Below are 56,718 nucleotides of genomic sequence, written 5' to 3'. Positions count from 1 at the left end.
CGGGGACGGGCCAATCTCTTTTAACCATACATCGATTTGTGCCTTTTCCTTGGACACTCCTCTTGGCCAAAGACGATCCACCAAAATCCGAAAACCATCTTGTTTGCTTGGTAATTGATACACTCGCTTTCTTCGCATATACTTCCCCCTAAGCAAATTATTAGACCTTTCCACTCCTTCAGCGTATCATTTCCTACATATTAGATTACCTTAAGGAGTGATATACTTGTCAACCACATTTTCCAATGTAAACTTTTCTGTTTTAGATTTAGCACCGATTCTTTATCAACAAGACATCCGTACTTCTTTAAATAACAGTGCTGACTTAGCTCAACACACAGAACAGCTTGGTTATCACCGCTATTGGTTGGCCGAACACCATAACATGCCCGGTATTGCTAGTTCTGCCACTTCCTTGTTGATTAGCCATGTAGCCAGCCATACCCAATCTATTCGCGTTGGATCTGGGGGCATCATGTTGCCGAATCACGCACCACTCGTTATCGCCGAGCAGTTTGGTACGTTAGACGCCTTATACCCTGATCGAATCGACCTTGGCTTAGGACGAGCACCGGGAAGTGATCAAGCAACTGCCTTTGCCTTACGTCGGACACTAAACAGTAGTCCAGAAGACTTTCCTAATCAAGTAGAAGAATTAGAATCCTATTTTGCAGGAGATGCGCGTGTCAAGGCCGTTCCCGGCAAAGGAGCAAATGTACCAATCTGGCTACTAGGCTCTAGTGATTTCAGTGCCCGATTAGCGGCTGAAAAAGGACTGCCTTTTTCTTTTGCCAGTCACTTTTCTCCAGATTATACGGTACCTGCTTTAAGCCTATATCGTGATCGATTTCAACCTTCCGAGCACTTAAATCAGCCGTATGCCATGGTGGGTGTCAATATTATTGCAGCCGAGACAAATGAAAAGGCCAAATGGTTAGCCACCTCACAACAACAGCAATTTCTTTCGATGGTACGAGGCGCACCTTCTCAATTAATGCCGCCAATCGATGATATTGACCAAGAATGGAGCATATATGAAAAGGCTTCTGTTGAAAAAAATGTGAATAGTAAGTCTACCATTATTGGTGATAAGACAGCTGTCGCCGAGAAACTTGCCCAGTTCCTTGAAGAAACTGCGGCAGATGAAGTGATTATTAATTCACAAATTTATGATCATGAAGCAAGAAAACAATCCTACCAAATCGTCGCCGACGTAGTAAACGGTTAAGTTTATCCCCCTTCTTCTGCCATTTCTTTAGGCAGGAAAAGGGGGATTTTATCATAATCAAACCTTGCTCAATGCTTTTTGCGACTAGCTGGATTATTCTGGATTGGAAGCCATTCCAATACTTCCTGAATCACTGTATCCCAATAGCCCCATTCATGTTCTCCAGCACTAAATGATTCTGTAATCGGCACATCTAATTCCATAGCAAATTGATACATGCGCTTATTACTATCCCAGAGAAAATCCTCTGTTCCACAAGCTTGGAATAACTTTGGAATCCTTTGTTTATCTTCCTTCAACATTTGCAGCAGATAAAAAAGATCAACATCGGTATCTGTTAAATCCTCACCAGCAAAAATATGATAAAGAGCATTGGCGACTGGGTTACTTTCACCTTTCACTTGGCGGTAATGGGTCGCAATATCCATCACACCGGATAAACTAGCTGCGGCGGCAAAACGATCTGGATGACGCAATGCCCATAACCATGCACCATATCCACCCATCGATAATCCGGCTACAAAATTATCTTCTCGTTTATCAGATAGCGGAAAAAATGATCGGGCTTTTTGGGGTAATTCCTCTGCGATAAATGTCCAATATTTTTTTCCATAACTCATATCCAAATAAAAGCTATGATCCACTTGTGGCATGATCACCGCTATACCATATGATGCTGCATATCGTTCGATCGAGGTTCTCCTTGACCAGATCGTATGGTCATCACTAAAACCGTGTAATAAATACAAGACAGGAAGCTTACCATCCATGCGTCGATTTTTTTGACCGATTTGATTGGATGTTTCTTCCGGCAGAATAACCGTCATGGTTGTACTAAGATTTAATACATCAGAAAAGAAATTACAAGTAATTAATGCCATCATTCATCCCCCCTATGTCTCATTTCCTTTTTATTATTCTAGCACAGATACTTGCTGTTTGTAGATGAAAAGCACCGTTTTTTTTCACAGATCTTAAGCTAGAGTTTCCATTAAGTTAAATCAAAGTAAACAATATGAGTGGCAGCTTCCTCTATCCACTTATTTAAAGATCAAAACCGGTTCGAAACCAAAACGCTTTCTTATTTTATGTAGATTAACCATGCGCCATCAGAAAAAAGCTTATTTCTGACAAACCAAAAGAGAATCTGCTACAATAAAGGGAAGTTCCAACAATCATATATACTCGCTAATTTAGACGAGAAGATTACATACAAATAGTTGCAGCAAAGGACGAATAAATGATGGTAGATAAACAAACAAAACGACCGCTCGTATTAATCGCCTTGGTACTCTCCATGTTTATGGCAGCCATTGAGGGAACCATTATCGCTACAGCCATGCCAAATATCGTTTCCGACTTAGGTGGATTCTCATTATATAGCTGGGTTTTTTCTAGCTTTCTATTAATGCAAGCGGTAACTACGATGGTATATGGAAAACTAGCCGATTTATTTGGACGAAAACCGATTTTTGTTATTGGTGTAGGGATTTTTCTTATCGGTTCCTTATTATGTGGACTTGCTCATACGATGACTGCCCTGATTATTTTCCGTCTTATCCAAGGATTGGGGGCAGGTGCCATCCAACCTATCGTAACCACCATGGTAGGAGATATGTATAATGCCGAAGAACGAGCTAAGGTGCAAGGATACCTAGCTAGTGTCTGGGGAATTTCTTCCGTTGTCGGCCCACTTCTAGGTGGATTTATTGTTCAATTTATACATTGGGCTTGGATCTTCTGGATTAACATCCCGCTTGGTTTAATTGGCTTGGCAGGAGTGATGATATTCTTCCACGAAGATGTAAATAAGGAGAAGAAAAAGGTTGACTATCTTGGCACCAGCCTTTTCTTTATCGCCATTTCCTCGTTAGTTATTGTTTTTGTGCAAGCCGGAACTAATTGGGCATGGATGTCTCTAGAGACCCTAGGCTTGCTTGGATTATTTATTATTGGTATCGTTCTGTTCATATGGCAAGAACGTAAATCCACAGCACCAATGATGCCCTTGCACCTTTGGAAAAATAAACTCATGGTCATTGCCAACGTAGCTACTTTACTTTCCGGTATGATTGTTTTAGGATTATCCAGCTTTCTCCCCACCTTTGTACAAGGGGTGATGGGAGAATCAGCGATTGTTGCAGGATTTACGCTGAGTACTTTATCGGTAGGTTGGCCGATATCTGCCACCATTGCAGGGCACTTGGTATTACGAATTGGTTTTAAACAAACAGCATTTATAGGTGGTATCGCCTTGTTTATTGGTACATTGCTCTTTTTCTTACTGGATGCCGATAAAGGACCGATCTATGCAGGTGTTAGCTCATTAGTAGTAGGCGTCGGCATGGGGCTCACGTCAACAACATTTATCGTAGCCATCCAAAACAGTGTATCCTGGCAAGAGCGAGGAGCAGCCACCTCCTTAAATATGTTTATGCGGGTTATCGGTAGTGCGGTCGGCGCCTCTTTACTTGGCGGGCTCTTAAATCTCAGGCTACAGCATTTCTATCAACAACAGGCTGTAGATGTGGATATGCCCAATACGGATGCCTTATTAAATCAGGATCTCCAAGACACCATTTCGTCGGATACCTTGACATTAATGCAAGATGGGCTATCTTATGCACTACATACGGTATATCTAGGCTTGTTTTTAATTGGTACGCTTACGTTTATCATTCTATGGTTTTTCCCGAAAGTATCGATACCCAAGCAATAAGACTTTGAAGAAACGCGCATTTGTATGTTTTGACTTAAACGTACGTTATTCGACAACGCTACAAAGAAGATACCAATGGAAGATACAATTACCTAACATCTTCAATATCTCTTAGTAATGACAAAGCCAGATACCAAATAAACTTCTTAGTCTTTCTTCATTATGGTATGATAAGAATAGGGGGTGTACATCATGAAGCTAAGCAATTTTATTTTACACAATGATATTTTACTTGTTCATGCCGATATTAATGGAAATGATTACATCTTTACCGTTAAATGGCGAACTTTTACTAATAAAAAGGGTGGCGATTGGGAATTAAAATCCTATCTCAATAATTCCAACGGTAAAAGAGACCTAACCGAACAGCAGCTGCAGAAATTTATCGACCGAATTAATCCGCAATGGGACTGGGACAATGATCAGAAGCACATATCGGATGCATTAAAAAATGACTAGTGGCAAACTTAGACCACTAGTCATTTTTTCGATAAGAGGATGACCTCGAATCTTCTAACCTAATGACAGATACGATAACCTATCGTTAAACCTGGATTTCTGCTTGTTGAGTTTGCATACGCTCAAACCATTTCAATTGTTCACTCAATTGGACAACCTCTCCAATTACAACCATAGACGGATTACTTACCTCATTCAACCTCTCCGTTATAGAAGCCAAATCACCTTTGATCGTTTTTTGATGAGAGAAGGTTCCCCAATGGATAATAGCAACAGGAACAGCTGGATTTAGTCCTGCTTGCAGTAGCTTCTCGCATATCACTGGAAATGTCTTGATCCCCATATAAAAGCATAGCGTATCTGCACCATTAGCGAGATGCACCCATTCTTCATTCGATCTTTCATCAGGGTTAGCACCATTGATAAAACTAACGGAACCACTTACATGCCGATGAGTCAATGGGATCCCCGCATAGGCAGCAGCACTGATACCGGATGTGATCCCCGGTACTACCTCATAATCAACCTGGTTTTCCTCAAGTACAACGGCCTCTTCTCCACCTCTGCCAAAAATAAAAGGATCCCCACCTTTTAATCGAGTGACAACCTTACCCAGCTTAGCGTGGAATAGCAAATGTTCATTGATTCGATCTTGAATCAAGCCATGCTTATTAGGTTCTTTTCCGCAAAAAATGAGATCTGTCTCCACTTTGGCATGTTGTAAAAGATTAGGATTAATTAAGCGATCATATAAGATGACATCCGCCTCTTTAATAGCTCTCAATCCCTTTATGGTTATTAATTCCTCATCTCCTGGTCCTGCTCCCACTAAGTAGACTTTCCCCATGTTGTTCCCATCCTTTCTCTCTTATCACTTTTGTCGGTCTTTCTCTATATCTTACTAAAATATACGTTGCAAAAATGGCTAAGGTGAGGATAATAACCTGATTATAACTATATTGCACCAATATTTCCGTTAGAGCAAAGGCAATGACTAAAGATACAATCGGCGAGGTAATCCATACCTTTGCAATCTGATGAATGATCTTTTGCTTCCAAACCTTCTTCTTATCTTTACTTGCCTGAATACCTACAATCGCAGCAGTAGTTATTTGAGTCATTGGTATAGGAATACCTAAAAACGAAGCCCCCACCACAAGGCTTCCTGTAGCACCTGAGATGACAATTCCATTCCCCAAAGTCAACGAGGTAATCTTTTTGGCGTTGGTTTCTAAAACCTTCCCACCAAAAAAGATACTGCCTAAGGCCACTACAATCGCAATAAGCGGCAATCCAGCTTCCATCGACACAATATTTGATCCCACTAATGGCGCTAAAGCGTTGGCCACGTTATTCATCCCTGCTGCAATAGCCTCCACGATCCCGGTAATAAGTAATATGACGGCTAATAGTTTTACCGGTGGCCGGTAATTCATCTTTTTAGACAAGACGCGCTTGACCTTTTCTAGAAAGTAAGGAATAAGGAAAGCCGCTACTGGGACAATCACCCAGAAAGACACAATCATGGCAATCGTGTCCACATTTACCTGTCTAAAACTTAAGCCAACTCCGACAATGGCACCCACTGTTACTTCACTTGTTGATAAGGGAATTCCGATGTAATTGGTAACCAGCAAGGTGAAACCTGATACTAATAAAATGATACAAGCGACTTTCACTGTCATGATATCTTCAGGGATAATACCTTTACCGAGAGTACCTGTCACGTACTGTCCTCCGAATACACTACCAACTACTGCCCCTATCCCAGCTAACAGAAGGGCAAGTTGTCGTTTGGTAATTACTTTTGCCCCATAGACAATCCCCATGCTAGCAGCAGAACCACTTGCACCGATATTAAAAGCAAATAAACAAGCCGCTACAATTGCTATGATCGTTAACATCTTATCCCAACCTTCAGTCCATCAATTTCTTTAATTCATTTATACCGATAAGAAAACTTGGATTAATGATCAAAAAATGAAGTAGTAATCTCTTTACTACCATTTCTATTCATTACTCCCACACGTTTGCTTGTTTTACCTCATAATGAAAAAATCCTACTTGGCTTCAGTTAAGTAGGAAGTACACCTCTTATCTGCCAATTACTTGCTGGATTTAGCACAGTACATAAAGCCTGTTGCTGGGGATTCAATGGGCCAGTTCCCTTCTCCCCTCTGGATAAGAAAAACAATATAGGTTTTCATTTATTTCCTGTTATTAGTTGATCCTAAATATAAAGGATTCTACGTCTTCTGTCAATAGGATAACCAAAAAATTTTATAAAATAGGCTTGTAATCTTCCTCATTATAGGATATGATGCGTGTATGAAAATCCTATAAATAATAATCTTATCAAGAGAGGTAGAGGGACTGGCCCGATGACACCTCAGCAACCAGCATAAAGATGTATGGTGCTAATTCCAGGCGGCTAACTACCGACAGATGAGAGAATACTATCTTAGTACACAAGAAGTCTTCTGCTTATCGAAGACTTCTTTTTGATTTTTACAGCGAAAGGATGAAAACCAATGAACAGAATGAAAACATTGCTTGCTCAAATCGGCAATCGCAAGGACGTACGAACAGGAGCGGTAGAACCTCCAATATACCTATCGACAGCTTATCAACACCCAACCCTTGGTCAATCAACGGGATATGACTATACCCGAACTGCTAATCCTACCAGGGAAATCGTTGAAGAAGCGATTGCCACGCTGGAAGGTGGCGTAAGGGGATTTGCCTGTGCCTCTGGAATGGCAGCTATTCAATTGATTTTTTCGTTATTCAAACAGCAGGATGAAATTATCGTTACAGAAGACATCTATGGTGGCAGTTATCGTTTGTTTGAGCATTTACAAAAGGCATATGAGATAAAGCCAGTCTATACCGATCCCAATGATATAGAACAAAAAATCACCAGTCACACCAAGGCACTATTCATTGAAACACCTACCAATCCGTTATTGATGGAAATTGATATAGAAGAAGTGGCTGCTATTGCCCAAAAACATCATCTGCTTTTTATTGTAGATAATACCTTCTATACCCCTTACCTTCAACAGCCACTATTGTTGGGTGCCGATATTGTTATTCACTCTGCGTCTAAATATCTGGGTGGACACAATGATGTCTTAGCAGGACTCGTTGCTGTCAAAGAGGAGTCCTTAGCAGAGCGACTTACCTATTTACATAATGCCATTGGTGCTGTACTGTCACCTTTAGACTGTATGCTGTTGATCCGAGGCATGAAGACATTGCCGCTGCGCCTAGAGCAACAACAAGCTAACGCACAAGAACTGGTGACATTTTTAAACAAAGAACCACAAGTTGAAGAAGTCCTTTATCCAGGAAAAGGTGCTATGATTAGTTTTCGTGTAGTTGATAATAAGCTGGTTGCTTCATTTTTAGAAAAACTAAAGATTATCTCTTTTGCAGAAAGTTTGGGTGGTGTAGAAAGCTTTATTACTTATCCTACGACACAAACACATGCCGATATTCCGCAAGAAGAATTACAAAAACGTGGGATTTGTAACAAATTACTTCGTTTTTCCGTTGGTATTGAGCATGTGGAAGATTTGAAAGAAGATATTCAGCAGGCACTGAGAGAGAATTAAATAAACGCTTCTTCAGTGAAGTGCATAACCGAAGTATTTATGAAAGAAATGAAATCGGCAGAAGCAACATAAACCTGCCTCTGCCGATTTCTATCAAATACATTCGTTTTGCATATGAAAGTGCCTCATCCAAACAATAACCGAATCGCCCCAATAGCTGCAAACAACAACACCAATGTCTGAAATACCTTTTGAGGCATGATTTGAATTATTTTCACACCTATTAGCGCACCAATCAAGATAACGGGAATTAATAGAGCATTAAAGCTTAGTGATTCCGTTGTAATAATGCCAAGTGACATATAAAAAGGAAATTTTATAATATTAACCGATAAGAAAAACCATGCCCCGGTACCAACAAATTCTTTTTTTGGCAGACCTTTCACTAGTAAATAAATGGTCATTACTCCCCCAGCTGCATTGCCGATCATCGTGGTAAAACCAGCTAATATACCCATACTGTAAGTGAAGATTTTGGATTCCGGCAGCATTTCAACAAAACGCTCTCCCCATTTTTTCTGACCCATATGTAAAATAATTAATCCAAGCACTAGTATTCCAATCATCGGCTTTAACTGTTCACTTGTCACCACATTTAATACCAAATAACCAAGTAAAATACCGAGTAATACCCAAGGAAGCAAGGATAATAAGTAGCGCCAAACTACATTTCTTCGATAAAAGATTACAGCAAATAAATCTCCAACCATTAATAACGGAAGTAAAATACCGATTGATTCTCTCGCTGGAAAAAGCAACATAAAAATGGTGACTACTAAAATCCCCATGCTTGCTACTCCTGCCTTAGAAAAGCCAATAAGCAATCCTGCAAAAATAACCACGATCCATTCCCACATACTTAAGTCAAACACACTATCACTCCCTTTTTAAAACGCTTTTCCACATCATTAAGTACTCGTAAATTTCCCTGCCTTTATGGTGGAGATAGCTTAAACTGTTAACAGGTGTTTCACATAACCACATTAACGATGACCCAAATTAATACAAAGCTCACGATCATGGTTAAGTTTGAAGCAGTTCCCACCAGCCGCTGATTATAGCCGAACATAATGGAATACGGTAATACAGAAGCTGGAGTTGGCAAAATAAAACCAATTAGTAAAGTAAATTTAAACATTTCGTCCACTGGCAGCAGAAGGTAACATGCCGTTCCCATTATCAATCCTAATCCATACTTGGTGGCTAGGAAAGCAACTAACATTTTTCCATAACCTTTAGCAAAGGAGAAGTTCAAATACAACCCCAATAATAATAAGGAAAGCGGCATATTCGCTACAGAGATAACGTTTGTAATATCAATGAACGTCGATGGTAAGGATAAGCCAAATAAATTAATGAGGCATACAAGGAAATACGTCATTAATGGCACAGACTTCGATAATTTCACGGCAATCGAGCGCATTTCCAATGTACCTGATCCACTGGCAAAATACCCTGCAATAATATAAGTTAATCCAAAAACAATGAAAGCATTCCCAACATCTAGCATGCCAAAATATTTGAGGCCTTCCAATCCAAAGAGGCCTTCCACTAATGGATACGCAAACAGACCAATATTTAAGCCTGGTACCATCATTCCAAAGGTTCCTTTCACCTCCCGAGAATGTTTACGAAACACAAAAAGAGCTAATCCTGCGCATATCAAACCGTAAACAAAGGCAATAACAACTAAATAAAATAAAGAGGGTGCGAATGTCACATCGTTGAACGTTACGATAATCAAGCATGGTAACGTTAGATTGAAAATAACCCTAGCAATGCCTTCCCCATCCTTTTCCTTTACAAGCTGAACTCTTTTTAATACATAACCGATCATCACAATCGTAATCGAAATAAGAAATTGTTCGTTAAATCCACTCATTTATGTATGTCTCCTCAATTAGTCAGTAACACTTTCTACTATATCACAAGTTGCAAGCCTTTCCTTCACATTAATTCTTTGACATAATATAAGGCAAGCTGTACCATAAGTAGTAATATAAACAATTAGTACAGTTAAAGGAGGTTCGCTTCTCTTCAGTGGAGAAACGCATAATGTTATGAAAGAAACTTGGTTCTTTTTAGATAGTAGTAAACAAACACCAGCTTATAACATGGCAGTGGATGAATGCTTGCTCCAGTGGCACAGTGAGGGGAAAATCCCCCCAGTTCTTCGTTTTTATGAATGGTTACCTGCTGGACTTTCCATTGGTTATTTCCAAAAAACGAAAAATAAAATAGATTTAGATGCCGCCAAAAGAAATGGTATTCCGGTAGTTAGAAGGTTAACTGGTGGACGTGCAGTCCTGCACGATCAGGAACTAACCTATAGCGTGATTGTATCAGAGCAGCACCCCAAGATGCCAAAATCGGTTAAAGAAGCTTACTTGATCTTATCCAGAGGGCTGCTTGCTGGGTTTCAAAATTTGGGGATTCAAGCCGAGTTTGCTATACCTGATAATCAACGAAGCACTACGCAATCTGCTGTTTGTTTTGAAGAACCTTCTTGGTATGAGCTTGTAGTGGATCAAAAGAAAGCCGCCGGAAGTGCCCAAACCAGAAAACAAGGGGTCATCCTTCAACACGGTTCCATCCCTTTGTCTGTCGATAATGATCGATTGTATGATCTCTTCGTCTACCGGAATGAGCGAGTAAAACAACGAGCACGTAATGCCTTTAATGATAAGGCAATCTCTATCGACAAAGCTGCCGAAAGAGCAGTCAGTCTACAGGAAGCTAAACAAGCGTTTAAAGAAGGTTTTGAACAAGGATTGGACATTCAATTGGAAGCCTTTCACTTATCCACGGAACAAGAGCAAGAAATCCATGCGTTAATGAAAAACAAATATTTAAAAGATGAATGGAATCTTTCTAGATAGGAGTCGATGATCAGATGGCAAAACAAGAAGAACACCTACGTAAACCGGAATGGTTAAAAATCAAAATCAATACCAACAAATCCTATAATCGATTAAAACACCTTATGCGTGACAAACGACTAAATACGGTTTGTGAAGAGGCTAAATGCCCTAATATTCACGAATGCTGGAGTGAGCGACAGACCGCTACCTTTATGATTTTAGGAGACACCTGCACGAGAGGTTGTCGTTTTTGTGCCGTGAAGACAGGTCTTCCGAATGAGTTAGATTGGGGCGAGCCAAAACGTGTGGCGGAGTCCGTTGAAATTATGGGGCTAAAGCATGTGGTTGTAACCGCCGTTGCTCGTGATGACTTAAAAGATGGCGGAGCGGCTGTGTTTGCGGAAACAGTACGTCAAATCCATAAAAATGTGCCCAGCTGTACCATCGAAATCCTCCCTTCTGATATGAAAGGAGATTACGAAAGCTTACATACCTTAATGGACAGTGAGCCAGATATCTTCAATCATAATATTGAGACCGTCAGAAGATTAACCAAAAAAGTTCGGGCGATTGCCATGTATGACCGCTCTCTTGAACTATTGAGACGAGTCAAAGAGATTGCCCCTAATACGCCAACCAAATCCAGTATTATGGTTGGACTTGGAGAAACGAAGGAAGAAATCATCGAAGCAATGGATGACCTTAGGGCTAACAATGTTGATATTATGACCATCGGCCAATACTTGCAACCAACAAAAAAACATTTGAAAGTAGAACGTTATTATCATCCTGATGAGTTTCAAGAGCTCAAACAAATCGCCTTATCCAAAGGGTTTACACATTGTGAAGCTGGACCACTTGTACGTTCTTCTTATCATGCCGATGAGCAAGTGAATCAAACCGCTGCCCAACGCCGGATTAAATACATGAAAGGATATGAAGAAACAAGTGGAAAAGAATTAGATAACCTGACGTTTTAGGTGTGGAAAAGGAGACAAATCAACATGGAAAAGTATCAAACACTGTTTTTAGATATTGATGGTACCACACTACGCAGTGATCATACCATCCAGCCATCTACTAAAGAGGCTATAAAACAGGCACAAGCTAATGGGGTTGAGGTCTTTCTTGCAACGGGAAGACCGATTCATGAAATTCAGGATATCGCAAAGGAATTAAACGTTCATTCTTTTGTAGGCTATAATGGGGCACTGGCTATCTATGAGGGTTTTACAGTAGTAGATGAACCTATTTCACCTGAGGTTATTGATTTCTATCTACAAGTGGCCCAAGAAAACGATGATGAGTTAGTTTTCTACACCAGCCAGTTGAACCTGCTAACCAATGATACAAAACCCTATATGAAAGAGTTTATCGACTATTTCGGGCTCTATAATTATAAGAGCTATCACAAAAGCTTCCGAGAAGAAATTCTTGGTATAACCATTGTGAACCTAAGACCAGAAGAGCTTCATAAGTATCAGCTTGCAGGTCATGACATCTATTTTTCCAAAATTAATGTGGCAGCAATTCAAAACGGCTATGACGTTATCCGGGAAAGTGTCAATAAAGGAGAAGCCGTCAAAAAAGTGCTGGCCCATTTAAATTTACCGTCTGAAACAGCGATTGCCTTTGGGGATGGGATGAATGACAAGGATATGCTTGCTTTTGTTGGAGAAGGTTTTGCCATGGGGAATGCCGATAAGGAATTACAACCCTTTGCTAACCGACAAACAACCTCAGTTGAAGACTCAGGTATTTATAATGGTTTAAAACAACTCGGTATTACAAAGTAGGTAGCGAAAACGTTCCCTGTTCTCTTTATTTAGAATGTTCATGCTTTTTAAAGCTTTAAAAAGGCTTACCTGGTGTAAGTCTTTTTTCTAGGGCAAAAAAACAGATAATTCTTGATATTATAGGATTTAGATTGATTTTGAAAGAATCAACAATTCAGGATCTGTTTTTGGTGAGTAATGAAGGACCGGAGGATTTCAGCATGATTTGACTTGCTTTTGTCAAGTCGATATGTGATAAGAGAGTAAAATGAAGTAATACATTTCCTATGGCATTCGCCCATTTTATAAAAAAATGGTTATTTGCCTTAACCTTCAACCGGAACAAACATACATTATATAGTGATAAAACACAAGGAGGTTTGATCAGTATGAGTTATTACGGTGGCTGTTACAACCCATGTGGTGGCTATGGCAGTGGTTATGGCAATGAATGTCAGACTGGCGGTTACGGCGGTGGATTTGCTTTAATCGTTGTGCTTTTCATTTTGTTAATTATTGTAGGGGCTTCTTTCTATTGCTAACCCATTTCCACTTTCATGAATAACAAATGAAATACCTGTCGAAGGGGTCGAGGCAAAGTTGTTACGACCCTCTCCCCAACTACAGAGAACCCTATCTGTGCTTAAACAAATAATAAGTTAAAAATCCTCTCCCCTGCTGGACTGCATGTTCCATAATATGCAGTTCAGTTTTGTAGGGAGTTTTTTTATCCTGTCAAAAAGGATATAACTTCTTATTGTGAATTCCCCCAAACAAGATGTATACTTAAGGATGTGACATAAACATTATAAAGGTATTACCCATTGTAAATGGATAGCAGAAAAAGTTAATTATGTTGGAGGTATAGGTTATCATGAAGACAAAATTGCACCTATTATTTGGTGGTAAATCAGCGGAACATCAAGTATCCTTACAAACGGCAAAAGCAGTTATGAACGCCGTTGATAAGGATCGTTACAACATCCAGCCCCTTTTCATCGATGAAAAGGGTGGTTGGAATAAAGTTCCTGCTATAGATGGGAAGGTAACAGATATTCAACACCTTATTGAAACGACCGATCAAACGGCTGTTTCTCCACTTACTTTAAATAAACTAGAAGAAACCGAAACAAATCAAGTCGTTTTCCCATTATTACATGGTCCAAACGGTGAAGATGGTACCGTGCAAGGTCTGTTGGAACTGCTTGATCTACCTTATGTTGGAAATGGCGTGTTAGCTTCTTCTACTGGAATGGACAAAATCACGATGAAGGCCATTTTTGCTCAAGCAGGATTACCGCAAGTTCGATATATAGGGTTCCTCCACAAAGAATGGGAAGAAAATCAAGATACTCTTGTGCAACAAATAGAATCAGAGCTAAACTATCCTTGTTTTGTTAAACCTGCCAACCTGGGTTCAAGTGTAGGTATTAGTAAATGCAACAATCGTGAGACATTGGATGAAGCGGTACGTGAAGCCTTCCAATATGACCGGAAAATCATTGTTGAACAAGGGGTCGATGCACGCGAAATTGAAATGGGTGTTATTGGAAATGATGATCTAGCCTGTTCCGTAGCAGGAGAAATTGTTGCCAGTACAGAATTTTATGACTACCAATCCAAATATGAGGATGGTAATACTGGTTTGATTATTCCAGCAGATATCCCAGAAGAAACCTATGATCAAATGCAGCAAATGGCAAAGCATGCCTATCGTTCCTTAGATTGTTCTGGGTTAGCCAGAATGGATTTCTTTTTAACGAAAGATGGTGAAGTACTGGTTAATGAAGTCAATACCATGCCAGGGTTCACCCCATTCAGCATGTTCCCGTTATTATGGAAACATAGCGGTTTAGATTATCCTGCACTCATTAATAGATTAGTAGAATTGGCCTTGGAAAAACATCAAGAGAAAATGAATATTCGATATACTATGGATGAATAGGAGCGTACCAAATGATTAATAGAACCTTATCACAAATAGCTGTGATGGCAAACGCTGAGCTTTCCTCCAATCAGTACAGCAACAGAACAATGACCGGGGTATCGATTGATACTCGTTCGATTGAGGAGGGACAGCTTTTTATCCCTTTCACCGGGGCAAACGTCGATGGACATCAATTTGTTGAACAGGCCTATGAAAATGGTGCAGCTGCTGCTTTTTGGCAAAAGGATGTTCCTAATCCACCAAAAGATGTCCCTTTATTATTTGTGGATGACAGCTTACAAGCCATGCAGGACTTGGCAAAAAACTATCGCATAGAAACCGGCGTCAAGGTCATTGGAATCACAGGAAGCAATGGCAAGACCTCTACTAAAGACATGGTCGCTCAAGTATTAAGCGGACATTTTAAAGTACAGAAATCGCAAGGAAATTATAACAGCCAGCAAGGACTCCCACTCTCGCTATTTACTTTAGACGAGGATACGGAGATTATGGTGTTAGAAATGGGAATGAGTGATATTGGGCAAATTGCTAAATTAGTAGATATTGCTTGTCCGAATATATCGATTATTACCAATATTGGTGAGTCACATATGGAAATATTGGGATCACGAGAGCGAATAGCAGAGGCGAAATTTGAAATCACCTCGAACCTTAGTCAAGAAGGACTTTTTATCTATGACGGGGATGAACCTTTATTGCAACAAAAGTTGACAGAGGATCAAACCCCTTTTATTTGTAAATCCTTTGGTAAATCGAAGACATCCGACATCTACCCGCTCTCGATTGAACTAAAGGGTGATGGAACAGAGTTTATCGTTAATCAATTTCCAGATAGCACCCTTTACCTTCCTGTTCTTGGGATTCATAATGTAAAAAATGCGATGGCTGCTATCTTGGCTGCGATCCATCTTGGCGTTCATGAAAACGAGATAAAGCAGCAATTAACCAATTTACAGCTAACGGCTATGCGAATGGAGACAATTCAGGGTAAAAAACAGTCACTTATTGTCAACGATGCCTATAACGCCAGCCCCACCTCGATGCGGGCAGCTATCTCACTCATTGATTCCTTAAAAGGATATACCAGTAAGATTCTCATTCTTGGAGACATGTTGGAGTTAGGTGTAGCCGAGAAGGAGCTTCACCAAGAAATCGGACATTTCATTGCGGAACAAGGAATTCACTATGTATATACTTACGGGGAACTGGGTAAGGAGATTGCCAAAGGAATTAAAGAAACAAAATCCTCAATACAAGTCACATCATTTATGGATAAAGAAACACTAGTTGCGGCTGTTACCCCTCTCTTGCATCCACAAACGGTTGTACTCTTAAAGGCTTCGAGAGGAATGAAACTAGAAGAACTGCTTGATGAACTAGTATAATTTAAAGGAGCATTTTAATAAATGTACTCCCATCTTCCTTGGGGATGACGACCATTTTTTCAAGTTTTCCACTTGTTTTGGTCGTCATCAGATCTACCATTGCACAATAACACCAAATTGTAATGGCGACTTTATACACTCCTAAGAACAAAAGCACAAAATGCTCGTTCAGAAATGTATGAACTGGGCAGAGTAAGTGTAGGCGCCGATGTTGAGTTATCGTACAACGGAGGAAAGCCCGAGCTTGTTGCTGGACGACCCGCTTTGAAAATAATTATCCTCATAGATGAGTTTTATTCTTAACCCATAAAAAAAACAGACAACATCACCAAGTTGTCTGTTTTTTGTTTAGCTCGGCACAACGGTTTCACCATTCCAGGCAAGCATACCGCCATCAACATTGATAGCCTGATATCCTTTGGCCAATAAATATTGAGCCGCTCTCGAGCTTCTGCCGCCAGAACGGCAGATAATGTAATAGTCTGTCTGGTCATCCAGCTCCGTTAAATGCTCTGGAAGCTCACCCAGCTTAATGTGCTTGGCATTGGGAATCATGCCTCTTGCAACCTCGTCATCTTCTCTGACATCAATAACCGCCAACGTTTCATCATTAGATAATTTCTCGGCTAATTCTGTTGTATGTATTTCTTGCATTTTCATCTCTCCAATCAAGCTATATTCATCTACAGTATAGCAATGTTTTTGTTTATTTGTCATTTAATTTAATGACAATAAAGCATGAAATTTTTGTGAAAGTGACCAAACCTCTGATATTTATGAGTTCACACGCTATATTTCGTAAACATTTTAACATATTTGTCTTTCTATTTCTAAATCCTAGATGTTCATACAGTCATTGTTGCTGAGTTTCTCTTATAAAAAGAAAACGACAAAGTTCACACCGCCGTTTTCTTTATTCATTAAATAATCTTAAACTTACTGATTTCTTTTTCCAAATTCTCAGCTGATTTATCTAATTCTACTGCACTCTTGGACACTTCGTCCATCGATTGATTAGCTTGTTCGGCGGAGGCAGCCGTTTCTTGTACAGCCGCTGCCGATTCTTCACTTACTGCCGCGATTTCATCAACTGATTTTTTCATGTTTTGACTATTCTCTTGTACCAATTCCAGTTCATGTACCATCAATTCAACATGATTGACCATCCCTGAAATCGAGGTATTTATCTGTTGAAAGCTTTCTCCAGTAGTTCCTATTTGCTCTGTTCCTTTCTCCACTTCTTTAAACCCATTTTCTAAAGAGGAGGCCACTTCATTTGATTCCGTTTGAATATTACCGACTAGTCCTGTAATATCTGTTACCGAATCTGTCACCTGTTCCGCTAATTTCCTTACTTCATCCGCTACTACGGCAAAGCCATTACCAGCTTCCCCAGCGCGTGCTGCTTCAATCGCCGCATTTAATGCTAATAGATTAGTCTGCTCGGCAATCTCTTTAATCACGACCACAATCTTATCGATTTCTTCTGTCCGCCTGTCCAGCCCAGAAACTCGTTGATAGGAATCATGTACCGTTTGATAAATTATTTTCATTTGATCGATCGTCACTTGTAGTTCTTGTCTGCCTTGTTCACTTAATTCCTTCATCTCTTGAGCTTGGCTACTTACATTTGTGCCACTTTTCGCAGCAGTTTTCACCTTCAGATTATATTGATCCACAGATGTCGCCAAATCACTTGCATGACTAGCTTGAGACTCTGTACCAGACGCCAATTCTTCCATCGTTGCCGCAATCTGTTCACTGCCTTGTTTGACTTGATCAGAGGCTTGACTTAGTATAGTTCCCTGCTGCATCACTTGACCGGTGGCAATCATTACTTGGTTAATCATTACATATAGGTTATCCTTCATCTTATTCAAGGAATCAGCTAAATCAGCAAATTCATCTTTACCTTTCACCTTTACTTTTTCACCCGACAAATCCCCACTAGACAAACGATCTAATTCTTCTATCATTGCCTTAATATTATAATTCATGACACGGACAAACAAGATAATGATCGCCAGTCCAATCACTGTAGAGAGTATCAGAGTTATGACAGTCGTCTGTAAAATATCTTGACGCATTTGCATCGCTAATGCATGCATATCAAAATCAGAGGCAAGCACGCCAACCACTTGATTGTTTTCATCATAGATCGTTTTAGCAAAAGTAACAACCGGATTGCCTGTCAAGTTATCTATATATGGCTTTGACCATATGACCGTTTCCGGTGATTCTATTGCTTGTCGATACCAATCTGCTTCTGTTGCATTATAATCAGACATCCTCAATTCTTCGGTAATATTACTTAAATACAAAGCACCTTCCGTTGTACCAATATATAAATTAATCATATAATCATCCGAATGCATCTGGTCTGACAGTGTCTCCTCATAATAGCTTGTTAATAGCGGATCATTCACTTCTGGCATATTAGGATACGTATTTGTCGGTTGATCACTTAAGTCCACCTGTTGATAATCCATTTCCTCTAATTCGGATAATTCGGTTAACTTTTGTTCGTATGTATTAAATACATCCTGATATTTGGGTAATGTCTCTACAATATCATCCTTTTCTATAATGGCTTTTTCCAGCACTTCTGTTTGCTGGTACGAGAAATAACCTACAATTGTACTTGGGATAATGAGCAGCGCGAGCATAATAGCAGGTATTTTATACTTATTTTTAGACAGTTTCTTCATATTAAATGCTCCTTTTTATATGAAAAAAATAACAAAAATAATCATATCATATTTTTCAATAGTTAACTATCATTTTTTGATTCTTTTTTATTAGGTATAAAAAACTAATTAATGCACAAAATATAATTAACTTAGCGTAAATTTGGATGATAATTTCTATATAAGTTGAACTTATAAATGTAACAAAAATGTGTGACAAGCACGTCTGTGCTCGTTTTATTTCCCGATAGTATCTCTCGTTTGATCCATGAGGCATTATTTCATTCAACTTATTTAGTTTTAAAAAGATGATAGGAAGGGACTTAGCATCTTCCATTATTCTGTTTTCTGCTTTCCATAAATTTTACACTTTTTAGCTTTCTCCTTGTAAAAACAGTATAAAACCCTATCATATAAGCTTTTAAAAGGTTACAAAGTGTTTACAAAGGTATTTTGCCAATGATTTCGGTTTTATTTTTGGGACAAACTGTGCTACACTCGCCAAAGAAATAACAAGAGAAAGGAATGAATCTAGATGAATAAAAAAACCATATGGAGTATTGCGTTTCTATTCATGTTTACGATATTAGCTGCTTGTAGTAACGATGATGATGGCGCATCAGATGATAATAGTGAGGAAGCGGGCGATTCAAATACAGAGGAGCAAGCAGAAGGTGGCGCAGAAGGCGGTGGCGAAATGCCTGAAATGCCTGAGCCAGACTTAGAGGGTGTTCCAGATACTGTAGCGGAAGTCAATGGCGAGGAGATTTCCAAGGATGAGTTCGAAACAGCCTATACGTCTCAATTTCAACAAATGGCCATGCAAATGCAAATGACCGGTGAAGAACTGGATCAAGATCAACTAAAACAGCAAGTAGCGGAAAGCTTAATTGGACAAGAATTGTTGGTTCAAGAAGCGAACAATGAAGGTATAGAAGCCTCAGAAGATGAAGTAAACTCGACGATAGACGGTTTGATCGAACAAAATAACTTTGAATCAAGGGAAGATTTGATCGCTGCATTAGAAGAACAAGGAACAGGTGAAGAAGAATTTATGCAGCAGGTAGAATCACAAGTCCAATTAGACACTTTGATCAACAATGAATCTGGAGATTTAGAAGCAAGTGAAGAAGAAATGCAAGAACTATACGACCAATTGGTTGCCCAACAAGAGCAGCAAGGTCAACAGAGTGAATCGGGGGAGGAACAAAGTATTCCTTCTTTTGAAGAAGCACAACCGAACTTAGAACAACAAGTTATTAATCAAAAGAGAGCAGAAGTAGTTCAAGGACTTATCAGCGAACTACGCGAGAATGCAGAGGTATCAACCAATCTATAATGAATCATAGCTAGGTCTTCCTAAAGACCTAGCTTTTTTATGATTTCTATGACGATTTTAAAGAGCAGATTTACGATGATATGAAGGAAGAATTCTATGATGATTTCAAAAACAAGAGCTATGCAGAAATGACAGAAGAAATTATCGACAAAATATCTGATCAAGATCAAGATAACACAATAAACAATGATAAATAAAAACCAGTAAGGAAACTTCATTTAGTGGATTAGGATGTTTTCCTCAATTACAATTGGCTGTTCCATCTGCTCATAATACCCATTATCTCCCTCTTTTTTTGCAGTAGTCGTCTTGCAGGCAATTGCTATATGATAAAATGAGATGTATTCCCTATCATCTCCTTCAAACCCTTCCAATGATATAACCTTAGAGTGTGAGATATCAGGATTTACATTTTTATTAGATGACTTTTATCTCCATTAAGCAGATTCCTTTCTTGCCTGTTATATTTGTGGCAAAATAGGAATGAAACTTAAGTGAGGTGTTTTAGATGCAGATTGAAATATGGGGCGATTTTGCCTGTCCTTTCTGTTATATTGGTACGAAACGTTTACAGCAAGCAATCGAGCGTTTTCCTGAAGACTTAAATATTACTACCACACATAAAAGCTTTGAATTAGATCCTGATGCTCCGCCCTATAGTGGAAAGAACATGCATGATCTATTAGCTGAAAAATATAATATGACAGCCTCTCAAGCAAAGCAAGCCAACGAACAAATTGGTGAACAAGCCAAGGCAATCGGGCTTGATTTTGTTTTTGATACGATGAAACCAGGTAATACATTTCTTGCCCATCGCTTAAGCAAATACGCTGCTTCTGTTAATAAGGAAACGGCCTATGTAGAATCCGTCTTATATCACTATTTTACACTATCCAAGGATATTGGAAACGCAGATACATTAATGGCGATTACAAAGGAGTTAGGCTTTCATCAAGATGAGGTAGCGCAAATCATTAATAACGAGGAATATTACGCAGCAGACGTACGTAAAGATGAAGCAGAGGCAAGATCATTGGGCATTACCGGTGTACCCTTTTTTGTGATCAATCATAAATACGCTATTTCTGGGGCACAGCCGGTTGAAACATTTATGCAGGCTATCGAAAAGATTGCCGAAACCGAAAAAGAAACCAAAAAATCGTTTGAGATGGAACCAGGAAGTTTCTGTGAAGGAGACTCTTGTAAATAAAGCTATCCCTACAATCCCTATTTCGAATAGGGATTGTTTTTTATAAGCTAGGAAAGTTTATAATCCTTGATATAATAGGACTTGGAATGATTTTGACCTTGAATGAACGAGAGTACCGATAAGATGGATGATGTAAAGGAGTTTGCTTTCTTTAGTGGTGAGTTTGCCCGTTTTTTTGTGCTAGGCGAGCGCGGCGGGAATATGCTGCGCTTTCCGCGGGGCCGGCTTCAGCTAACTTGCAAAAGAAGAGCGCTTTTACAAGTGGATCTTCAGCTCGTCCTGGTCCCACAGGAGTCTCCGCACATCCCCTCCGCTAGGGTAAAAGTACTACATCGGTTATCACTGCAAAAATGAAGCGTTCTAGGTACCAAGACCGGGTTGTAGCAAAAGGAGAAAATCGTCAACTGATTCTTCGGCTGCGTAATGGATCATGGTATAAATATAAAAGCCATAACGTAGGATCGAATCGTTCTCAGAAAAAGGTTACGTGGTTTACTTATTGGCAGAAATATAGTGTCTGGAACGCTTCATTCTCGCAGCCATTCGATTGTAGTACTTTTACCCCAGCGGAGGAAATAGGTGAAGACTCCTGCGAGAAAAGCGCAGTGTGAAGACCCGCAGGAAGCGATCTTTGCTGACGAGGAGGCTAAAGCCTTGACATGAAGGTTCGCAGGCTAAGATCACGACCTCCTGTCGTAACGCCTGCACTTGCACGTCCTGTGCATCGAAGCGGAAGCTATTTCCGGAGCGTTTCCTAGCACTGACAAACAATCAACTTTATTTTATGGAATAAATGGTCTGGCTACTTTACATCATCCATCTTATCGGCAGTTCATTAACTACTTTGAGTGGTCGATAAAGAACCGGGCGGAAATTCCCCGGTTTTTCTTATGTAATAATATAGGTAGTAAAATCCCTGTCACCTGAGCTTTGTACTCATATTAAGATATGTAAAATCCCTTTCGTGCGCTAGCCATAGAATCTTCTTCTCCTTTAAATAATATATAGGTATTTTTATTTATTTGTCATTTTATGTAGTTAAATCAAACAGACCGTGATATAATTAATTAGAACTATATTTTCAGATTTATTAATCACAAATTCGCGTTTAAAGGAGGATAAAGGAAATAAAATGAAGAAAAAGTTTCAGCGTTGGGGAAATAAGGCGAAGCAAGGATGGAGCACCTTTTCTAGCAAACTGCGCCTGCCCAAAAAAACAAAAACCAAGAAAAAAAGAACATTCAAAAATTCAAACGTTTCCAAAAAAGACTCACTTAGTACAAAAATTCTCGTCAGTATTCTATCTACTGTGATGTTGAGTGTATTGGCAGTAGGTATTGCCTCTTACTTTATCTCTAATCAAATTATTGAAGATAAGGTGACAGAAGCACAAGAGCAAACGATTATTCAATCAGGTGACAAACTAGATTATTTAATGAAGCAATATAAAGACCGTGTCACAGAAATACTGATGGCAGATAATTTCAGCAATACCTTAAACCAAATGGATACATATGACGATACGAATAACTTTGAATACTATAATCTAAAATCAACCATCGATGATGCCTTAACACAAATAACAATGATAGATAGCAATGTAGATCTCTATTTACTTGATACTGATAAAGAATTTATGATCTCTTCAACAGAAACCATTGAAGAGTCTACTGTTTTTGAAACGGAATGGTATCAAGAAACCGCTGAGAATGATGCGGGTACCTATTGGATTGGTGGTTTAAAACAGGGAATTTCCACTAGAAAAGATGATCCGACGGTTGCCTTCGGACAAAATTTAAAGATTGGCGGAAAAGACTATCTGATGGTTGTAGAAATGCAAACCATCGTTTTTGAGGAAGCCTTTCAGGATGTTACCTTCGGAGAAAGCGGTTTAATTCGGATGATTGATGCCAATAATAATATTGTTTTCTCTTTTGATTCAGATGAAGTAGCGGAACCGTATAGTTATGATATTCCGAAAGAAGCAGATAGTAATAACTTAGTATCTGATAATCAATTAGTATTCTACACTCCTTCAGAAGCGACAGATTGGTATTTGGTAGGTGATGTTTCCAAACAGGAACTAACCAAGGATACCACCAATATCTTTTATATCACATTAGGAATTGTCCTGCTTGCTCTTATCATTTCGATCATCATTGCAGGAAGTATTGTGAAGAATATTGCAAAACCAATTGATCGAATTTCTCATTTAATGTCATCGGCGAAGCAGGGAGATTTAACCGTTCGTTCCGATGTATCCAAGCGCAAAGACGAGATTGGGGAATTATCGACGAGTTTCAATGCTATGCTAGGTAATATTTCAACCATGATGAAACAGACAAGGCTATCAGCCAATCAAGTATTAGATGCAGCTTCCGAACTAGCGACAGTCTCCAATACACAGTCACAGTCTGCCAAAGAGGTTGCACTCGCTTCAGAAGAAATTGCTAGCGGCGCAACGGGACTAACCGACGAAGCTGAAAAAGGAAACAACTTGGCTGCCAGTATCCATGACGAAACAGAAACGGTTTATCAAAATAATATTGAGATGGAACAACAGGCAGTTGCAGTCTTAGAACACAGTCATTCCGGATTAGAAAAACTAAATGAACTGGTTACACAAACTAGGGATAGTGAAGAGATGACTGAAGCCTTGGTTTCGAAAGTCGATATTTTACAACAGAGTACGGAACAAATCTATCAGGTAATGGAAATGCTAACCAGCATTGCACAACAAACGAATCTACTATCCCTGAACGCAGCCATAGAAGCCGCTCGTGCAGGAGAAGCTGGAAAAGGATTTGCTGTCGTGGCAGATGAGATCAGAAAACTCTCTACCCAATCCAAGGATTCGATTGATAAGGTAGAAGAGATCACTTCTGGGATTGTAAATGAGGTAAATGAGACACTACAATTATTAGAGCTGTCCACTCCTCGTTTCCGGGCGCAAGTCACCCAAGCTGAAGATACACAGTCGATATTAAATGATGTCGGGGAAAATATGGGAAGCTTTGCTGGGAAAATTCAACAAGTAACCGCTTCTGTACAGCAATTAAGAGATTCTCAAGAGATACTAACCTCGACTATTCACCAAGTCAGCGCAACAGCAGAAGAATCTTCCGCAATAAGCGAAGAAGTCTCTGCCACGACTGAAGAACAATTACGTGTGAGTGAATCACTAGTGATCACTTCTGATGAATTAAAACAGCTATCAGAAGAATTACAAGAGATGATGAAACAATTTAAGGTAGATTAAGACAAAGACCGCTGAAACTCTATCATGTTCAGCGGTCTTTGACATGGTTTTAATGGATGAATAGCTGCAGGTGTTGTAGCCAAAATACATTAAAGATGATATTGGTTTCACCATAATAAATCCTCGTGGTCATCTAAATACATTGGTGAAATATCCATAAACAAATAATAATCCGAATCTAGCGGATAAGAAAAAGTTCGAATACGTTCACCTGTTTCAATATCATTATATAAGTCTGACAGTATACCTGTTTTTTCCTCTTTCATTCGAATCACGTTCTCAATAAAATAAGGTCGCCAGCTCCAATTCTTCCCTTTTACCAAACTGTCCCATTCCCATTCCTCTTCATTATAGATAAGATTGACAGTTTTTTGAAAACCATCTTCATCCGTCACATATACTTTAAAAAAGATATCTTCTAATCCCCTAGCCAAGTAATCTACTTGTTCATCCAGTGACCTATGCTTCTTTACTTCCTTCCCTTTTCCAGAGATTAACTGGTTCAAGGTCCTTGCCAGCTGATATTTCGCCATTAATTTGGTTCGTTCGATTTCAATAAATTGCTGAATATCCAAACGAAATCGTTTTTTCAATACATCCACCGCTAAAAAATGAGGTTTAATCTCAGAAAGAAAATCTCCTTGGTAGTACCTCCCATTATTGCGCCAGGCATAATGAAACTGATAGTTAGAAGCAATACCATTAAAAAGCAATTCTGCCCCTAGTTTTCTTGCTAATAGGGATAAAGAATGGATGATTCCATGAAAGCTCGTTGACATCGATTCATTTTGCAATACCTCTAAGTCAACTTTTAGAATATCAGGTTCCATCAACATGATATCCTCTACATTACTCATTCCAGTACCTAATTCATCCACTACTACTTTAACGCCAAAGGTTTGCAAATACTTCAAGGTATGCGATAGGGAATCAATATCACTGGTCGCTTGATGTCCCATGATTTCAATCACTATTTTGGATAAATCCAATCCTTTTTCCTGATAGGCTAATAATTGATTAAGAAATTGATCATCCGTATCCGTAGCAAAATAATTAGCCCCAATATTTAAAAATAAATGTTGCTGAATATTTTGTTCCATATAATAATTCAATGCTAGCTGTTGCACCTTTAAATCCATTTCCATCTTAAAGTCATCTGGTACGTTGGCATCATGGAAAAAAGGCCCTAGGCTAATCGTACGCTCTTGCTGTCGCAACCTGCCTAATACTTCATAACCAATAATTTCATGACTGTCCGCACTAAAAATAGCTTGAAAGTGTGGCTCCACTTCATCAACTTGCAACACAACATCTAATGGATCCATCGTCATTCCCCTCTCTCTTACCTCTTATTCTACCGATATCGTAACGGATTTTCAATTTTGTTATCTGATCGATCATACTTCATATAAAACAAAACCCGGCCACTTTCGCCGGGTTTTGTTATGCCTTATTTAGTTGTTCTTTAAGTGCGTCCCATTCTTCCTCCGTAAGCGTTACTCCTTTGCCCATCTTCTCATGGTCCGGTGACCAATCACGAATATCATACTTGGGCGAACGATCGTTCCAGCTAATAAGATTTACTTCCTTGTGCCAACCGGAGGCAGACTCAGAAAGTACCGCTATTTGTTGGATGATTTCATATTTTATACCTGCCATTGTTCTCCTCCTTTGGTTTGTGTTGCTTAGCTTTACTAGAATGATAACGATGACCATTCTACTTATCGTGTTTCATCACATTTCCTTACCTTTATTTTAAGGAAAATCGATGTTAGTTGCAATGACTATCTACGGTTTATGCCCAGGAAATACCCCTGTATTCTAGCATGAATACAGGGGTTCGATTAATTGGATGTTTTCTTCTTCATATGGCTTTTAATATACGTTAAAAACTCGTTTGCCTTTTGTTCCGGTGCTTTCGTGCTCAAGCTCACCCCTACAAATAAAATACCGGAAACGACAATGCCCCAGATACCTGATTTTAAGCCTAGCAACAATCCCCCAGTTGCTTCAATATAAATCACTAGTAGACTACTGATCATAATACTTGTCATCACACCCGCTGCTGTTCCTCTTTTCCAAAAAAATGTTCCAATAATAGCGGGCACTACCACGATTAAACCAGCCGAAGAGGAAACGGACAGCACAGCAATCAGATCAAGCTGTAATTGGGCAAATAAATAAGCAAGAATAGCTATAACCGGGATGACGATCTTACCTACCAGCAATTGTTTCCGATCCTTGGTTCCTTGCTTCACATTAGCATAAATATCCCTAGAAAATAAGGATGACAGGGTTAGCAAGATCGAATCAATTGTGGAAATAGCTGCTGCCATAATCCCAATCATCACCAACACGCCTAAGATAGGCGGAATAGCTTCTGATGATAATAACATCGGAGTTGCCATATCCGGATTCTCTAAATCAGAGAACATGACCGAAGCGGAAAAGCCCCATACTACAGATACAATTGTATAAATAAGGCCAAATATCATAAAACCTAATAACATATACCTCATGCTTTTTAAGGAAGCTGGCATAAATAAGCGCTGGCTTACCTGTGGATTCGAAATGCTAAAGAAAAACCATGGAATCGTCAAACCAAGGAAGGTCCAAAACTGAAAAAAACCATTTCCTGGAACAGACCAGGCTTGTGGATTATTCGTTTTCACGGAATCTACAAATCCTTGAAAACCTCCTAAGTGGTTAATCAATAATAAAACGACAATCGTTGACGTAATAATCATCATAATCGACTGTAATGAGTCCGTCCAAGCAACGGAACGAATGCCTGCGATATAGGTGAAGATTAGGGCTAGTATCGTCGCAAGGACCACACCCGTTGTATAACTAATCGCATTATCTGTAACACCTTGAAGCAAATAGCCAATCCCTGTTAATTGTACAGCACTATAAGGAATCAAGAAAAGACAGCTGGCGATGGCAGATACAACCGACGCCCCTTTATGCTGATACCTGTCCCCTAACATCTCTGATGGGGTAACATAACCATATTTCTTACCAGCTAACCAAAACCTTGGTCCAAAAATGGCAACCAATGATACTCCCATAAGATAAATAATCTCAAAACCATAGGCACCCACACCACCGCTAAAGGTTAAGCCAGCTAATCCGACAAGCATAAACGCACTATATGTAGTAGCACTATAACTCATTGCGGAAACAAAGCCGTTTAATTTACGATCACCAATAAAATAACTGACCATACTCTGCTTTTTTCCACGACGGGAAATGATCGCAATCACAATCGCAATGACGACATATAAAATAATAGCTGACCAAATTAATGTTGCGCTCATTCTTCCTCACTCCAATCTTCTGTTAATTTGACATTAATGGCGATAACAACGACTGCCAAGATGGTCCATAACAGAAAGCTCCCATACCATGTTGTCACCTCTCGAAAGATTGTGTAAGGCATCACAAAACTGCACAAAACAAGAATCAAAATAACTAATCCCCAACGTTTCTCTTTTTTATTCAGCGCTCTCACCTTTTCTTTTTTTGTCATGTCCTTAATTATACACATTTATATACATGTGTAAAGACACTTGTTGTGTTTTTATTCAAAAAGTTGGACAGTTGGTGACATTCTAGTAACCAATCATTTTATTTGTTTACTAAAATGCCAAGTTTAACCCCGTCCGGTTCTTTCCGACCACTTAAGGTAGTTGCTGAGCTGCCGATTCGTTCAAGGTCAAAATCATTTCAATTTTTATTATATCAAGGTTTATGAGCTTTCCTAACTCATAAAAAAAGAACCAACACTTTGGTTAGCTCCTTGTTCTTGCTTATTTTTTCTTGTTTCGCTGTTGCGGTTTAGCACCTCGCTGCCTAATAGAAATATTATAAGCTAATAATCCGACAATAAGGAGAATAATCACAATAGCAGGCACACGAATAATACCCGACATATCTAAAACCATCATGGCTATCAATGCGATCAATAGTGGCATACGAAATTTGTTATTCATTTAATGCAACTCCTTCCAAAACTCAGTCCATGGATAGTCACGAGGTGGAAAAGAAGATATTCCCATTTCCTCTTTTCGCACAGGATGAACCAGACGCAACTGATGAGCCCATAAGGCGATTTGCTGACCATGCTGATTCACCTGTTGTCCATATTTTTGATCTCCATACAGCGGAAAACCTCTGGAAGCAAATTGCACACGAATTTGATGTGGTCTTCCGGTTTGTAGATGAATCTTTACTAAACTTAATCCCTTGTCACTTGTCAGTAATTGATAATCTAACAGCGCCTTTTTCGCTTCTTTATCTTTTTTAGTCGAAACAAAAACTTTATTTTGTTTACGATCTTTCTTCAGGAAATCCACCCATTCTCCTTTTGTTGGTGGAGTCCCTCGTACAATCGCCAAATAAGTCTTCTCCAACTCGTTTCGTCGGATCAAGTCAGAAAGACGGGACGCTGCCTTGGAGGTCTTGGCAAACAGCATCACGCCACCAACCGGACGATCCAAGCGATGCACCAAGCCTACATATACATTCCCCGGCTTCTGATAGCGCTCTTTAATGTCTTGTTTTACCATATTGAAAAGATCGGGATCATTACTGTTATCTTGTTGAACCGGAATATTAACCGGTTTTTCTACCATTAACAGATGATTATCTTCATATAGGATTCGAATTGGCATACAATACTCCTTTATCACTTTCATCATTGCCTCCATTGTATCATACTTCCATCAATACGTATGGAAATATCATAGTAATCCATTGAAGTGGACTGGTATCCTTACGTGACTTATCAGCGCTTCGTTGATCTCCTGATCTCTAAAAGTAAGAGGTTAGCTCGTGATCAATCGATCTTTCTGAAACTTTTCGTCCTTTTCAGTAGATCAAATTATGTTTTAAAAAATCTGACTTTACAATTCAAAGAAAATCATGTATACTTTATATATCATTTAGATATATATCATATTGATAGGAAGTGACCTAATGAAGGCATATAATGATACCACTTATGCGATACTTGGCATTTTAACAACCGAATACCGATCAGGCTATGAGATAAAGCAGTTTATTGATAACAGCCTCCATCATTTTTGGAAAATCAGCTATGGTCAAATTTATCCAACGTTAAAAAGACTGGAACAGGACGGGTTGGCAACGATAGACATAACTGCTCACTCAGGTAGACCAGACCGCAAGGCATACCACCTTACCCAAAAAGGGAAGGAGATATTGCGGGAATGGCTGGAAAAACCAATACAACAATTACCGGTAGAACGAAATGAAGTACTGTTAAAACTGTTTTTTGGCAACCATCAAACACCAGCACAAACGACTCATTTATTGAAGGATTATCATCAAAAATTAATTGAGTTGTATCAAACCTATGAAGGAATTGAAGAGATCATCTCAGCACATGACAGTAACCTAAAGGATGCAAGATATTGGCTATTCACATTAGAGTATGGAAAAAGAACGACAGAAGCTGCTATCGCTTGGTGTGAAGCAACCTTGAAAGAACTTTAATAATACTAATTACTAAAGGAGGAATCATATATGGGGAAGCAAGTATACACCGGCAGATACACCGTGGAAAATGATCAGGATATCATTGTTTTTATCATCGGCATGCGCATCAATAAGAGATATGCAATTCATAAATGGGGACCCGTTTTTTCCGCGATGCCTGGTATGATTAAAGAATTATATGAAAACCAAGAAAAATTAGGATTTCTTTCGGTGGAAACCTATTTTGGTCTGCGTACTACCTTGATGGTTCAATATTGGCGTTCCACGGAAGATTTGCTCTCCTATGCCAAAGGAGAAAAACATGTAACCGCCTGGAAAAATTTCAATAAAAAGATGGCCGATAATGATGCCGTAGGGTTCTATCACGAGACATATCAAATAAAAAGCGGTCATTATGAATCCATCTACCGAAATATGCCACAGTTTGGATTAGGAAAAGCGATCAGGCACATCCCTGCAGGCTCCCAACATCATTCTGCCCGTAAACGTCTACAAAGTGCACAATCAAAATAAATGCATGTATAATGTTTACCACAGCACTAATAGCAGTCTCCCCTTTTCCAATCCAAATACTTGACAAAAAAATTCATTTATGCTATAATTTACTAATAATAAAATAACGTGTATAATAGGGTTCTCCTGGCCGGGGAATCCTATTTTTTGTGGAAGGAGATCCATTGTGAATATATCTGACATATTGCGTACCGTTCCATTATCACCATCTTCTAAAACAGTGAAAGAACTAGTCCACTTAAATGAAACCACCAAAGAGCGAGGACTAGAACTCTCAACAAATGAGGTCAAAACATTACTGACTGCCAGAAATAAAGTGTTACACGATCACGCAAGGATTGAACTGAGCACCGATGTATTAAAAGAGTTGATTAGCGTTTTTTCTGCTTCCCCCTATATCGATCAAGCGCATTACGTTGCAACACTGAACGAATTGCAAGAAATTTTTTATTACCTTAAAAATGAAACGGAAGATAAGATGGCAGACAAAATGCTTATTCAGCAAATGAGTGACTACTATAATACAGACTGTGCTGGATCATTGGAGCTTTTACGAAGCAAGACGGAAAGATTTGCAGAGGATTTCAGAATGGATTTACTGCGTATTGACTCATGCTGGAAAGGTGATGAATAAATAATGAAATCACGTAACACATCCCACTCCGTTTCCCCCATAACTATGAATCGATCAAGATTAAAACGAAATCAATTTACGGTGTCGCTGCTGCAGGAAGGTCTGCGTACCGGTATCATTACTAGTGAACAGGCCAATCAGATTCAATTAGGAATATTACAGGTGCTACAACAATTAATACATCGGCATACGCAAGGTGAAAGTACCTCTGTTTCCACAGACACAGCAGAAGGGATGATGGCATCTTTATTATATGCCATGGATACTTATATTTTTGAATGCAAATATCCGGAAGAAGCAATCGTTCATTTAAAGAAGAAGCCAATAAGAGAGATACACGAAAAAGGAATTGTCTTACTACATCACTACTTTGAGGAAACGAAACAGCTTTACCAAAAAGTGAAAAAGAGCAAGCTTGATATCCCTGTCGATGCTTATCAGATGACGATTGATGAATCGTTACCCGTATTTTTGAAGCACTATAATATCATGTTCGAGGCTCAAAACACCATGGCTAGTATAGATTATCCGTTAGCCATGGATGATATGAAATTACAAGGTGTTTTTTACATCAAACAATATCTGGAACGGTTACATTTAGAGACAAAATTCTGCCAGCTTTTCTTGCACGAAGATTTAATCTATATATTAACAAATTTCGGTAAAATAAATCGATGCCATTACCAAATAGAATTGTTTAATCTGTTCGAATTAGTGGTGAACAATGCCGTGTTCTCTTTACTATCTGGAGGAAAAGCTAACTCTGTCAAGATAACAGAGGGGCAATTTAATCAATTGAACCAAATGTTAATGGAGTGCCGCCCAAGCCAACGACATGCACTCCTACACGAGGCAACCGATCAACTGCAAAAAACGTTACAAACCGATCAGGAGCTTACGCATTATCTCAATAAGTACCGAGATGAATTAGTACAGAGAGTAAATAATGCAGTCGAAATCGGCAGCTTCGATCGTTTAATTATCAGGGAGATCGATCAATCCGAAAAAAATATCAGCCTTATATTACATGCCAATGATCGCATGAGTGACCAGCAAATGCGCCAATTGGTAGATCAAGTGATGGAAATGGATCAGACAGAAGAAAAAGTACAACGTATCCGCGAACGGGTTTTTTCTTTGTACGATTACTTGGATATATTAGACGCACATTGTTTGTTTGACGAGGAATATGCTGTTTTTTTTGATGCACTTGAGAATATTGAGTTAGCCATTTTATCCAAAATTGTTTTTTATGAGCTATTACGTGAACGTACGGAGGATTTTTCAGTGATTTTGACAGAGGAAGTAGATACAGAAGACGAGTGGAAAATACATTTTATTGCTTTTTTGCAGCGATTGAATAAAACACGTATCCAAACTATCGGATCTCTTATCTACCAAATAAATGAGGAAGATTTATCGTTGTATGGCAGCAACCAATTTGAATAGCCATACAGGGCAGTCCATATGTATTGCTATGACTGCCCAAACCAATCTTTAGCTTGCCATGTGCTCGATTTGTCTAATCATATCATCTAGCAAGTCTTTGGCGGATTGCCCCTGACATGTGCGGGGATTTTGACCAGACCATAGTGACATCCATTCCGTTCGTTGCTGTTGTCCTGCTAAACGACGAATCGATTTGGTCAGGGTGTTCTGAATCGGATATGGTGGAAAATCTGGCTCGTATTTTTTCATTTTGATCATAAAATCATTTTGAATACCCCTGGCTGGTTTACCACTAAAGGAGGAGGTGAGCATGGACTGATCCTCCCTGCTATTCAAAACAGCTTGCTTGTGCAGATCATTTGCACCACTTTCCGCGCAAGTAAGAAAGGCGGTTCCTATTTGAGCTGCCTGTGCACCAAGTATAAGAGAGGCTAAGACACCTCGACCATCCGCGATCCCTCCTGCTGCAATCAACGGAATAGTTACCTGATCGGCCGCTTGTGGAATAAGCGCCATCGTCCCAATCATCGCCTCTTCAAATCTACCAAGAAATGTGCCACGATGACCGCCGGCCTCACTTCCTTGCATGACTACCATGTCCATCCCGCTATCTTCATTAGCTTTTGCTTCTGCTACCGTTGTTGCCGTTCCGATCACTAAGATATCCTCTACTTTTAATTGTTGCAGAAGGTCGGCATCAGGAATTCCAAATGTAAAACTGCAGACAGGAACCTCTTCTTCTATCAAAACTTGGATTTGCTGTTCAAAAATGATAGCGTGTTCTTCTTTTACTTCTGGAATTTCAGAAATATGTAAAGCTTCGCGAAAAGGACGAAGCCATTCATTGGCCTGTGCTACATCCTTTTCTACTACTTCCGGAGTTTCCGGAGTAAACAAATTAACCGCAAAAGGCTTATTTGTCAGCTGCTTTACCTTACGAATACTTGCACGAGTCTGTTCTAGATTCAAATAGCCAGCACCAATTGTGCCAAGTCCACCGGCATTAGAAACGGCTGCAACCAATTCCGGAGTAGTTACGCCTCCAGCCATACCTGCTTGAATAATGGGATAACGAATACCTAGCGCCTTCATCAATCTATTGCTATGCCACATATTCATTCCTCCTTTTAGTTAACATTATATCAAATCATTCATTTTAACAAATGGTTTAGCAGCAATATTTTACAGAGATACGTGTATCATTCTTCCTAATAAAACAAGCTTGAGCTTAAACTTACTTGATAGATGGTAAGTAGTTGCTAATTTTGACTTTTTTAATTCTAGCAAACCGTAACTGTAAACGACTGCATTTTTCCAGGATACAGGACGAGTGAACTAGCTATTTTATGAAAATATATTAACTGTTCATCTCACTTGATTGAAGCTATTCTGCCATCATACCAGTTGCAATAGAAAGCCGATTCCAACTATTAATTTGATTAATTAAGACAAGTAAATCTAGATATTCCGTCTCAGTAAACTGTTGACGCACATGATGATATAATTCATCTGATACATGATTTTCTGCTATGAGCGTTATCTGTTCCGTTAACGCTAATGCTGCTTTTTCTTGTTCTGAATAAAACGTACAATCCCTCCAAGCACTAATACAATATAGGCGTTGTTCTGTTTCACCTAGTTTCCTTGCTTCAACCGTGTGCATATTTAGACAAAAGGCACAGCCATTGATTTGTGAAGCTCGAATCTTCATTAATTCTTGCAGCTTTTTGCTAACTGTACTTTTTTTGGTATATTTTTCTATTTCCCTCATCATTTTCACGACCTCAGGCATCATTTTAAAATAATTGATTCGTTGTGTCATTCGTAGTTCCCCTTTCCATGTTTTTGTGAACGAAGTGCAAATGAATGGTCATCGACAGCTCTTGAGGTTGCCAGGATACCATCTAAATGATCATACTCATGTTGAAGTAATTCTGAAAGATCACCTGTAGCTTGTATCACCTTCTTCTCCCAATCGCGGTCACGATATTGCATCGTACAGGCCTTATAGCGCTCCACTTTCACTAACAGGTCTGGGAAACTCATGCAGTCATCCCATACCTCCATCTTTTCATGATTGCTTATCTCCCATTCGGGGTTAATACATACGACAGGTTTGTCGATATACATGTAAATGATTCTTTTCATTACCCCGATTTGTGGTGCGGCAATAGCACGACCTGCGCCATACTTCGATTTAAAATCCATTAGGGTATCAGGTATCATGAAGATCTTCGATAATTGGCATAAAATCAGCCAGTTCATGCTTTTCCACCACAGAGCTTGTTTCATGAAGTTTCGGATTTCCCAATAAGAGAATTTCTTTTACCGCCATTTCTCTTCCCCCTTTGTTTCTATTATAAACACGAACTAGTATAATAGACAAAACGAATCATTAAATAGTTACGATTGATTTTTTCGATGGGAGAATAGTCTAATGGATGATGAACAATTAAAAACCTTTCTAACAGTAGTAGAATTAAAAAACTTTACCAAAACAGCGGAAATACTTCATGTGACACAGTCCACGATAACTGCAAGAATTCAGCAAATCGAAGCATTTTACGGACAGCCATTACTCAAAAGAAATAAAGGGAATATTCAATTAACGGTCATGGGCGATAAACTACTGCCACTTCTGCAACGTCAGATGGATTTACGAGAACAAACCAAAAGAGTGGCCAGTGAAACAGCGGAAGAAGGTTTTCAAATAACGATTTCTGCTGCGTATTCACTATGGAGAAAGATGAATACACAGGTCATTAAGGAACTATATCTGATGCAACCGCATACACACATTCATTTAAAAACCGATCATTCTCCTTTGGTGATCCAACATTTGTTAGATGGTTCAATAGACTTTGGCATTGTGTATAATAAACCGATGAGTAAAGAGTTATCCTCTGTCCTTATTCAAAAGGATACATTTTCTTTATACCAACACCAAGATATAAACATTTGTAAACCGACAAGTGTTTCAGACTTAAAGAATTTGCCTTGGGTATATCTAAATTGGGGACATTCATTTCAAGCATGGTTGGAAAACGAAAACAAGCAAAGCATCAAACCCAGTTTGGAAGTGGGACATAGCGATTTAGCGTTCCAATTTATCATTGATTTAAAAGGAATTGGATTTCTTTCAGATAATGAAGTAAGGGAATCTGCTTATGGTGACTATCTGGAAGCTATCACATGCCAAAGCAGCGTCCCTATTCCATCACAATCCATCTATTTAATCTTTAAAAAAAGCAGGGAGATGGAACCGGCAATCAAGGCAGCTGTTGCTAGTTTTCAACAGAAAAAAACTCTCTGATCAATTGTGGTCATCGCTGTAATAAATAATCATATAGTAGCTGACCACTGTGTTCGTGTTATTCATATAACGATGTTCGATATTCGCGCGAAACTTCAAACTGTCATTACTCGTTAGTACAAACGTTTGATCCGGAAGTTGTAATGTCAGTTCACCGTTCTGAACCAATATATATTCTTCGCCTAAATGCTCTGTTGAGACATGTATATACCCGGGTTGGATCTGAATCATATAAATTTCAAAATTCCTGTCAGGATGGAAGGGGTAAAGGGAATAGACAAGGTACTGTTCCGTATCCCCTTGTACCGGTTTCAATTGATCTAATGTTATTTTTTCCACCTTTTGATTTTCAGGTTCTTTCATAAACGTCGAAAAAGACACTTGTAAACCATTTGCGATTTTCCATAAGGTAGATACGGTTGGATTGGTCCTTCCTTTCTCTATTTGAGCCAGCATAGCTTTACTGACACCTGTTAATTCTGCTGTCTTATCCAGACTTAATCCTCTTTTTTTCCGAATATGAAGAAGATTATGAGAGATGATTTCTTGAATAGAATCCATAAGTAGATCGCTTGACTCCTTTTTCTGTTTATTATACCATACAAATATTTAATATAACAAACAAGGAGGAAAACGATGAAAGCATCCCTTGACTCATCCACAAATGAAACAAACAAACTCACCTTTTTACAAGGGGTAAAAGATTGTGTCCCCACATTAATAGGCTACATAAGTATTGGGATCGCAGCTGGAATCGTCGGTGTTGCTTCTAACCTTAGTATCATGGAAGTTGGCCTGTTATCGATACTGGTCTATGCCGGTGCTGCTCAATTTATTATTTCGGCTCTGCTTGCTACGAGCACTCCTTTTTTGGTTGTTGTATTTACTACGTTTATTGTTAATTTACGGCATTTATTATTATGTATGACATTAGCACCTCACTTCAAATCTTATTCTTTATTAAAAAATGTGGGGATTGGCACCCTTGTTACCGATGAATCCTTTGGAGTGGCCGCTAATAAAATTTTTCGTGGCGAACCTATTAATGATAAATGGATGAACGGATTAAATCTTACAGCATATCTGTGCTGGATTCTATCCTGTCTTGTGGGGGCTGTTTTTGGGAAATGGATTGCCTCTCCAGAAGTATTCGGTTTAGATTTTGCCTTAACGGCTATGTTCTTGGCCTTGCTGGTATTACAGCTGGAAAATATTAAAAAACCAAAATTGAGGCTTTATTTATCCTTAATTGTATACGTCGTTATCGCGATGTTGGTATTATCCCTCTTTGTGCCTTCTTATATAGCGATTATTTTATCCACTGTCTTGGTGGCAACGATTGGAGTGTGGAAAGATAAATGAGTGTGGATCTATCCATTTTACTAATTATTTTAGGGTGTGCTGTGGTAACCTTTATTCCACGAATTATTCCGTTCATTGCTGTGCGAAAACTGGACATTCCGGATGTGGTTACTAAATGGTTGTCTTTTATACCTATCTGCATCTTTACGGCGCTTATCGTTGATAGTTTTATACAAGATGGCGAAGGATTGCTGACAATTAATTGGTATGTACTCCTCGCGATCATCCCAACACTTTTTATGGCATTATGGACGAAAAGCCTCTCATTTACTGTTTTATTCGGAATTATCTGCATGGCTTCTATCCGTTTTATTTTTTGAAGCGCCCTATATGCTGCCTTTCTTTCTTATCCATCGAAGGAGGGTAGTTTTTTTATGCTTCCATATCTATTTTGCATAGTTTTGAAACTGCTTGGCAAAATACAACATAGAGTTACTATGGAAAGGAGTTTCAAATTCATGTGTGATCATAAAAATAGCAACAAAAAAAGAACAGCTAAACCCTTTTATTAGAGATGGCTATAATCACGAGATGATTTCGAACTTAGGTAAAAAATTGTTGACGATCAAAACTCACTACAGCATCTAGTAATTATCAGCGTCCATCTTGGTGAGGTTAGTAGCGACGCCGGATATGCTTATCCAGTCGATCAAAACTTCCTCACTGATTCGCCTTTAAGCTATGATGGCGTATACCTCGTTGGTGGTACAGCAGCAAATGACTCTTTCTATCGTCAAGCTCGTAAATTTATCAGAACCACGTACACACACTTCAAGCCGATAAGCGCTAGAAAAGAAGTGGTTCATCTGCTTGAGGAAATGGCTATCAAAGATATGCCTGGTGTGATCATTGGTACAGAGCATCCGTTTGGATCCGCATTTACACAAGCGATGGCACAGCAACGCTTTTGGGACCAAACTAGTGACCTGTATCACGTCTAACATTATCAAAACCGTTATCAGACGTCCTGATAACGGTTTTTCTTTGAAAATGCGAGACTGTCCAAATGATTCTATACTACCTACCCCCCTATCGAGATTATGCATATCATCCAAAGAAGATGGGTATATCAAGTATAAGGAGTGTATACCATGGAACAAGCTATTGATTTCAAAATACTGCCTGTCTCCTTTTATCAGCAGCCTACTTTACAATTGGCACAAAGCTTGCTTGGCTGTATCTTGGTCAAACAAACCGATCAAGGAACTAGTTCAGGATTCATTGTCGAGACAGAAGCCTATCTAGGAAGTACAGACCGAGCTGCTCATGGCTTTGGCAAGCGCAGAACCAAAAGAACCGAAATTTTATATACAGAGGCTGGAAATGTTTACACTCATTTGATCCATAATCACTGTTTAATTAATGTGGTCAGCGGGGAAAAAGAATCCCCGGAAAGTGTCTTAATTCGCGCGGTAGAGCCTTACACTGGGATTGAGCACATGCTGGAACGCCGGCCTGTGCAGCAACTTCGGCAATTGACCAGCGGACCGGGTAAACTCACCCAAGCACTAGGTATTAACATAGACGATTATGGTCGTACTTTTACAGAGCTGCCGCTTTTTCTTGCGAAAGGAAAGCAGCCAACAAAAGTTGAAAGTGGACCACGGATCGGTGTAAACAATTCGGGAGAGGCAAAAGATTATCCCTATCGTTTCTGGATCACAGGTAATACATTTGTTTCGAAATAAACATAACCAAATTCCCTTTCACGATGGAAAATGAATGTTAGAAACAACCCGACTTAGGCTTGTCGGGCTGTTTCTTATGTTCACGCATGTTTGTTATTCAATACTAATGGAACCATTTGTCGTACGCGCCTTGATCAAATGCTCTCCATTGCCATACATCGAATCCCAATCTGTTGTACCAAAAACTTTGGTAGAACCGTTAACTGTACGCAAATCTAGTACCACATTGTTTGGTTTTTGATTAGAATGAATTGTTACTCCCCCATTGACCGTCTTTAAATCCATGGATTGATCCAAGGACTCTGTTGTAATATCAATCCTGCCATTCGTTGTTTGTGCCTCGATATCCCCACTAATTGAATCCAGCATAATCCTGCCATTAGTAGAGTGGACATTCAGAGCAGAAACGTCAATCCGTTCACCCTCCAAGCTACCGTTAATAGTAGAAGCCTCGATATTTTCCCACTCCTCTGCAGGGAGAAAAACATGTAAAGTAGACGTGGATTGGAAAAATAAATCCACTTTAAAGAAGTTAAATAATTTTCGCTTTATCTCGATGATTAGTGTTTCTCCATCCATGAAATGTTCAAATGTTTCCTGCTCCACATTACGTCCTGTGGCAGTATATTCTATTCTCGGTTCGGTCTCTCCTGCTGGTTGGAAATAAATATTGGTATTTCTTGCCTTTATTTGCAAGGCACTGATATCTTCTTCAGCTAATCTCTTTGTTTCGGATTCCTCTATATTACCAGCCTCGTAGTAAGGAGAAAAGGTAACCACCATACCAATAACGCCTACGATCAGTAACATACCAGCTATAATAAGAATTATTTTCACTTTATTCATGAGCGGTTCCTCCCTTTACTAAACGGATATTAAATGAAAGATATTTAATGAACAGCGCTCCAGCAACTCGTGTCAGCGGATAGACAGCTAATAACAGCAAGACACCAATACCGCTTACCGTAATGGAAAAGAATAGCTCAAACATGTAAAAGGAGTCAGGTCTGATCACCAAGGTAAGAAGCGGCATCGCAACTTGCAAGATTAAAGACAGCGTCATCACCCAAAGGCTCAAAATAAGTGTTGCAAAAAACAAAAATGGGCCTAGCACAATCAGTAAATTGAAAAAACTTAGGCCGATTACTGCCCAAACGGCTCGGGAGATACTACCGGCAGAACGGTCTATTTTGGCCTTTTCTACCAAATAAGTGGCCTGCAGATCCTTGGCTAGCTTTTGTGGTGATCCTAATGATTGAACAATATCTTCCTCATTTTTCCCGTCTGCTTTCCCTATGTCAAAATATTCTTCAAAGTCTTGTATGATCTCTGTTTTTTCTTCATCAGGTAAGCCTTTTAAGTAATATTTCAATTCATTCATGAACGTATGCTTATTCATTTTCATCCTCCTCCATTAACGTATTAACTCCCTGTGTAAAATGTTTATATTCCTTTTTCTGCTCTTGCAAATACAACTTTCCTTCTTCCGTTAAATGATAATATTTCCTGCTCGGTCCTTCTGATGATTCGGTAAGGTAAGTGGTACAGTAACCTTGTTTTAATATGCGTCGTAACACGGGATACACCGAGCCTTCAGAGATTTCAATATTTTCGGTAATCTGTTTAATCAATTCATATCCATAAAAATCTCGTTTATCCAGCAGCACTAATACACATAGTTCCAGCACTCCCTTTTTAAATTGTGCATTCATGGAAAGCACCCTCTTTCTGAATCAGTTGATTACATATACTATAACACAATGATTACTATTATTCAATGAATAATAGTGTTCAATATATATTAGTTCAACAATTTACTTCTTTCCAACATCAATATTGGTCAGATTTGATGTTTTTATGTTTTATTCTGAATGGATAAGTGGATAGTATTGGATGAGCTTTGTGAAATATATGAGAAAAAATGGTAAAACATACACGAGGGGTAGATATGAAGATATTTGTTGCAGGGTACGTTTCACATAATAAAGAGAGATTACTATATCTCCTTCCATAACAAATACTCTCGTATTTATATATCATCACAGTGCATACAGCTACCAGCTAATCAACCATGCTATAAACAAGATACTACTCACACAAGTTAGCCAATAACCAGCTTCTGCATTTTTGTGAGCTGATTTCTTTCCAGCTTTCCTGATCTTTTAAGACAATGATCGCAGCACCAGCTATCGTTTCTCCGATGTATGCGCTGACATAATCATCGACAAATTCTTTCAAATCTGTGATCGCAATCCCCGATGGTGTAGTACTTTCCGTCGCCGACAAAACATTAGGAAAACACAAACCAAATAAGAGCATATAAAATCCTATGATTATTCTTTTTATCAATTGCTTTCTCCTCCACCTGTCACTTTAGGAGTTATTTTGCACCTGTTTTATGTGCTATTTTGCACTATAAATTATTAAAAGCTATCTCCTTTTAAAAGATAGCTTTTTAATGCTTACTTGATTCCGATTACTAAACTGTCTCGTGCAGCTTCAACAACCTCTGTTGTTATGGTTTCAAGATTATTAATTTCAAGTATCCTTTCAATTTGAGTGAACAATCTTTGTATAAGCCTAAAATTTCCTCCAGTAATCTTTATGATGCTAGTTATTGCCTCATAATCGGAAAAGTCCTCAAGTTTTATAGAAAGTCCTAGTTCTTCCCATTTAAACTCCAAGATATGATGGGTTTCATCTTTACTGAGTTTATCAAATTCATGAGCAAATCCAATTCTAGAATAGAGTTGGGGATATCGAGCCAATCTCTTTTCAATTCCAGGCATTCCGATTAATATCATTGCTATATCATTTCGATCATATATATCCCTTAGTTGCTCTAAGTTTTGCACTTTTAGTCGATCTATCTCATCAACAATAATCAGGTCAATTTCTTCAAACGAACTAGTAGAATACTCTTCTTCTTCACCTCTGTTAAGTACTTTATACATAGTTCTAACCATACCCATTCTAGTTCCAATACTATGAATTTCATCTGTCATTTTAGTAGCCCGTACTGCTGGGGCTGTATAAAAAATCGTTCTAGCATCAAGAATCTTTTCATCTGCATTCGCACCGATTTCCTTTGCGTTTTTATAGGCTATTTGTTTTTGGATGGAGTCCCAATTTGAATAATACCTTGAGGATAATGTTTTTCCTACACCTGGCAGACCATAACAAATACCTATATATTTATATTTGATACACGCATCACAAAACTCTGCAAATCTTTTATATTCTTTTGTTTCAATAAACTTCTTTGATTTATTCATTGAAATACCTCTTGAGTTTTGACTTTTTAGAATCAGATTTATTCGACTGGTTCTCGAAATCTTTTTGCTTTGATAAAGCTATTTCTTCTGCAACAGTTCTTCCAGTATCAAGTTGGTTCTTGAGGTTTTTTCGTACTTTATTTCGTGCTGAAACAATATCTTTTAAATCTACTTGGTAATCAGAAATTTCAGGGGAAACAGCAGTGCATAAGTATTTATCTTGATAAAACACCCGAATCTCTGCGATATCCCTTGGATCATAACGAATAATGACTGTTTCACCAATATATGCAGCTAGGTTTGTATCTATATACCTTAAACCTTGGAAGTGAATACCATCCGAATGAACCTTCCTTGGTTTTGCTACATTTAATAATAATAAATCTAGACATTCCAAACTAGCTGGCATATTAGGGAGAAATCCAGAATTACTCCAGGCTTTAATGGGTTCTTTTTTTGTTGTACCATGAACCCTATGATGATAGTTATATATGATGAAATTTGATAATTTATCGTCAAGTTCTTTAAGAGTAAGAAGTGCAGTGCTATTCTGATTTCCGAAATAGCCAGGTAAATCTTGTAGAAACAATTGATTAATGGTTGAAAAGAATCTTTCTATTTTCCCGCGCCCTCTTGGAACCCCTACTGTAGAGAAAACTAGATTAATCTTTAAATCAATAGCTACTTGTTCCAAATGATTGGAAGTAAAGTCACTTCCGTGATCTGTATAAAACTTTTCGGGGATACCACATATTTGCCAATCGAGGTTTCTTTTTCTCCATATTGCTTGGTGTAAGACCAAAGATGTTTGTATAGCAGACGGGTCTTGAAAAGTTAAAAAGTATCCAGCAACTGCTCGACTATAATCATCTAAAATAATTGTTAGCCAAGGTCTTTCTGGTTTTCCTTTCTCATTTAAAACAATTATATCTAATGGGGTATGATCAGCTTGCCATATCTCATTAGGGTAATTAGCCTCTCGTCGGTGAATTAAATCATAAGTGTTTTGATATTCTTTTTTCCCTTCATAGGCTAGTTTTTTTAGTCCTGGTGATAAAGACTTTGAGATAGTATAAACCTGATAGTAACTGGGTTGCTTCCACTTATTCTTTTTGCATATCTCACAAATCTTCCTATGAATAGAAGTGACTGAATTTCTTTTGTGACTAAGTATTAAATTCTTAATTTCTTCTTGTACTTCTTTTTCCACTTTAAAGATTCCTGAATCTGTTCGATTCTTTCGAATCAAACCAATTAATCCAAATTGCTGGTACTTACTAATCCAATATTGAAGTGTTCGTTTTGAAACACCAGATTCCTGAGCAATAGTTTTCAAATTTTTCTCATGGTTAAGATATGGTGCAATTAAATTGTATTTATTCATAGCCTTTTGTCTTTGATCTTCTGAATAAGAAGTCAATGGTGGAAGTTCTTTTTTCATTAGAAACAGCTCCTTCCAATAAGTGAAGCTAGTACCATTAGGTTACTCTAATTTATCATTATCTAAATATCGATAAAGAGTGGCTCTACTAATACCAGTCATTTCAACAATTTCTTTTACACTGTATTCTTCAGTTTTATAAAGATTTATGGCTTTTGTAATATCCTTAGTTGCTACTCTTGGTCGTCCTCCTTTTCTTCCTCTTGCTCTAGCACTTTTTAGTCCTTCCTTTGTTCGTTCAACTATCAAATCTCTTTCAAACTGACTAAAAGCCTGAAAAACGGTCATCATTAACCTTCCTTGTGGAGTCGTAGTGTCAAAACTTTCTTTCACACTAATTAATTTCACATTATTTTCCTCAAAATAATTAACTAGATCAATTAAATCTTTCGTGCTTCTACCTAATCTTGAAAAACTTTCTACAACAACAATATCCCCTGGTCTCAACTTGTCTTTTAAACGATTTAACTCTGGCCGGTTTGATTTTGTTCCTGTCATTTTTTCCGTCAGAACTTCATTACAATTATATTTTTCTAATAAATCCAATTGACGTGCTAATTCTTGTTGACGAGTACTCACTCGTGCATATCCATAAATATACTGACTCATAAAAAAATACCACCTTTTCAGTAAAATTATATCACAAAAGGAGGTATATGATACATAGTTTTTGAGCAATCTTTAAAGACTAAGTTCACATTAATTATAAGCCATTTAATCGTGAAAGAAAAAAGTCTCAAAAACATTTGTTTTTGAGACTAGAATTTTATGCCCTACTTACTTCTTTTATTTTTATTCAAATATTTGCTTGAATGATGTGTCGAAAATGGTTATAATATATGCAAATAAATATTTGAATGAAGATGGGATGATAATATGAAAAAGAAAGATACTTGTGAAATTTTTTGTTATGACGAAGAAAAGGTTAATCGAATACAAGGGGATTTACAAACAGTTGATATTTCTGGTGTTAGCCAAATGTTAAAGGCTATTGCCGATGAAAATAGAGCAAAAATTACTTACGCTCTGTGTCAGGATGAAGAGTTGTGTGTTTGTGATATAGCAAATATCTTAGGTGTTACGATAGCAAATGCATCTCATCATTTACGTACGCTTTATAAGCAAGGGGTGGTCAACTTTAGAAAAGAAGGAAAACTAGCTTTCTATTCTTTAGATGATGAACATATCAGGCAGATAATGATGATCGCCCTAGCACATAAGAAAGAAGTGAAGGTCAATGTCTGAACAAAAGGTTAAACTAATGGAAGAAGAAATGAACGTCTATCGGGTCCAAGGATTTTCATGTGCAAATTGTGCAGGAAAGTTTGAGAAAAATGTTAAAAAGATTCCAGGCGTTCAGGACGCAAAAGTAAATTTTGGAGCTTCAAAAATTGATGTCTTCGGCAGTGCAACTGTTGAAGAACTAGAAAAGGCTGGTGCTTTTGAAAATCTTAAAGTGGCACCAGAGAAACCTAAAAGACGGGTAGAACCTGTGGTAATTAAAGATAAAAACGTTTACCGTGTGGAAGGATTTTCCTGCGCAAATTGTGCGGGGAAGTTTGAAAAAAATGTAAAACAAATAGCTGGAGTTGAGGATGCAAAAGTAAACTTTGGCGCTTCTAAAATTGATGTATATGGAAATGCATCGGTTGAAGAACTTGAAAAAGCAGGTGCTTTTGAGAATCTAAAAGTATCTCCTGAAAAACTAGCGAATCAAACGATACAAAGGGTTAAAGATGACACTAAGGCTCATAAAGAAGAGAAAACACCATTTTATAAAAAACATAGTACATTGCTGTTTGCCACACTACTAATTGCTTTTGGTTACCTTTCTCACTTTGTAAATGGAGAAGATAACCTCGTAACTTCCATGTTATTTGTAGGTTCTATTGTAATTGGCGGATATTCATTATTTAAAGTCGGTTTTCAAAATTTGATACGCTTTGATTTCGACATGAAAACCCTGATGACCGTTGCCGTTATTGGAGCTGCCATTATTGGTGAATGGGCAGAGGCATCTATTGTTGTTATTCTCTTTGCAATCAGTGAAGCACTTGAACGCTTCTCTATGGACAGAGCAAGACAATCCATACGTTCATTGATGGATATCGCCCCAAAAGAAGCACTAGTTAGACGAAATGGTCAGGAAATAATAATCCATGTGGACGATATCGCTGTGGGTGATATCATGATTGTCAAACCAGGGGAGAAAATTGCCATGGATGGAATCATTGTGAATGGCTTGTCGGCTGTCAATCAGGCAGCTATAACAGGAGAATCTGTTCCCGTCTCCAAAGCGGTAGATGACGAAGTATTTGCAGGTACGCTTAACGAAGAGGGACTACTTGAAGTAAAAATCACCAAATACGTAGAAGATACAACCATTGCCAAGATTATTCATCTTGTTGAAGAAGCACAAGGGGAGCGTGCTCCAGCCCAAGCATTCGTTGATAAATTTGCGAAATACTACACTCCGATCATTATGGTTATTGCAGCCTTGGTTGCAGTCGTTCCACCCCTATTCTTTGGTGGCAGTTGGGATACATGGGTTTATCAAGGATTAGCAGTTCTTGTAGTTGGATGTCCTTGTGCATTAGTTATTTCTACTCCAATCTCGATTGTCTCGGCAATTGGAAATGCAGCGAAAAAAGGTGTGTTGGTTAAAGGTGGTGTCTATCTCGAGAAATTAGGAGCCATTAAGGCAGTCGCATTTGATAAAACAGGAACACTGACAAAAGGTGTACCAGTGGTAACAGATTTTGAAGTATTAAATGACCAAGTGGAAGAAAAAGAGCTATTCTCTACCATTACAGCTTTAGAATATCGTTCACAACATCCACTTGCTTCAGCAATAATGAAAAAGGCAGAGCAAGATAATATCCCTTATTCTAATGTACAAGTGGAAGAATTCACTTCGATTACTGGGCGAGGTATAAAAGGGATTGTAAACGGAACTACTTACTATATTGGAAGCCCAAAACTTTTCAAGGAATTAAATGTTTCCGATTTTAGCCTTGGGTTTGAAAACAATGTGAAAATCCTACAAAACCAAGGAAAAACAGCCATGATTATTGGAACGGAAAAAACAATTCTCGGCGTAATTGCCGTTGCAGATGAGGTTCGTGAAACAAGTAAAAATGTGATTCAAAAACTTCATCAGTTAGGTATCAAGCAAACAATTATGCTGACAGGTGATAATCAAGGTACTGCAAATGCAATCGGTACACATGTAGGCGTTTCTGATATTCAGTCTGAATTGATGCCACAGGATAAATTAGATTATATTAAAAAAATGCAATCGGAGCATGATAATGTAGCTATGATTGGCGATGGCGTTAATGATGCTCCAGCACTTGCTGCATCTACTGTTGGAATTGCAATGGGCGGTGCTGGAACGGATACTGCAATTGAAACAGCTGATATTGCATTAATGGGAGATGATTTAAGTAAGCTTCCATTTGCAGTAAGACTCAGTCGAAAAACTTTAAATATCATTAAAGCTAACATCACTTTTGCTATCGGAATTAAAATAATTGCCTTACTATTAGTTATCCCGGGATGGTTAACCCTTTGGATAGCGATTCTTTCCGATATGGGAGCTACTATTTTGGTAGCATTAAATAGTTTACGACTGATGAGAGTGAAGGATAAATAGGTAGAAAACAGAATAGTAAGGTCACGCTGTGCGCAATTCAAGGGGGGCTTTTCAATTTGAAGAAAAGTCCTACCCCTAAACCTAAAATATTGGAGATGGAAAAATGATCGCAACGATACTTACAGCAGCTGCGGTATATGTAGCAACAGGAATTGATTATCTCGTTATATTAATTCTTTTGTTTTCGCAAGTAAAAAAAGGTCAGGTGAAACATATTTGGATAGGACAATATATAGGGACTGCAATTGTTATAGGAGCAAGTCTTTTAGTTGCACAGGGGGTTGTAAATTTAATTCCTCAGCAATGGGTTATCGGACTACTTGGACTTTTACCACTTTACTTAGGTGTGAAAATGTGGATTAAAGGAGAAGAGGATGAAGATGAAAGTAGTATTTTATCTTTATTCTCCTCTGGAAAATTTAATCAGTTATTTTTGACGATGACTTTCATCGTATTAGCTTCCAGTGCGGATGACTTTTCGATTTATATACCGTACTTCACGACCTTAAATATGTCTGAAATCTTTATTGCTGTTATTGTCTTTTTGATTATGGTTGCTGTTTTATGTTATGTCAGCTATCGCTTAGCTTCCTTAGATTTTGTATCAGAAAAAATTGAGAAATATGAACGTTGGATTGTACCTATTGTATTCATTGGGTTAGGGATTTATATATTGTTTGAAAATGGTACATTTAACGCTTTATTCTCATTTCTTTAACAATCGGAACGCTTTTCTCTAATAAGAATCAGCGCTCGTTTGACATATAAGACCGCCTTTTGGGAGTCACGATAGAAGTCCAATTTCTTAATTTTAGAACTGAGAAATTGGACTTCTATATACCTCCTGACTCTAGCCTTATTAACTTGTAATGCAAAATAACGATTAAAATAGGTGCAAAATAACTCCTAAAGTGACAACGTTGGTAAGTACCCTTATTAGCTACAAGATAAGCAAGCGTAGCAGCCATTAAGACAGTGATCCACTGCAGCGTATGATTACTGCCTGTCAGCACTATTTCTTGAGATAAGAGTCCACTTGTCTCCCATGCATTCGACATATCCGGGGTATAGAAATAGGTAAGCGTCAGCCCAGATAGCATCTGAAATAGCACACCTATTAGGATAAAGCTGCTGATAAAAAGGAAATAGCGTTTCATCATATCCCTCCTTCATTTGATTTTTTCCAAGTGTTTACTTCTAGTTTCCTTTCAGCAATCTTCTTGAAATCCTACCTCTTTGTAACAAATAAGTACGATTATATCAAAGTCTAACACAAATAAACGAAGACTGTCATCCGTAGTATCGGTAAATAACCGAGTAGGCGTCGCCATTACTGGCCACGCCTCTCACAGATCCACACGTGCGGTCCTACGCATGTGGCTCCTCCCATATATCCCTCTTAGAGATAACGTTCATCATAAACAGTTACTAAATTAACGAGACCTAGCTTGTGAAAGAATTCGTTATCTAACGCTGCGTGAACCATGGGACTCTTCGAACTTCGCCAAGCAAACATTCGAATCCCTCTAAGGTTTTCTTCTCTCCATCCTTTCTTTCTCAAGAGACGGTGGAGACTTTTTACGTGTCGCCAACTCCTTAGCTGTACCATCCGTAATCTTCTTCTCACCCAACTATCCCATTCTCTAAAGGACGACTTCACACTCCCATATCGGAAATAATTCGCCCAGCCTCTTAAATAGGGATTCAGTTGTTCTTGGATAAGGGTCTGAATGTCCACGGTTTGGTTCTTTCTCGTGATGGCTTTGACCCTTTCTTTGAACTTCTTCACTTTCTTTGGGTCTATTCGGCGAATGGTACGTATGAACTCATAGCCAAGAAAGGTAAATGGCTCTTCCCACGCATACACAACCTTGGTTTTCTCTTGATTCACGGTAAGTCCTAGATCTTCTTCCAGAAATCTTGTGACATTTCTTCTTACTCTTTCCGCACCCTTCTGACTTTTACACAAGATGATAAAATCATCCGCAAAGCGAACGATTCGATGGCCTCGAGCTACCATCAACTCATCTAATTGGTGAAGATAAATATTAGCAATTAATGGACTGATGACACCACCTTGTGGCGCCCCTTGTCGCGTCTCTTGATAGTGATCTCCTTCCATCACACCCGCACACAGGAATTGGTAGATCAGTTGAATGACCGATCCGTCGGTCACTCGTTTCCTGATTTGTTGTTCCAACTTATCATGCGGAATGGTATCAAAGTAAGATTGTAGGTCCGCGTCCATGACATAGTAATATCCCGCTTGGAGATGTTCAGTAACCTTATCTAACGCCATGTGGGCACTGATCCCTGGTCGGAATCCATAACTGACAGATAGAAAGTCTCCTTCAAAGATAGGCTCCAATACTTGGCATAACGCTGTCTGTACCACCCGGTCTTCTACCGTTGGAATCCCTAACGGACGCCATTTCCCATTGTCTTTCTCGATCCATTCTCGCCGCACGGGCTTAGCACGATACGTTTTGTCTTTCAACTGTTGTTGGAGCACTTCTAGATGGTGTTCCAAGTCTTGTTCATAGACGTCGATCGTTACCTTATCCACTCCCGGTGCGCCTTGGTTGTACTTCACCTGGTCAAAAGCTTGCTTCAAGTTGCTTCGCTTATATACTTTGTCATACAAGCTATACCATATCCGTTTCTTCATCTGTTTATTCCCCTTACGTCTCTGCTTTCTTGCTTCCCCGGTTACTGTTTCTCCTTGGGAAAGAGCGAATTTCCAAGGTTCTTAGCTCGTCGCAATACCTCTTCTTCCCTCTTTCGGCGGTAGACGGTGTACCCGTTTGTTCCACCCTGGCTTCCGTCGATTCTTGACGCGTATCCAGCTTCTGTCTACTTCCACAGTCCTAAGCAAACCTACTCACAAAATGCTTCTATGGGTCACGCCCTTCACACCACTTTCTCTTCTTTTGAAAGAGACGTCGCAACGATATCTTCGTACCGTTTCACTTATGTGCTGTCCTCGCTCCTGTTACCAGTAGGTCTTCGGCATAAGCTTCTTCACTACTATGGCGATCTCTGACTTCTTCCTCCTCGTCTTGCGTCCTCGGTTTACCCTTGCGACGACAATACCTGCCTATACAGGAAGAAAGAAGATCTCAATGGGTCACATCATACCCTTTCCCTCTAGCACAGCCCTCCTAACATGTCGAGATTGCCAGCTATTTGGACTTCCTGTTGTTTTGCACAGTCATCCTTCTCTCATGCCATCGTGGGATTCCAGCTCTGGTCAGAGGTTTGCTTTCATGTCCTCCGCACGCTACTTCACAGTACGCGCACTACATGTCAGCTAATGCTTTCCGGCTGGGCGGCGCATTCGGGACTTTCACCCTTTAGTGGTATGTGCTGCCACTCGCGAAAAACCCCTTACCAACATACTGGTAAGGGGCTATCTGTAGTTATTCTACAATTAAAGTGGCCGTCATGTCACTATGACCTTCTCCACATGGGATCGAACATCTAATATGATATTCACCAGGCTCTAATTCATCGGTCGCTTCACCATCGCCTTCAATCAAGATATTGGTGTCTTCTATTTCCACACCGTGCATACCTTCATCATTCGTTAAGCTTACCGTCACTTCTCCAGCAGGTACGGTATACTCTTCTTGATCAAACTCCCAATTGGACGCTGTAATAGCTACATCTGCATCTCCTGTTGATGATGACGCTTCTTCATTATCACCACTGTCGTCACTGCCACAAGCCACTAATACGAGCGCAAGGAATAATGCAGCAAGTATAAGGTAAAATTTCTTCATATTCAAACGCCTTCTTTCTGTTGTTTTGGAACTTTTCTAAGGTTCTATCCCAATTTTACTACTTGTTATTATTATTTCCAACAAAATGCTTCGTATAACATCTTGATATAATGTTATTTCCTATTAATTAGCCCTTAAGAAATATTCCCTGGGTACCTCAACCCAGCTTTCCAGCGATTATGTTTAGCTTTCAGATGTTTGCTACAATTGATAAAACTCCACCGTGTTTCTAGTTAGTTGTTCACTGACTTCTTCCCATGGTAGTTGTTTTAACGTCGCGATCTGTTTGATGACTGCTTCTATCATATTCGGATGAGTCATTTGATCTTGAAAGGGTCCTTCAAAAGACCATGGTCCATCTGTTTCCGCCATCATTAATGCCAATGGATATCGTTTTACCAACTCCTGAATCTCTTGCTCGTAGCAGCAATCCGGTGTGATAGAAATTCGATACTTTTGTTCGATCATACGCTCTATTGTCGCTTCGGATCCCTTAAACCAATGGAAATGAGCCTTTTTAATCTGATGCTTGGCGAGTAGATCACATACAACATCCGCATCTTCATAAACAGCATGTAAGACAATGGGAAGTTGATAAGTACTTGCTTTTTCCATAAATGCTTCTAAAATCGCTTGATATGGCTGCAAATCCAGCTGAGGATTTTCCTGTCTTGTATAATAAGGAAGCCCAACCTCACCAACTGCCACCATATCTCGATAGTGCTGATCGATCCAATGCATGATATTTTGTAGCTCGTCCTTATTTGGCAGTGGCTGCTCTGGATGCCAGCCAAAAGCAGGATGCACAACATCATATTGCTGGGCTAACTGCCATACGTCTTTACAGCTTTGAAAATTATGGGAGACGGCAATCATGCCATCAACGGTTAAGCTGTCCAATAAGCGGCGACGTTCTTCTTCCTTGTACCAGTCTAAATGAATATGCGCATCAATCATCCAGTATCCCCCTTAACGTTTGATAAATAGATTTTTTTACTCGAAGAAACTCTTCACTTATGGTTAAAGCCTGGTCTCGCGGACGGGCGAAGTCGATCGTAAATTCATCCACTACCTGAGCTGGCTTCGATCCTAATACTAGAATTCGATCAGAAAGAAATATAGCTTCCTCAATATTATGTGTCACAAATAGGACGGATGGACGTTCTTCTTCCCAAATCGATAACAGCCATTTCTGCATCTCTAATCGGGTAAACTCATCCAATGCAGAGAATGGCTCGTCCAGACAGATAAATGACTGAGGACTCAACAAACTACGCACAAATGCTGCTCGCTGCTTCATTCCCCCTGACAGTTCATGGGGATACCGTTGGGCATACTCCTTCAAACCGGCACGTTCTAACATGGCCATCGCCTTGGTTCGGTCCGGTTTTCCCCATAACTCTGCTCCTAACCCTACGTTGTCCAAAATGGTCCGCCATGGAAAAAGAGAGGGTGTTTGCGGCATATAACTAATCGAACCTTTTTTACCTACAATATTGGTTTGATCTAGCAAAATACGGCCCTTCTCCGGGCGGTATAAGCCACCAATCAAATGAAAAATCGTGCTTTTCCCACTGCCAGATGGGCCGAGCAGAGATACAAACTCCCCTTCATGGACAGTAAAGGATAAATCATCTAAAACCGTTTGTGATCCAAATTGTTTGTGAATATGTTCTAAGGTTAAGGTACTCATGAGGCATCCTCCTGACTAGGGCGCCATTTCAAGGTCCATTTCTCTACTAATAAAATTAGACCGAAAAAGACCATACAAAACAGCATAATAAAGAAAATAGCCACAAAGACTCGATCGGTGCGAAACGATGACGAAGCCAAGGTCATATACACACCAATTCCATTCTTGGCACCGAGCCATTCAGAAATAACCGCTCCCATGACACTATAGGTAGCCGAAATCTTCAGCCCAGAAAACAGCTGAGGTAAGGCATTCGGCATTTCTAATTTGCTGAAGATTTGTCTTTTATTGGCGCCAGCCATCTTCATATAATGCATCAGTTCAGGGCTCGTTTGTCGTAATCCATCAATTAATGCAACGGTGATCGGAAAAAAACAAACAAGTATAATGATTAACAGTTTTGGCATCATACCAAAGCCAAACCAAATAACCAATAATGGTGCCAATACGATGATTGGTATATTCTGCGACATGATCAATAATGGGTAGATGGCTTCCTGCAGCCGTGGCAAGGTATGCAGTACAATCGCAATAAGAATTCCAATTGTTACACCAATGATAAAACCGCTCCCTGTTAACGTGACGGTAGATAACAAATGGTGGCGATAATTGGACCAGCTATCAATCGCCTCTTGAAAAATAGCGGTCGGTGCTGGTAATACCCAAGCTGGAAGCTGAAACCATCTACAGGCTGATTCCCAAACGAGTAATACGAATAAGATGACTATAAATGGTACAAATGCTTTTCTCCACATTACTTTTGCTCCTAACTAAACAGACCTGTTGATGAAGGATAGGACGATCCCTTCAGTCATATTTTTTTGTGAGTTCTTTCATTGAGGCCTGTTGATCTTTCCGTGAGTATACCTTGATTTGAGAGATCACGCTAGGACAATTCCGCTCATGCATCCGCTGGTTCATTTTTTCAATAACGGTAAACAGTTCTATCATATTCCCTTCCATCGTTGTTTCTAATGGACCCACTTGATACGGAATCCCTGCTTCCTCGATAACGGCAATTGCCTCGTCCACCAATGGGATAGAGTCTTCTCCATTCGGTGTCTTAGGGATAATTTGAATACTGACTAACGCTTCTGCCATTGCATATTCCTCCTTATTATTTTCCTGTTGATTTGACTTTTTGCACATGCTCTTATTTTGGTAAAAATTGATTAGTAAAGGCCTGATCAGCCTCCAGTTCTTGCTCTAATAATTCATTCTCATACATAAAATCGGCATAGTTCTGCCAAACCGTCTCGGACTGTTCGCCCCATCTTGCTGCATCGTCTTGATACTTAGGCGACAACCATTCTTGACTAGCTCTCACTAGTTCTTCATCAAGATCCGGGACGGCCTCAATCAAGATATCTGCCGCTTCGTCCGGGTTATCTATAGCAAATTGATAGCCTTTGCTAACGGCTGCGATAAATCGCTCGACTGTTTCTGGATTTTCTTCTATCATTTGTTCATTGGTAGAAATCACCGGCGTGTAATAGTCAAGGCGATCCGAATAATCGGTGAGATAGATCATATCGATCTCTTCTCCACGCAGCTCTGCCTCGATACCTGTCCAACCATAGAAAATCCAGGCAAAATCAACATCTCGTTCCACCGCTGTAAAAAAGTCGGTATTTCCTATATTCATAATATCTAATGACGCAACGGATTCTCCTTCTTGCTTCATTAAGGCATCCAATACGGCTTCCTCAACTGGCGCTCCCCAGCCACCATATGTTTTGCCGGCAAAATCCTTAGGAGAAGTAATTTCTTTATCAACGGGTGCAGCCAGACCAGAAGTATTATGTTGGATCACTGCGGCAATCGATACTAAAGGAATATCCTGTACCCTTGCTTCCGTGACAGCTTCCTGGTAGCTTACACCGAATTCGGCCTGTCCGCTTGCAACGGTCTGGTCCGCTCCAGCCTCACCTGGCATCACAATATCTACCGCCAAGCCTTCTTCTTCAAAATAACCTTCTGCTTCTGCCACATAGAGACCAGTATGATTGGTATTAGGTGTCCAATCTAACACAAAGGTTACCTCTTCCAATTCGGATTGACTATTGTCTTGGTTATCATCTGAGCCACAACCAACTAATACGAACAATAAACTTACAAAAACCATGATGCATTTCTTCACTGTATGTCCCCCCTATTTTTTGAAAAGCATGCCCTGATTCGTTAACGGTGGGCACAGGGAAACACCGATGATCTGCACATTTTCGCTAATTAAAAACACCCTAGACTTATTAGCCTAGGGTGCATACATGGTCAGATTCGGATTATCTTGTATGTTCCCTACGCTGGTCTCAGCCAGATCAGGTTCTAAGAGTCGGCATCTTGCGGATACCATCTCAACCAGCAACACTGGTCCCCCTACATGTCTTTTCATTTGTCTTCCTCTACTTTGACATAATCACCTGCTTGATGCAAGTGAAAAAACTACTGATTTAATTTGGTTGCCACTTCTAATACCCGACGTGCTTGGTGTTTGACGGCTTCTTGCACATCTTCTACCATGGAACCATCTTCCTGACTTTGCGTGACACTTGCTCCATACGGATTCCCGCCGGAAGTATAAGCAGAGGCGTCTGTATATCCAGGTGTGACAATAATGGCGCCCCAATGCATCATAGAAGTATAGAAGTTTAATAGTGTTCCTTCATGACCTCCGTGAGGGTTGGAAGCGGAAGACATCGCCGTTACTACTTTATTGGCTGTCTTTCCTTGAGCCCATAGCCCACCTTGTATGTCAATAAATTGTTTGATTTGAGAAGGCATGTTACCAAAACGAGTCGGCATGCTGAAAATAATAGCGTCAGCCCACAAGATATCCTCTGAGGTTGCTAGCGGCACGTCTTGCGTTTCTTTATAGTGTTTTTCCCAGGCCGGGTTTTGTGCAATGGCAGCTTCTGGTGCTGTCTCAGCAACACGTACTACCTTTGCTTCTGCCCCTGCTTCTTGGACCGCTTCTTCCGCCCATTTGGCCATCTGATGATTGATTCCTGTTGAACTATAGTATACAATTGCTACGTTTGTCATGGTGTCTATACTCCTTTATATGATTTCTAATTTGTCTATTTAAACGAGACGCTACATATCTTATCAAGCAATTATCTTTAAATCAAGATAATTGCTTACCATGAACATTCAAAGGTTGATATGGAGCACACTGAAATAAATTGTCACACATTATTCATTGCATATGAAGCAGCAAAACAGTATATTAACCTTATGATGCACTTATCAACATGGGAGGAAAATCAATGAAAAGGTTTCTATTTGTAATCGTTTTAGGGGTACTTTTGACGGCTTGCGGTAATACAGATGAGGAAGAGACAACGCAAGCTGAAGAAGAGTTAAAAAGTATAAGCGTAGATTTTGAACTGCCGGAAGAAGCAGAAGTTGGAGAAACGGTAACACTCGTTTCTACTGTAACCTATGGTGAGGATGAATTAGTTACAGATGCCCAGGAAATGAACTATGAGTATTGGCATGTAGAAGATGAGGAGAATACAGTAACTGTCGAATCAACAAATAATGAAGATGGCACCTATTCGGCTGAAGTTGTCTTCGAACAGCCTGGCACCTATGAAATATATGCACACACAACGGCAAAAGATATACACAGTATGCCTTTAGAATCCATTACGATCAACGGAGAAGCTTCTGATACGCATGAAGAAGCTGCAACCCATGAACATGAAGACGGTGAGCACGAACATGCCAATGATTTTGAGATTGCGGTCGAGGAACCGACAGATGTCTCTGTGAATGAAGAGGTAGCTTTGACTTCCGAGCTAAGTCTGGATGGCAGTGCCTATGAAGGAGCACGTGTCCGTTATGAAATTATCCCTGAAGGAAGTGAGAATCATGAGTGGGTGGAGGCTGAAGAGACGGAAC

60 protein-coding genes and 3 riboswitches (2 of these 63 only partly in view) are annotated in these 56,718 nt (G+C 39.2%); of the genes, 26 read left to right on the top strand and 34 right to left on the bottom strand.

Going from position 1 to position 56,718, the window contains the following annotated elements:
* Window positions 1-138, bottom strand: partial view of a DUF488 domain-containing protein gene (locus BN6556_RS03840; protein ID WP_066187341.1) — the beginning only. Its footprint begins 213 nt before the window's first position; 138 of the gene's 351 nt are visible here — the first part of the coding sequence; it begins with the start codon at window positions 136-138; the stop codon falls past the left edge of the window.
* Window positions 139-226: 88 nt separating this feature from the next.
* Here BN6556_RS03840 and BN6556_RS03835 point away from each other — a divergent pair, with 88 nt between their 5' ends.
* Window positions 227-1,228 carry an LLM class flavin-dependent oxidoreductase gene (locus tag BN6556_RS03835; protein WP_066187339.1) on the top strand — a complete coding sequence of 334 codons (1,002 nt, stop codon included), beginning with the start codon at window positions 227-229 and terminating at the stop codon, window positions 1,226-1,228.
* Between the two features lie 68 nt (window positions 1,229-1,296).
* Here the strand turns inward: BN6556_RS03835 and BN6556_RS03830 are convergent, their stop codons facing one another.
* Window positions 1,297-2,109 (bottom strand): alpha/beta hydrolase, encoded by an 813-nt coding sequence (locus BN6556_RS03830; protein ID WP_066187335.1) that lies wholly within the window; start codon window positions 2,107-2,109, stop codon window positions 1,297-1,299.
* A 359-nt stretch (window positions 2,110-2,468) separates the two neighbouring features.
* Here BN6556_RS03830 and BN6556_RS03825 point away from each other — a divergent pair, with 359 nt between their 5' ends.
* Window positions 2,469-3,947 carry an MDR family MFS transporter gene (locus BN6556_RS03825; protein WP_316245308.1) on the top strand — a complete coding sequence of 493 codons (1,479 nt, stop codon included), beginning with the start codon at window positions 2,469-2,471 and terminating at the stop codon, window positions 3,945-3,947.
* Between the two features lie 192 nt (window positions 3,948-4,139).
* Window positions 4,140-4,406, top strand: a complete 267-nt coding sequence (locus BN6556_RS03820) for a hypothetical protein (RefSeq protein ID WP_066187330.1) — start codon at window positions 4,140-4,142, stop codon at window positions 4,404-4,406.
* Window positions 4,407-4,491: 85 nt separating this feature from the next.
* On the opposite strand, the gene cobA is transcribed toward BN6556_RS03820, so the two are convergent.
* Together cobA and BN6556_RS03810 are read right to left on the bottom strand one after the other, a co-directional pair.
* Window positions 4,492-5,253: a uroporphyrinogen-III C-methyltransferase gene (cobA, locus tag BN6556_RS03815; RefSeq protein ID WP_066187327.1), complete on the bottom strand. Its 762-nt coding sequence runs from the start codon at window positions 5,251-5,253 to the stop codon at window positions 4,492-4,494.
* A complete protein-coding gene (locus BN6556_RS03810) occupies window positions 5,213-6,310 on the bottom strand; it encodes an inorganic phosphate transporter (RefSeq protein WP_066187325.1) in 1,098 nt (365 codons plus the stop codon). The genes cobA and BN6556_RS03810 overlap by 41 nt, the downstream gene beginning before the upstream one ends.
* A gap of 187 nt (window positions 6,311-6,497) precedes the next feature.
* A riboswitch (SAM riboswitch) is annotated at window positions 6,498-6,594 on the bottom strand.
* Window positions 6,595-6,755: 161 nt separating this feature from the next.
* Window positions 6,756-6,858: riboswitch (SAM riboswitch) on the top strand.
* A 79-nt stretch (window positions 6,859-6,937) separates the two neighbouring features.
* Between BN6556_RS03810 and BN6556_RS03805 the strand changes: the two genes are divergently transcribed.
* Window positions 6,938-8,023: a methionine biosynthesis PLP-dependent protein gene (locus BN6556_RS03805; RefSeq protein ID WP_066187324.1), complete on the top strand. Its 1,086-nt coding sequence runs from the start codon at window positions 6,938-6,940 to the stop codon at window positions 8,021-8,023.
* A gap of 125 nt (window positions 8,024-8,148) precedes the next feature.
* Here BN6556_RS03805 and BN6556_RS03800 read toward each other — a convergent pair whose 3' ends face one another.
* Together BN6556_RS03800 and BN6556_RS03795 are read right to left on the bottom strand one after the other, a co-directional pair.
* Window positions 8,149-8,895, bottom strand: a complete 747-nt coding sequence (locus BN6556_RS03800; RefSeq protein ID WP_066187321.1) for a sulfite exporter TauE/SafE family protein — start codon at window positions 8,893-8,895, stop codon at window positions 8,149-8,151.
* A gap of 98 nt (window positions 8,896-8,993) precedes the next feature.
* Window positions 8,994-9,905 carry an AEC family transporter gene (locus BN6556_RS03795; protein WP_066187319.1) on the bottom strand — a complete coding sequence of 304 codons (912 nt, stop codon included), beginning with the start codon at window positions 9,903-9,905 and terminating at the stop codon, window positions 8,994-8,996.
* A gap of 178 nt (window positions 9,906-10,083) precedes the next feature.
* Here BN6556_RS03795 and BN6556_RS03790 point away from each other — a divergent pair, with 178 nt between their 5' ends.
* The 6 genes from BN6556_RS03790 (at window position 10,084) to BN6556_RS03770 (ending at window position 15,992) form a co-directional block, all read left to right on the top strand.
* Complete coding sequence (locus BN6556_RS03790; protein ID WP_066187315.1) at window positions 10,084-10,902, top strand: lipoate--protein ligase family protein; 819 nt, start codon at window positions 10,084-10,086, stop codon at window positions 10,900-10,902.
* Window positions 10,903-10,916: 14 nt separating this feature from the next.
* On the top strand, window positions 10,917-11,864 hold the full coding sequence (gene lipA, locus BN6556_RS03785; protein ID WP_066187312.1) for a lipoyl synthase: 948 nt from the start codon (window positions 10,917-10,919) through the stop codon (window positions 11,862-11,864).
* 24 nt (window positions 11,865-11,888) lie between these two features.
* Window positions 11,889-12,680 (top strand): Cof-type HAD-IIB family hydrolase, encoded by a 792-nt coding sequence (locus tag BN6556_RS03780; protein WP_066187310.1) that lies wholly within the window; start codon window positions 11,889-11,891, stop codon window positions 12,678-12,680.
* Window positions 12,681-13,048: 368 nt separating this feature from the next.
* Window positions 13,049-13,201 (top strand): YjcZ family sporulation protein, encoded by a 153-nt coding sequence (locus BN6556_RS21485; RefSeq protein ID WP_078059915.1) that lies wholly within the window; start codon window positions 13,049-13,051, stop codon window positions 13,199-13,201.
* 332 nt (window positions 13,202-13,533) lie between these two features.
* A complete protein-coding gene (locus tag BN6556_RS03775; RefSeq protein WP_066187308.1) occupies window positions 13,534-14,604 on the top strand; it encodes a D-alanine--D-alanine ligase in 1,071 nt (356 codons plus the stop codon).
* A gap of 11 nt (window positions 14,605-14,615) precedes the next feature.
* Window positions 14,616-15,992 (top strand): UDP-N-acetylmuramoyl-tripeptide--D-alanyl-D-alanine ligase, encoded by a 1,377-nt coding sequence (locus tag BN6556_RS03770; protein WP_066187306.1) that lies wholly within the window; start codon window positions 14,616-14,618, stop codon window positions 15,990-15,992.
* A gap of 348 nt (window positions 15,993-16,340) precedes the next feature.
* Here BN6556_RS03770 and BN6556_RS03765 read toward each other — a convergent pair whose 3' ends face one another.
* Window positions 16,341-16,646 (bottom strand): rhodanese-like domain-containing protein, encoded by a 306-nt coding sequence (locus tag BN6556_RS03765; RefSeq protein WP_066187304.1) that lies wholly within the window; start codon window positions 16,644-16,646, stop codon window positions 16,341-16,343.
* 266 nt (window positions 16,647-16,912) lie between these two features.
* Window positions 16,913-18,700, bottom strand: a complete 1,788-nt coding sequence (locus tag BN6556_RS03760) for a methyl-accepting chemotaxis protein (protein WP_066187303.1) — start codon at window positions 18,698-18,700, stop codon at window positions 16,913-16,915.
* A 514-nt stretch (window positions 18,701-19,214) separates the two neighbouring features.
* On the opposite strand from BN6556_RS03760, the gene BN6556_RS03755 reads away from it, so the two are divergent.
* From BN6556_RS03755 to BN6556_RS03740, 3 genes are all read left to right on the top strand, one after another.
* Window positions 19,215-20,018, top strand: a complete 804-nt coding sequence (locus tag BN6556_RS03755; RefSeq protein ID WP_066187302.1) for a SurA N-terminal domain-containing protein — start codon at window positions 19,215-19,217, stop codon at window positions 20,016-20,018.
* Between the two features lie 508 nt (window positions 20,019-20,526).
* Window positions 20,527-21,228, top strand: coding sequence for a DsbA family oxidoreductase (locus BN6556_RS03750; RefSeq protein ID WP_066187300.1), 702 nt, complete (start codon window positions 20,527-20,529; stop codon window positions 21,226-21,228).
* Window positions 21,229-22,360: 1,132 nt separating this feature from the next.
* Window positions 22,361-24,487: a methyl-accepting chemotaxis protein gene (locus BN6556_RS03740; RefSeq protein WP_148436653.1), complete on the top strand. Its 2,127-nt coding sequence runs from the start codon at window positions 22,361-22,363 to the stop codon at window positions 24,485-24,487.
* Between the two features lie 107 nt (window positions 24,488-24,594).
* Here the strand turns inward: BN6556_RS03740 and BN6556_RS03735 are convergent, their stop codons facing one another.
* The 6 genes from BN6556_RS03735 to BN6556_RS03710 all read right to left on the bottom strand — a co-directional run bounded on the left by BN6556_RS03735 (window position 24,595) and on the right by BN6556_RS03710 (window position 29,163).
* Complete coding sequence (locus BN6556_RS03735) at window positions 24,595-25,812, bottom strand: EAL domain-containing protein (protein WP_066187293.1); 1,218 nt, start codon at window positions 25,810-25,812, stop codon at window positions 24,595-24,597.
* Between the two features lie 118 nt (window positions 25,813-25,930).
* On the bottom strand, window positions 25,931-26,146 hold the full coding sequence (locus BN6556_RS03730) for a YdbC family protein (protein WP_066187291.1): 216 nt from the start codon (window positions 26,144-26,146) through the stop codon (window positions 25,931-25,933).
* Window positions 26,147-26,331: 185 nt separating this feature from the next.
* Window positions 26,332-27,807 carry a sodium:solute symporter family protein gene (locus BN6556_RS03725; RefSeq protein ID WP_066187289.1) on the bottom strand — a complete coding sequence of 492 codons (1,476 nt, stop codon included), beginning with the start codon at window positions 27,805-27,807 and terminating at the stop codon, window positions 26,332-26,334.
* Entirely contained in the window at window positions 27,804-28,019 is a 216-nt protein-coding gene (locus tag BN6556_RS03720) for a hypothetical protein (protein ID WP_066187287.1), read from the bottom strand. The genes BN6556_RS03725 and BN6556_RS03720 overlap by 4 nt, the downstream gene beginning before the upstream one ends.
* 280 nt (window positions 28,020-28,299) lie before the next feature.
* A complete protein-coding gene (locus BN6556_RS03715) occupies window positions 28,300-28,482 on the bottom strand; it encodes a hypothetical protein (protein ID WP_066187285.1) in 183 nt (60 codons plus the stop codon).
* Window positions 28,483-29,163 (bottom strand): RluA family pseudouridine synthase, encoded by a 681-nt coding sequence (locus tag BN6556_RS03710; RefSeq protein ID WP_066187419.1) that lies wholly within the window; start codon window positions 29,161-29,163, stop codon window positions 28,483-28,485.
* Between the two features lie 304 nt (window positions 29,164-29,467).
* Between BN6556_RS03710 and BN6556_RS03705 the strand changes: the two genes are divergently transcribed.
* The 4 genes from BN6556_RS03705 (at window position 29,468) to BN6556_RS03690 (ending at window position 32,606) form a co-directional block, all read left to right on the top strand.
* On the top strand, window positions 29,468-30,007 hold the full coding sequence (locus BN6556_RS03705) for a PadR family transcriptional regulator (protein ID WP_066187283.1): 540 nt from the start codon (window positions 29,468-29,470) through the stop codon (window positions 30,005-30,007).
* 30 nt (window positions 30,008-30,037) lie between these two features.
* Window positions 30,038-30,523, top strand: a complete 486-nt coding sequence (locus BN6556_RS03700) for a DUF4188 domain-containing protein (protein WP_066187282.1) — start codon at window positions 30,038-30,040, stop codon at window positions 30,521-30,523.
* 166 nt (window positions 30,524-30,689) lie between these two features.
* A complete protein-coding gene (locus BN6556_RS03695) occupies window positions 30,690-31,157 on the top strand; it encodes a DUF6323 family protein (RefSeq protein ID WP_066187281.1) in 468 nt (155 codons plus the stop codon).
* Window positions 31,158-31,160: 3 nt separating this feature from the next.
* On the top strand, window positions 31,161-32,606 hold the full coding sequence (locus tag BN6556_RS03690) for a DUF6179 domain-containing protein (protein WP_066187279.1): 1,446 nt from the start codon (window positions 31,161-31,163) through the stop codon (window positions 32,604-32,606).
* Between the two features lie 48 nt (window positions 32,607-32,654).
* On the opposite strand, the gene BN6556_RS03685 is transcribed toward BN6556_RS03690, so the two are convergent.
* The 3 genes from BN6556_RS03685 to BN6556_RS03675 all read right to left on the bottom strand — a co-directional run bounded on the left by BN6556_RS03685 (window position 32,655) and on the right by BN6556_RS03675 (window position 34,871).
* Window positions 32,655-33,719 carry an NAD(P)H-dependent flavin oxidoreductase gene (locus BN6556_RS03685; RefSeq protein WP_066187277.1) on the bottom strand — a complete coding sequence of 355 codons (1,065 nt, stop codon included), beginning with the start codon at window positions 33,717-33,719 and terminating at the stop codon, window positions 32,655-32,657.
* A 271-nt stretch (window positions 33,720-33,990) separates the two neighbouring features.
* On the bottom strand, window positions 33,991-34,428 hold the full coding sequence (locus BN6556_RS03680; protein ID WP_066187275.1) for a carboxymuconolactone decarboxylase family protein: 438 nt from the start codon (window positions 34,426-34,428) through the stop codon (window positions 33,991-33,993).
* Window positions 34,425-34,871, bottom strand: coding sequence for a peptide deformylase (locus BN6556_RS03675; RefSeq protein ID WP_205410309.1), 447 nt, complete (start codon window positions 34,869-34,871; stop codon window positions 34,425-34,427). Before BN6556_RS03675 ends, BN6556_RS03680 begins: the two co-directional genes overlap by 4 nt.
* A 172-nt stretch (window positions 34,872-35,043) precedes the next feature.
* On the opposite strand from BN6556_RS03675, the gene BN6556_RS03670 reads away from it, so the two are divergent.
* Complete coding sequence (locus BN6556_RS03670) at window positions 35,044-35,919, top strand: LysR family transcriptional regulator (RefSeq protein ID WP_066187274.1); 876 nt, start codon at window positions 35,044-35,046, stop codon at window positions 35,917-35,919.
* On the opposite strand, the gene BN6556_RS03665 is transcribed toward BN6556_RS03670, so the two are convergent.
* Window positions 35,920-36,480, bottom strand: coding sequence for a helix-turn-helix domain-containing protein (locus BN6556_RS03665; RefSeq protein ID WP_066187272.1), 561 nt, complete (start codon window positions 36,478-36,480; stop codon window positions 35,920-35,922). It lies immediately after the preceding gene.
* A gap of 75 nt (window positions 36,481-36,555) precedes the next feature.
* Between BN6556_RS03665 and BN6556_RS03660 the strand changes: the two genes are divergently transcribed.
* The 4 genes from BN6556_RS03660 to BN6556_RS03650 all read left to right on the top strand — a co-directional run bounded on the left by BN6556_RS03660 (window position 36,556) and on the right by BN6556_RS03650 (window position 38,969).
* The gene (locus BN6556_RS03660) at window positions 36,556-37,281 is read left to right on the top strand and encodes an AzlC family ABC transporter permease (RefSeq protein WP_066187270.1); all 726 of its coding nucleotides are present in this window, start codon (window positions 36,556-36,558) and stop codon (window positions 37,279-37,281) included.
* On the top strand, window positions 37,278-37,601 hold the full coding sequence (locus BN6556_RS03655; RefSeq protein WP_066187268.1) for an AzlD domain-containing protein: 324 nt from the start codon (window positions 37,278-37,280) through the stop codon (window positions 37,599-37,601). The genes BN6556_RS03660 and BN6556_RS03655 overlap by 4 nt, the downstream gene beginning before the upstream one ends.
* Before the next feature lie 234 nt (window positions 37,602-37,835).
* Window positions 37,836-38,222 carry a type 1 glutamine amidotransferase family protein gene (locus tag BN6556_RS22030; RefSeq protein ID WP_161485668.1) on the top strand — a complete coding sequence of 129 codons (387 nt, stop codon included), beginning with the start codon at window positions 37,836-37,838 and terminating at the stop codon, window positions 38,220-38,222.
* Window positions 38,223-38,372: 150 nt separating this feature from the next.
* Window positions 38,373-38,969, top strand: coding sequence for a DNA-3-methyladenine glycosylase (locus BN6556_RS03650; protein WP_066187266.1), 597 nt, complete (start codon window positions 38,373-38,375; stop codon window positions 38,967-38,969).
* A 93-nt stretch (window positions 38,970-39,062) separates the two neighbouring features.
* Here BN6556_RS03650 and BN6556_RS03645 read toward each other — a convergent pair whose 3' ends face one another.
* From BN6556_RS03645 to BN6556_RS03615, 7 genes are all read right to left on the bottom strand, one after another.
* Complete coding sequence (locus BN6556_RS03645) at window positions 39,063-39,815, bottom strand: DUF4097 family beta strand repeat-containing protein (RefSeq protein ID WP_066187264.1); 753 nt, start codon at window positions 39,813-39,815, stop codon at window positions 39,063-39,065.
* On the bottom strand, window positions 39,808-40,368 hold the full coding sequence (locus BN6556_RS03640; RefSeq protein WP_066187262.1) for an HAAS signaling domain-containing protein: 561 nt from the start codon (window positions 40,366-40,368) through the stop codon (window positions 39,808-39,810). The genes BN6556_RS03645 and BN6556_RS03640 overlap by 8 nt, the downstream gene beginning before the upstream one ends.
* Window positions 40,361-40,681 (bottom strand): PadR family transcriptional regulator, encoded by a 321-nt coding sequence (locus BN6556_RS03635; protein ID WP_066187260.1) that lies wholly within the window; start codon window positions 40,679-40,681, stop codon window positions 40,361-40,363. The genes BN6556_RS03640 and BN6556_RS03635 overlap by 8 nt, the downstream gene beginning before the upstream one ends.
* A gap of 376 nt (window positions 40,682-41,057) precedes the next feature.
* Window positions 41,058-41,318, bottom strand: a complete 261-nt coding sequence (locus tag BN6556_RS03630) for a hypothetical protein (RefSeq protein ID WP_066187258.1) — start codon at window positions 41,316-41,318, stop codon at window positions 41,058-41,060.
* A 113-nt stretch (window positions 41,319-41,431) separates the two neighbouring features.
* The gene (locus tag BN6556_RS03625; RefSeq protein WP_066187256.1) at window positions 41,432-42,244 is read right to left on the bottom strand and encodes an AAA family ATPase; all 813 of its coding nucleotides are present in this window, start codon (window positions 42,242-42,244) and stop codon (window positions 41,432-41,434) included.
* Window positions 42,237-43,685: a Mu transposase C-terminal domain-containing protein gene (locus BN6556_RS03620; protein WP_066187254.1), complete on the bottom strand. Its 1,449-nt coding sequence runs from the start codon at window positions 43,683-43,685 to the stop codon at window positions 42,237-42,239. Before BN6556_RS03620 ends, BN6556_RS03625 begins: the two co-directional genes overlap by 8 nt.
* A 42-nt stretch (window positions 43,686-43,727) precedes the next feature.
* Window positions 43,728-44,294, bottom strand: a complete 567-nt coding sequence (locus BN6556_RS03615; RefSeq protein ID WP_066187253.1) for a recombinase family protein — start codon at window positions 44,292-44,294, stop codon at window positions 43,728-43,730.
* Between the two features lie 267 nt (window positions 44,295-44,561).
* Here BN6556_RS03615 and cadC point away from each other — a divergent pair, with 267 nt between their 5' ends.
* The 3 genes from cadC (at window position 44,562) to BN6556_RS03600 (ending at window position 48,058) form a co-directional block, all read left to right on the top strand.
* Window positions 44,562-44,930, top strand: coding sequence for a Cd(II)/Pb(II)/Zn(II)-sensing metalloregulatory transcriptional repressor CadC (gene cadC / locus BN6556_RS03610; RefSeq protein WP_011304078.1), 369 nt, complete (start codon window positions 44,562-44,564; stop codon window positions 44,928-44,930).
* Window positions 44,923-47,340 carry a cadmium-translocating P-type ATPase CadA gene (locus BN6556_RS03605; RefSeq protein ID WP_066187251.1) on the top strand — a complete coding sequence of 806 codons (2,418 nt, stop codon included), beginning with the start codon at window positions 44,923-44,925 and terminating at the stop codon, window positions 47,338-47,340. Before cadC ends, BN6556_RS03605 begins: the two co-directional genes overlap by 8 nt.
* 103 nt (window positions 47,341-47,443) lie before the next feature.
* Window positions 47,444-48,058, top strand: coding sequence for a CadD family cadmium resistance transporter (locus tag BN6556_RS03600; protein WP_013730037.1), 615 nt, complete (start codon window positions 47,444-47,446; stop codon window positions 48,056-48,058).
* A gap of 115 nt (window positions 48,059-48,173) precedes the next feature.
* Here BN6556_RS03600 and BN6556_RS03595 read toward each other — a convergent pair whose 3' ends face one another.
* The 9 genes from BN6556_RS03595 to wrbA all read right to left on the bottom strand — a co-directional run bounded on the left by BN6556_RS03595 (window position 48,174) and on the right by wrbA (window position 55,857).
* A complete protein-coding gene (locus BN6556_RS03595) occupies window positions 48,174-48,500 on the bottom strand; it encodes a hypothetical protein (protein WP_148436651.1) in 327 nt (108 codons plus the stop codon).
* 239 nt (window positions 48,501-48,739) lie between these two features.
* Window positions 48,740-50,008, bottom strand: a complete 1,269-nt coding sequence (ltrA, locus tag BN6556_RS03590; RefSeq protein ID WP_066187247.1) for a group II intron reverse transcriptase/maturase — start codon at window positions 50,006-50,008, stop codon at window positions 48,740-48,742.
* 751 nt (window positions 50,009-50,759) lie between these two features.
* Window positions 50,760-51,122, bottom strand: a complete 363-nt coding sequence (locus BN6556_RS03585; RefSeq protein ID WP_066187245.1) for a cupredoxin domain-containing protein — start codon at window positions 51,120-51,122, stop codon at window positions 50,760-50,762.
* A 201-nt stretch (window positions 51,123-51,323) separates the two neighbouring features.
* On the bottom strand, window positions 51,324-52,079 hold the full coding sequence (locus tag BN6556_RS03580; protein ID WP_066187243.1) for a TatD family hydrolase: 756 nt from the start codon (window positions 52,077-52,079) through the stop codon (window positions 51,324-51,326).
* On the bottom strand, window positions 52,072-52,815 hold the full coding sequence (locus tag BN6556_RS03575) for an ABC transporter ATP-binding protein (RefSeq protein WP_066187241.1): 744 nt from the start codon (window positions 52,813-52,815) through the stop codon (window positions 52,072-52,074). The genes BN6556_RS03580 and BN6556_RS03575 overlap by 8 nt, the downstream gene beginning before the upstream one ends.
* Complete coding sequence (locus BN6556_RS03570; protein ID WP_066187238.1) at window positions 52,812-53,570, bottom strand: ABC transporter permease; 759 nt, start codon at window positions 53,568-53,570, stop codon at window positions 52,812-52,814. The genes BN6556_RS03575 and BN6556_RS03570 overlap by 4 nt, the downstream gene beginning before the upstream one ends.
* A 52-nt stretch (window positions 53,571-53,622) precedes the next feature.
* Window positions 53,623-53,916, bottom strand: a complete 294-nt coding sequence (locus BN6556_RS03565; protein WP_066187236.1) for a thiamine-binding protein — start codon at window positions 53,914-53,916, stop codon at window positions 53,623-53,625.
* 52 nt (window positions 53,917-53,968) lie between these two features.
* Window positions 53,969-54,955 (bottom strand): ABC transporter substrate-binding protein, encoded by a 987-nt coding sequence (locus BN6556_RS03560; RefSeq protein ID WP_066187234.1) that lies wholly within the window; start codon window positions 54,953-54,955, stop codon window positions 53,969-53,971.
* A 138-nt stretch (window positions 54,956-55,093) separates the two neighbouring features.
* Window positions 55,094-55,203, bottom strand: a riboswitch (TPP riboswitch).
* Window positions 55,204-55,257: 54 nt separating this feature from the next.
* Complete coding sequence (wrbA, locus tag BN6556_RS03555; protein ID WP_066187233.1) at window positions 55,258-55,857, bottom strand: NAD(P)H:quinone oxidoreductase; 600 nt, start codon at window positions 55,855-55,857, stop codon at window positions 55,258-55,260.
* A gap of 224 nt (window positions 55,858-56,081) precedes the next feature.
* On the opposite strand from wrbA, the gene BN6556_RS03550 reads away from it, so the two are divergent.
* Window positions 56,082-56,718: the 5' portion of a FixH family protein gene (locus tag BN6556_RS03550; protein ID WP_066187229.1), read on the top strand. Its footprint extends 122 nt past the window's final position; only the first 637 of its 759 coding nucleotides appear in the window; it begins with the start codon at window positions 56,082-56,084; its stop codon lies off the right edge, out of view.

The sequence above is a fragment of the Gracilibacillus timonensis genome (assembly GCF_900086715.1).
Classification (GTDB): Bacteria; Bacillota; Bacilli; order Bacillales; family Amphibacillaceae; genus Gracilibacillus; species Gracilibacillus timonensis.
The sequence above is the reverse complement of the archived record's forward strand: the minus strand, read 5'-3'. Positions and strand labels throughout refer to the sequence as shown.

What these genes read in the sequence shown, in the direction of transcription:
- BN6556_RS03665 (WP_066187272.1), bottom strand. Translation starts at nt 36,480, where the DNA reads ATGGATTCTATTCAAGAAATCATCTCTCATAATCTTCTTCATATTCGG.
- BN6556_RS03605 (WP_066187251.1), top strand. Translation starts at nt 44,923, where the DNA reads ATGTCTGAACAAAAGGTTAAACTAATGGAAGAAGAAATGAACGTCTAT.
- BN6556_RS03775 (WP_066187308.1), top strand. Translation starts at nt 13,534, where the DNA reads ATGAAGACAAAATTGCACCTATTATTTGGTGGTAAATCAGCGGAACAT.
- BN6556_RS03770 (WP_066187306.1), top strand. Translation starts at nt 14,616, where the DNA reads ATGATTAATAGAACCTTATCACAAATAGCTGTGATGGCAAACGCTGAG.
- BN6556_RS03730 (WP_066187291.1), bottom strand. Translation starts at nt 26,146, where the DNA reads ATGGCAGGTATAAAATATGAAATCATCCAACAAATAGCGGTACTTTCT.
- BN6556_RS03680 (WP_066187275.1), bottom strand. Translation starts at nt 34,428, where the DNA reads ATGACACAACGAATCAATTATTTTAAAATGATGCCTGAGGTCGTGAAA.
- BN6556_RS03765 (WP_066187304.1), bottom strand. Translation starts at nt 16,646, where the DNA reads ATGCAAGAAATACATACAACAGAATTAGCCGAGAAATTATCTAATGAT.
- cadC (WP_011304078.1), top strand. Translation starts at nt 44,562, where the DNA reads ATGAAAAAGAAAGATACTTGTGAAATTTTTTGTTATGACGAAGAAAAG.
- BN6556_RS03595 (WP_148436651.1), bottom strand. Translation starts at nt 48,500, where the DNA reads ATGATGAAACGCTATTTCCTTTTTATCAGCAGCTTTATCCTAATAGGT.
- BN6556_RS03645 (WP_066187264.1), bottom strand. Translation starts at nt 39,815, where the DNA reads ATGAATAAAGTGAAAATAATTCTTATTATAGCTGGTATGTTACTGATC.
- BN6556_RS03670 (WP_066187274.1), top strand. Translation starts at nt 35,044, where the DNA reads ATGGATGATGAACAATTAAAAACCTTTCTAACAGTAGTAGAATTAAAA.
- BN6556_RS03720 (WP_066187287.1), bottom strand. Translation starts at nt 28,019, where the DNA reads ATGACAAAAAAAGAAAAGGTGAGAGCGCTGAATAAAAAAGAGAAACGT.
- BN6556_RS03685 (WP_066187277.1), bottom strand. Translation starts at nt 33,719, where the DNA reads ATGTGGCATAGCAATAGATTGATGAAGGCGCTAGGTATTCGTTATCCC.
- BN6556_RS03735 (WP_066187293.1), bottom strand. Translation starts at nt 25,812, where the DNA reads ATGGATCCATTAGATGTTGTGTTGCAAGTTGATGAAGTGGAGCCACAC.
- BN6556_RS03625 (WP_066187256.1), bottom strand. Translation starts at nt 42,244, where the DNA reads ATGAATAAATCAAAGAAGTTTATTGAAACAAAAGAATATAAAAGATTT.
- BN6556_RS03700 (WP_066187282.1), top strand. Translation starts at nt 30,038, where the DNA reads ATGGGGAAGCAAGTATACACCGGCAGATACACCGTGGAAAATGATCAG.
- BN6556_RS03825 (WP_316245308.1), top strand. Translation starts at nt 2,469, where the DNA reads ATGATGGTAGATAAACAAACAAAACGACCGCTCGTATTAATCGCCTTG.
- BN6556_RS03715 (WP_066187285.1), bottom strand. Translation starts at nt 28,482, where the DNA reads ATGAATAACAAATTTCGTATGCCACTATTGATCGCATTGATAGCCATG.
- BN6556_RS03660 (WP_066187270.1), top strand. Translation starts at nt 36,556, where the DNA reads ATGAAAGCATCCCTTGACTCATCCACAAATGAAACAAACAAACTCACC.
- cobA (WP_066187327.1), bottom strand. Translation starts at nt 5,253, where the DNA reads ATGGGGAAAGTCTACTTAGTGGGAGCAGGACCAGGAGATGAGGAATTA.
- BN6556_RS21485 (WP_078059915.1), top strand. Translation starts at nt 13,049, where the DNA reads ATGAGTTATTACGGTGGCTGTTACAACCCATGTGGTGGCTATGGCAGT.
- lipA (WP_066187312.1), top strand. Translation starts at nt 10,917, where the DNA reads ATGGCAAAACAAGAAGAACACCTACGTAAACCGGAATGGTTAAAAATC.
- BN6556_RS03570 (WP_066187238.1), bottom strand. Translation starts at nt 53,570, where the DNA reads ATGTGGAGAAAAGCATTTGTACCATTTATAGTCATCTTATTCGTATTA.
- BN6556_RS03705 (WP_066187283.1), top strand. Translation starts at nt 29,468, where the DNA reads ATGAAGGCATATAATGATACCACTTATGCGATACTTGGCATTTTAACA.
- BN6556_RS03640 (WP_066187262.1), bottom strand. Translation starts at nt 40,368, where the DNA reads ATGAATAAGCATACGTTCATGAATGAATTGAAATATTACTTAAAAGGC.
- wrbA (WP_066187233.1), bottom strand. Translation starts at nt 55,857, where the DNA reads ATGACAAACGTAGCAATTGTATACTATAGTTCAACAGGAATCAATCAT.
- BN6556_RS03675 (WP_205410309.1), bottom strand. Translation starts at nt 34,871, where the DNA reads ATGAACTGGCTGATTTTATGCCAATTATCGAAGATCTTCATGATACCT.
- BN6556_RS03820 (WP_066187330.1), top strand. Translation starts at nt 4,140, where the DNA reads ATGAAGCTAAGCAATTTTATTTTACACAATGATATTTTACTTGTTCAT.
- BN6556_RS03655 (WP_066187268.1), top strand. Translation starts at nt 37,278, where the DNA reads ATGAGTGTGGATCTATCCATTTTACTAATTATTTTAGGGTGTGCTGTG.
- BN6556_RS03760 (WP_066187303.1), bottom strand. Translation starts at nt 18,700, where the DNA reads ATGAAGAAACTGTCTAAAAATAAGTATAAAATACCTGCTATTATGCTC.
- BN6556_RS03580 (WP_066187243.1), bottom strand. Translation starts at nt 52,079, where the DNA reads ATGATTGATGCGCATATTCATTTAGACTGGTACAAGGAAGAAGAACGT.
- BN6556_RS03600 (WP_013730037.1), top strand. Translation starts at nt 47,444, where the DNA reads ATGATCGCAACGATACTTACAGCAGCTGCGGTATATGTAGCAACAGGA.
- BN6556_RS03575 (WP_066187241.1), bottom strand. Translation starts at nt 52,815, where the DNA reads ATGAGTACCTTAACCTTAGAACATATTCACAAACAATTTGGATCACAA.
- BN6556_RS03810 (WP_066187325.1), bottom strand. Translation starts at nt 6,310, where the DNA reads ATGTTAACGATCATAGCAATTGTAGCGGCTTGTTTATTTGCTTTTAAT.
- BN6556_RS03830 (WP_066187335.1), bottom strand. Translation starts at nt 2,109, where the DNA reads ATGGCATTAATTACTTGTAATTTCTTTTCTGATGTATTAAATCTTAGT.
- BN6556_RS03740 (WP_148436653.1), top strand. Translation starts at nt 22,361, where the DNA reads ATGAAGAAAAAGTTTCAGCGTTGGGGAAATAAGGCGAAGCAAGGATGG.
- BN6556_RS03805 (WP_066187324.1), top strand. Translation starts at nt 6,938, where the DNA reads ATGAACAGAATGAAAACATTGCTTGCTCAAATCGGCAATCGCAAGGAC.
- BN6556_RS03725 (WP_066187289.1), bottom strand. Translation starts at nt 27,807, where the DNA reads ATGAGCGCAACATTAATTTGGTCAGCTATTATTTTATATGTCGTCATT.
- BN6556_RS03585 (WP_066187245.1), bottom strand. Translation starts at nt 51,122, where the DNA reads ATGAAGAAATTTTACCTTATACTTGCTGCATTATTCCTTGCGCTCGTA.
- BN6556_RS03615 (WP_066187253.1), bottom strand. Translation starts at nt 44,294, where the DNA reads ATGAGTCAGTATATTTATGGATATGCACGAGTGAGTACTCGTCAACAA.
- BN6556_RS03790 (WP_066187315.1), top strand. Translation starts at nt 10,084, where the DNA reads ATGAAAGAAACTTGGTTCTTTTTAGATAGTAGTAAACAAACACCAGCT.
- BN6556_RS03710 (WP_066187419.1), bottom strand. Translation starts at nt 29,163, where the DNA reads ATGCCAATTCGAATCCTATATGAAGATAATCATCTGTTAATGGTAGAA.
- BN6556_RS03635 (WP_066187260.1), bottom strand. Translation starts at nt 40,681, where the DNA reads ATGAATGCACAATTTAAAAAGGGAGTGCTGGAACTATGTGTATTAGTG.
- BN6556_RS03755 (WP_066187302.1), top strand. Translation starts at nt 19,215, where the DNA reads ATGAATAAAAAAACCATATGGAGTATTGCGTTTCTATTCATGTTTACG.
- BN6556_RS03620 (WP_066187254.1), bottom strand. Translation starts at nt 43,685, where the DNA reads ATGAAAAAAGAACTTCCACCATTGACTTCTTATTCAGAAGATCAAAGA.
- BN6556_RS03750 (WP_066187300.1), top strand. Translation starts at nt 20,527, where the DNA reads ATGCAGATTGAAATATGGGGCGATTTTGCCTGTCCTTTCTGTTATATT.
- ltrA (WP_066187247.1), bottom strand. Translation starts at nt 50,008, where the DNA reads ATGAAGAAACGGATATGGTATAGCTTGTATGACAAAGTATATAAGCGA.
- BN6556_RS03795 (WP_066187319.1), bottom strand. Translation starts at nt 9,905, where the DNA reads ATGAGTGGATTTAACGAACAATTTCTTATTTCGATTACGATTGTGATG.
- BN6556_RS03565 (WP_066187236.1), bottom strand. Translation starts at nt 53,916, where the DNA reads ATGGCAGAAGCGTTAGTCAGTATTCAAATTATCCCTAAGACACCGAAT.
- BN6556_RS03780 (WP_066187310.1), top strand. Translation starts at nt 11,889, where the DNA reads ATGGAAAAGTATCAAACACTGTTTTTAGATATTGATGGTACCACACTA.
- BN6556_RS03690 (WP_066187279.1), top strand. Translation starts at nt 31,161, where the DNA reads ATGAAATCACGTAACACATCCCACTCCGTTTCCCCCATAACTATGAAT.
- BN6556_RS03650 (WP_066187266.1), top strand. Translation starts at nt 38,373, where the DNA reads ATGGAACAAGCTATTGATTTCAAAATACTGCCTGTCTCCTTTTATCAG.